This is a genomic window from Serratia proteamaculans, assembly GCF_946227095.1.
Classification (GTDB): Bacteria; Pseudomonadota; Gammaproteobacteria; order Enterobacterales; family Enterobacteriaceae; genus Serratia; species Serratia proteamaculans_E.
Map to the genome: position 1 here is coordinate 57,672 of NZ_CAMISV010000014.1, position 57,671 is coordinate 115,342.

At 56.5% G+C, this 57,671-nt stretch carries 51 protein-coding genes (2 of these 51 cut by a window edge); 29 read left to right on the top strand and 22 right to left on the bottom strand.

All coding sequences use genetic code 11. The annotated features are described in order from the left end of the window. Positions 1-393, bottom strand: partial view of a helix-turn-helix transcriptional regulator gene (locus tag OC597_RS22355; RefSeq protein ID WP_261425694.1) — the 5' portion only. It extends 213 nt beyond the left edge of the window; only the first 393 of its 606 coding nucleotides appear in the window; its start codon is at positions 391-393; its stop codon lies beyond the left edge, outside the window. Positions 394-698: 305 nt separating this feature from the next. Between OC597_RS22355 and OC597_RS22360 the strand changes: the two genes are divergently transcribed. From OC597_RS22360 to OC597_RS22385, 6 genes are all read left to right on the top strand, one after another. Beyond that, complete coding sequence (locus OC597_RS22360) at positions 699-1,397, top strand: FadR/GntR family transcriptional regulator (RefSeq protein WP_261260008.1); 699 nt, start codon at positions 699-701, stop codon at positions 1,395-1,397. Beyond that, complete coding sequence (locus tag OC597_RS22365) at positions 1,394-2,287, top strand: 2-dehydro-3-deoxygalactonokinase (protein WP_262210528.1); 894 nt, start codon at positions 1,394-1,396, stop codon at positions 2,285-2,287. The genes OC597_RS22360 and OC597_RS22365 overlap by 4 nt, the downstream gene beginning before the upstream one ends. Continuing rightward, a complete protein-coding gene (locus OC597_RS22370) occupies positions 2,271-2,888 on the top strand; it encodes a 2-dehydro-3-deoxy-6-phosphogalactonate aldolase (protein ID WP_261285674.1) in 618 nt (205 codons plus the stop codon). The genes OC597_RS22365 and OC597_RS22370 overlap by 17 nt, the downstream gene beginning before the upstream one ends. After that, positions 2,885-4,033 (top strand): galactonate dehydratase, encoded by a 1,149-nt coding sequence (gene dgoD, locus OC597_RS22375; protein WP_012004518.1) that lies wholly within the window; start codon positions 2,885-2,887, stop codon positions 4,031-4,033. Before OC597_RS22370 ends, dgoD begins: the two co-directional genes overlap by 4 nt. A 364-nt stretch (positions 4,034-4,397) precedes the next feature. After that, entirely contained in the window at positions 4,398-5,690 is a 1,293-nt protein-coding gene (locus OC597_RS22380) for an MFS transporter (protein ID WP_261260004.1), read from the top strand. 46 nt (positions 5,691-5,736) lie between these two features. Next, positions 5,737-7,017, top strand: a complete 1,281-nt coding sequence (locus OC597_RS22385) for a YidR family protein (protein ID WP_261260002.1) — start codon at positions 5,737-5,739, stop codon at positions 7,015-7,017. A gap of 34 nt (positions 7,018-7,051) precedes the next feature. Here OC597_RS22385 and OC597_RS22390 read toward each other — a convergent pair whose 3' ends face one another. Further along, entirely contained in the window at positions 7,052-7,396 is a 345-nt protein-coding gene (locus tag OC597_RS22390) for a YceK/YidQ family lipoprotein (RefSeq protein WP_099064444.1), read from the bottom strand. A 303-nt stretch (positions 7,397-7,699) separates the two neighbouring features. On the opposite strand from OC597_RS22390, the gene ibpA reads away from it, so the two are divergent. The 3 genes from ibpA to OC597_RS22405 all read left to right on the top strand — a co-directional run bounded on the left by ibpA (position 7,700) and on the right by OC597_RS22405 (position 10,476). Continuing rightward, positions 7,700-8,113: a small heat shock chaperone IbpA gene (gene ibpA / locus OC597_RS22395; RefSeq protein WP_085115178.1), complete on the top strand. Its 414-nt coding sequence runs from the start codon at positions 7,700-7,702 to the stop codon at positions 8,111-8,113. A gap of 106 nt (positions 8,114-8,219) precedes the next feature. Beyond that, a complete protein-coding gene (gene ibpB / locus OC597_RS22400; protein ID WP_261259998.1) occupies positions 8,220-8,648 on the top strand; it encodes a small heat shock chaperone IbpB in 429 nt (142 codons plus the stop codon). A gap of 169 nt (positions 8,649-8,817) precedes the next feature. Then, the gene (locus OC597_RS22405) at positions 8,818-10,476 is read left to right on the top strand and encodes a putative transporter (protein WP_261259996.1); all 1,659 of its coding nucleotides are present in this window, start codon (positions 8,818-8,820) and stop codon (positions 10,474-10,476) included. 37 nt (positions 10,477-10,513) lie between these two features. Here OC597_RS22405 and OC597_RS22410 read toward each other — a convergent pair whose 3' ends face one another. The 10 genes from OC597_RS22410 to OC597_RS22455 form a co-directional block, all read right to left on the bottom strand. Next, positions 10,514-11,767 (bottom strand): valine--pyruvate transaminase, encoded by a 1,254-nt coding sequence (locus tag OC597_RS22410; RefSeq protein ID WP_261259993.1) that lies wholly within the window; start codon positions 11,765-11,767, stop codon positions 10,514-10,516. Positions 11,768-11,901: 134 nt separating this feature from the next. Further along, positions 11,902-13,968 (bottom strand): alpha-amylase, encoded by a 2,067-nt coding sequence (locus tag OC597_RS22415; protein ID WP_262210531.1) that lies wholly within the window; start codon positions 13,966-13,968, stop codon positions 11,902-11,904. Between the two features lie 161 nt (positions 13,969-14,129). Then, positions 14,130-15,107, bottom strand: coding sequence for a glyoxylate/hydroxypyruvate reductase GhrB (gene ghrB / locus OC597_RS22420; protein WP_262210532.1), 978 nt, complete (start codon positions 15,105-15,107; stop codon positions 14,130-14,132). 166 nt (positions 15,108-15,273) lie between these two features. Then, on the bottom strand, positions 15,274-16,542 hold the full coding sequence (locus OC597_RS22425; RefSeq protein ID WP_112349451.1) for an MFS transporter: 1,269 nt from the start codon (positions 16,540-16,542) through the stop codon (positions 15,274-15,276). Between the two features lie 97 nt (positions 16,543-16,639). Then, positions 16,640-17,599 carry a sugar kinase gene (locus OC597_RS22430; RefSeq protein WP_261259988.1) on the bottom strand — a complete coding sequence of 320 codons (960 nt, stop codon included), beginning with the start codon at positions 17,597-17,599 and terminating at the stop codon, positions 16,640-16,642. A 6-nt stretch (positions 17,600-17,605) separates the two neighbouring features. Then, a complete protein-coding gene (locus OC597_RS22435) occupies positions 17,606-18,358 on the bottom strand; it encodes a sugar phosphate isomerase/epimerase family protein (RefSeq protein WP_262210534.1) in 753 nt (250 codons plus the stop codon). A gap of 184 nt (positions 18,359-18,542) precedes the next feature. After that, positions 18,543-19,559: a LacI family DNA-binding transcriptional regulator gene (locus tag OC597_RS22440; RefSeq protein WP_261260070.1), complete on the bottom strand. Its 1,017-nt coding sequence runs from the start codon at positions 19,557-19,559 to the stop codon at positions 18,543-18,545. A 138-nt stretch (positions 19,560-19,697) separates the two neighbouring features. After that, positions 19,698-20,360: an OmpA family lipoprotein gene (locus tag OC597_RS22445; protein WP_085115192.1), complete on the bottom strand. Its 663-nt coding sequence runs from the start codon at positions 20,358-20,360 to the stop codon at positions 19,698-19,700. A 268-nt stretch (positions 20,361-20,628) separates the two neighbouring features. Further along, the gene (locus tag OC597_RS22450; RefSeq protein ID WP_261260068.1) at positions 20,629-21,087 is read right to left on the bottom strand and encodes an N-acetyltransferase; all 459 of its coding nucleotides are present in this window, start codon (positions 21,085-21,087) and stop codon (positions 20,629-20,631) included. Continuing rightward, positions 21,063-21,626: a DNA-3-methyladenine glycosylase I gene (locus OC597_RS22455; protein ID WP_261259985.1), complete on the bottom strand. Its 564-nt coding sequence runs from the start codon at positions 21,624-21,626 to the stop codon at positions 21,063-21,065. The genes OC597_RS22450 and OC597_RS22455 overlap by 25 nt, the downstream gene beginning before the upstream one ends. Before the next feature lie 196 nt (positions 21,627-21,822). Here OC597_RS22455 and OC597_RS22460 point away from each other — a divergent pair, with 196 nt between their 5' ends. Both OC597_RS22460 and OC597_RS22465 read left to right on the top strand, forming a co-directional pair. After that, positions 21,823-23,811: an autotransporter outer membrane beta-barrel domain-containing protein gene (locus OC597_RS22460; protein ID WP_261259984.1), complete on the top strand. Its 1,989-nt coding sequence runs from the start codon at positions 21,823-21,825 to the stop codon at positions 23,809-23,811. Between the two features lie 847 nt (positions 23,812-24,658). Then, positions 24,659-25,405: a helix-turn-helix transcriptional regulator gene (locus OC597_RS22465; protein ID WP_262210536.1), complete on the top strand. Its 747-nt coding sequence runs from the start codon at positions 24,659-24,661 to the stop codon at positions 25,403-25,405. Here OC597_RS22465 and OC597_RS22470 read toward each other — a convergent pair. Further along, positions 25,364-26,023, bottom strand: a complete 660-nt coding sequence (locus OC597_RS22470; protein WP_261285769.1) for an acyl-homoserine-lactone synthase — start codon at positions 26,021-26,023, stop codon at positions 25,364-25,366. The two genes, OC597_RS22465 and OC597_RS22470, sit on opposite strands and share 42 nt — an antisense overlap. 364 nt (positions 26,024-26,387) lie before the next feature. Continuing rightward, a complete protein-coding gene (locus OC597_RS22475; RefSeq protein ID WP_262210538.1) occupies positions 26,388-27,731 on the bottom strand; it encodes an MFS transporter in 1,344 nt (447 codons plus the stop codon). Between the two features lie 262 nt (positions 27,732-27,993). Here OC597_RS22475 and glyQ point away from each other — a divergent pair, with 262 nt between their 5' ends. From glyQ to OC597_RS22505, 6 genes are all read left to right on the top strand, one after another. Next, positions 27,994-28,908, top strand: coding sequence for a glycine--tRNA ligase subunit alpha (glyQ, locus tag OC597_RS22480; protein ID WP_012004542.1), 915 nt, complete (start codon positions 27,994-27,996; stop codon positions 28,906-28,908). Positions 28,909-28,917: 9 nt separating this feature from the next. Next, complete coding sequence (glyS, locus tag OC597_RS22485) at positions 28,918-30,987, top strand: glycine--tRNA ligase subunit beta (RefSeq protein ID WP_262210540.1); 2,070 nt, start codon at positions 28,918-28,920, stop codon at positions 30,985-30,987. Between the two features lie 278 nt (positions 30,988-31,265). After that, complete coding sequence (locus OC597_RS22490; protein ID WP_261259962.1) at positions 31,266-31,985, top strand: DUF3053 domain-containing protein; 720 nt, start codon at positions 31,266-31,268, stop codon at positions 31,983-31,985. 553 nt (positions 31,986-32,538) lie between these two features. Continuing rightward, entirely contained in the window at positions 32,539-34,458 is a 1,920-nt protein-coding gene (locus tag OC597_RS22495; RefSeq protein WP_262210541.1) for a PTS mannitol transporter subunit IICBA, read from the top strand. 58 nt (positions 34,459-34,516) lie between these two features. Beyond that, positions 34,517-35,668, top strand: coding sequence for a mannitol-1-phosphate 5-dehydrogenase (locus OC597_RS22500; protein ID WP_262210543.1), 1,152 nt, complete (start codon positions 34,517-34,519; stop codon positions 35,666-35,668). Between the two features lie 94 nt (positions 35,669-35,762). Next, positions 35,763-36,314 (top strand): MltR family transcriptional regulator, encoded by a 552-nt coding sequence (locus tag OC597_RS22505; protein WP_262210573.1) that lies wholly within the window; start codon positions 35,763-35,765, stop codon positions 36,312-36,314. On the opposite strand, the gene OC597_RS22510 is transcribed toward OC597_RS22505, so the two are convergent. After that, positions 36,311-36,919, bottom strand: a complete 609-nt coding sequence (locus OC597_RS22510; protein WP_261285691.1) for a LysE family translocator — start codon at positions 36,917-36,919, stop codon at positions 36,311-36,313. The genes OC597_RS22505 and OC597_RS22510 overlap by 4 nt on opposite strands. Positions 36,920-37,057: 138 nt before the next feature. Here OC597_RS22510 and OC597_RS22515 point away from each other — a divergent pair, with 138 nt between their 5' ends. Then, a complete protein-coding gene (locus tag OC597_RS22515; RefSeq protein ID WP_262210545.1) occupies positions 37,058-38,524 on the top strand; it encodes an aminotransferase-like domain-containing protein in 1,467 nt (488 codons plus the stop codon). A 72-nt stretch (positions 38,525-38,596) separates the two neighbouring features. After that, positions 38,597-38,959, top strand: coding sequence for a YibL family ribosome-associated protein (locus tag OC597_RS22520; RefSeq protein WP_085115205.1), 363 nt, complete (start codon positions 38,597-38,599; stop codon positions 38,957-38,959). Between the two features lie 145 nt (positions 38,960-39,104). On the opposite strand, the gene OC597_RS22525 is transcribed toward OC597_RS22520, so the two are convergent. The 5 genes from OC597_RS22525 to fdhD all read right to left on the bottom strand — a co-directional run bounded on the left by OC597_RS22525 (position 39,105) and on the right by fdhD (position 44,402). Continuing rightward, a complete protein-coding gene (locus tag OC597_RS22525) occupies positions 39,105-39,884 on the bottom strand; it encodes a class I SAM-dependent methyltransferase (RefSeq protein WP_219015056.1) in 780 nt (259 codons plus the stop codon). Between the two features lie 114 nt (positions 39,885-39,998). Continuing rightward, positions 39,999-40,670: a 6-hydroxyaminopurine reductase gene (gene yiiM, locus OC597_RS22530; RefSeq protein ID WP_262210548.1), complete on the bottom strand. Its 672-nt coding sequence runs from the start codon at positions 40,668-40,670 to the stop codon at positions 39,999-40,001. 94 nt (positions 40,671-40,764) lie between these two features. After that, positions 40,765-42,693 (bottom strand): methyl-accepting chemotaxis protein, encoded by a 1,929-nt coding sequence (locus OC597_RS22535; RefSeq protein WP_262210550.1) that lies wholly within the window; start codon positions 42,691-42,693, stop codon positions 40,765-40,767. 124 nt (positions 42,694-42,817) lie between these two features. After that, positions 42,818-43,438 (bottom strand): superoxide dismutase [Mn], encoded by a 621-nt coding sequence (gene sodA, locus OC597_RS22540; RefSeq protein WP_037421110.1) that lies wholly within the window; start codon positions 43,436-43,438, stop codon positions 42,818-42,820. A 127-nt stretch (positions 43,439-43,565) separates the two neighbouring features. Beyond that, positions 43,566-44,402 carry a formate dehydrogenase accessory sulfurtransferase FdhD gene (gene fdhD, locus OC597_RS22545; protein WP_262210551.1) on the bottom strand — a complete coding sequence of 279 codons (837 nt, stop codon included), beginning with the start codon at positions 44,400-44,402 and terminating at the stop codon, positions 43,566-43,568. Between the two features lie 144 nt (positions 44,403-44,546). Here fdhD and fdnG point away from each other — a divergent pair, with 144 nt between their 5' ends. The 9 genes from fdnG to OC597_RS22590 all read left to right on the top strand — a co-directional run bounded on the left by fdnG (position 44,547) and on the right by OC597_RS22590 (position 55,132). Beyond that, positions 44,547-47,594, top strand: a complete 3,048-nt coding sequence (gene fdnG, locus OC597_RS22550) for a formate dehydrogenase-N subunit alpha (protein ID WP_262210553.1) — start codon at positions 44,547-44,549, stop codon at positions 47,592-47,594. 12 nt (positions 47,595-47,606) lie between these two features. Then, positions 47,607-48,506, top strand: a complete 900-nt coding sequence (gene fdxH, locus OC597_RS22555; RefSeq protein WP_261259944.1) for a formate dehydrogenase subunit beta — start codon at positions 47,607-47,609, stop codon at positions 48,504-48,506. Continuing rightward, positions 48,503-49,138 carry a formate dehydrogenase cytochrome b556 subunit gene (gene fdoI / locus OC597_RS22560; protein ID WP_261259931.1) on the top strand — a complete coding sequence of 212 codons (636 nt, stop codon included), beginning with the start codon at positions 48,503-48,505 and terminating at the stop codon, positions 49,136-49,138. Before fdxH ends, fdoI begins: the two co-directional genes overlap by 4 nt. Continuing rightward, complete coding sequence (gene fdhE, locus OC597_RS22565) at positions 49,138-50,067, top strand: formate dehydrogenase accessory protein FdhE (protein ID WP_085115215.1); 930 nt, start codon at positions 49,138-49,140, stop codon at positions 50,065-50,067. The genes fdoI and fdhE overlap by 1 nt, the downstream gene beginning before the upstream one ends. 139 nt (positions 50,068-50,206) lie before the next feature. After that, positions 50,207-50,854, top strand: coding sequence for a DcrB-related protein (locus OC597_RS22570; protein ID WP_262210556.1), 648 nt, complete (start codon positions 50,207-50,209; stop codon positions 50,852-50,854). A gap of 34 nt (positions 50,855-50,888) precedes the next feature. Beyond that, complete coding sequence (locus OC597_RS22575) at positions 50,889-51,494, top strand: glutathione S-transferase (protein ID WP_261285697.1); 606 nt, start codon at positions 50,889-50,891, stop codon at positions 51,492-51,494. Positions 51,495-51,561: 67 nt separating this feature from the next. Then, on the top strand, positions 51,562-52,953 hold the full coding sequence (gene selA, locus OC597_RS22580) for an L-seryl-tRNA(Sec) selenium transferase (protein WP_261285698.1): 1,392 nt from the start codon (positions 51,562-51,564) through the stop codon (positions 52,951-52,953). After that, positions 52,950-54,806: a selenocysteine-specific translation elongation factor gene (gene selB / locus OC597_RS22585; RefSeq protein ID WP_262210559.1), complete on the top strand. Its 1,857-nt coding sequence runs from the start codon at positions 52,950-52,952 to the stop codon at positions 54,804-54,806. Before selA ends, selB begins: the two co-directional genes overlap by 4 nt. Before the next feature lie 143 nt (positions 54,807-54,949). After that, complete coding sequence (locus tag OC597_RS22590; protein WP_085115221.1) at positions 54,950-55,132, top strand: hypothetical protein; 183 nt, start codon at positions 54,950-54,952, stop codon at positions 55,130-55,132. A gap of 65 nt (positions 55,133-55,197) precedes the next feature. On the opposite strand, the gene OC597_RS22595 is transcribed toward OC597_RS22590, so the two are convergent. Continuing rightward, a complete protein-coding gene (locus OC597_RS22595) occupies positions 55,198-56,445 on the bottom strand; it encodes an MFS transporter (protein WP_261425668.1) in 1,248 nt (415 codons plus the stop codon). 219 nt (positions 56,446-56,664) lie between these two features. On the opposite strand from OC597_RS22595, the gene OC597_RS22600 reads away from it, so the two are divergent. Then, the gene (locus OC597_RS22600) at positions 56,665-57,657 is read left to right on the top strand and encodes an acyltransferase (RefSeq protein ID WP_262210562.1); all 993 of its coding nucleotides are present in this window, start codon (positions 56,665-56,667) and stop codon (positions 57,655-57,657) included. Here OC597_RS22600 and OC597_RS22605 read toward each other — a convergent pair. Further along, positions 57,652-57,671 carry the 3' portion of a GlxA family transcriptional regulator gene (locus tag OC597_RS22605; RefSeq protein ID WP_262210563.1) on the bottom strand. 904 nt of this gene lie beyond the right edge of the window, so the window shows 20 of its 924 coding nt (coding positions 905-924); its start codon lies beyond the right edge, outside the window; the stop codon is at positions 57,652-57,654. The genes OC597_RS22600 and OC597_RS22605 overlap by 6 nt on opposite strands.

A 57,671-nucleotide genomic window follows, 5' to 3' on the forward strand; every position in this document is an offset into this window, starting at 1 on the left:
CTGCCAGTCGTCCTGGAACAGCACGTCCGGCTGTGGTTGCAGGGCATTGCCGCCAAGAAAGACTGCCAGCGCGGCTTTGGCGCTTTCCAGCACGGTAATATCAAGATTGATGCACATCAGACCAATAGGGGCACCGCTATCGTCGCGCAATACCGCGCTGATAGAACGTAGTTGGCTGCCGTCCCAATTGCGTTTCAGATAGGGGCCGATCACCTGCAAACCGCGATCGTCCTGTAGTTCGCTCAGATTAGAGTCTTCGCCCAGCTCGCGCTGCGAGCGGTTATTGCTGATGTAAACCAGCTTCTGGCTGGCGAGATCATGAAGTGCCACTTCGGCGTAAGGGGCAAACAACAACGTAATGGCATCGGCGATAGCGTGGTAACGGCTCAGCATGGTGATCTTTTTGTTGGATTTAAAAATCCAATTTAGAATTTATTTTCTAATTTGTAAATCGATAAACTTTCGGATCCGTTCTAACGATGATCATTCAACGACTGCCATGGGTTATTGGCATCCCACCAACCTGGATTGTCTGTTTTGTGATCCATATTGTAGTACAATTTATATAATCGGTACTACAATGAGGGGGTGGTTGTTGGGGAAGGTTGTAAAGATTGTGCTTCAACCGCAGGACGCCAATGGGAGACGCGGGTAAAGTAAATCCGTTATCACAGCATGGCGAATGCCACGGAGAAACCATGAACAAGCAGCAGATCGGTAAAACCGACCGCATCATTATCGAGATGGGCCAGCAGATCGTCGGCGGCAAGTATGTCCCGGGGGCTGCGTTACCCGCGGAAACGGAGCTGTGCGAAGAGTTTGAGACTTCACGCAATATCATCCGCGAAGTATTGCGTGCGCTGATGGCCAAGCGATTAGTGGAAGTGAAGCGCTATCGCGGCGCATTCGTGACGCTGCGTAACCAGTGGAACTACCTGGATACCGATGTCCTTAACTGGGTGCTGGCGCAGGATTACGACCCACGTCTGATCGCGTCGATGAGTGAGGTTCGCAACCTGGTGGAGCCTACCATCGCCCGCTGGGCGGCAGAGCGGGCGACTTCCAGCGAGCTGGCGGTGATTGAGGCGGCGCTGAACGACATGATAGCCCACCATCAGGAGCGCGAACGCTTCAATGAAGCCGATATTCGCTACCACGAAGCGGTGCTGGCGGCGGTGCATAACCCAGTACTGCAACAGCTCAGTGTGGCGATCAGTTCTCTGCAACGCGCGGTGTTTGAGCGTACCTACATGTCGGATGAGGACAATATGCCGCGTACCCTGCGTGAGCATCAGGAATTGTATGACGCAATCCGTCATCAGGATCCGGATGCCGCAGAGCAGGCAGCAATGGCGATGATCGCCAGCTCGACCAAACGCTTAAAGGATATTACATGAGTGACAGCTTTATCGCGATTGACTGGGGTTCCACCAACCTGCGTGCCTGGCGTTACGAACAGGGCGTCTGTGTCGACAGCCTGCAGTCAGAGGCTGGGGTGACTCGCCTTGGCGACCGCACGCCGCAGCAGGTTTTCAGCGAGCTGATGGCGCGCTGGGAGGCACCGTTGCCGGTGGTGATGGCGGGAATGATCGGTAGCAATGCCGGCTGGCAGCAGGTTCCTTATCTGCATTGTCCAACCCGTCTGACCGAGGTTGCCCACCAGTTAACGGCGGTAGAGCAGGCTTTACCTTATCGAGCCTGGATTATTCCGGGTATCTGTGTCGAACGTGAAGACAATTGCAACGTTATGCGCGGTGAAGAAACCCAGTTGATAGGTGCCTATGCGGAACAGCCGTCGGCGCTCTATGTCATGCCCGGCACTCACAGTAAATGGGTGCGAATGGAGGGTGACATTCTGGCAGATTTCCGCACGGTGATGACCGGCGAACTGCATCATCTGTTGCTCCGCCATTCGTTGATCGGCGTGGGGCTGAACGAGCAGCAACCGTCACCGCAGGCATTTTCGCGCGGGCTGGAAACCGGCATGAATGAAAGCCACATCGTGCGCCGTTTATTTGAAACCCGCGCTGCTCACGTGCTTGGCAAACTGGAGAAAAGTTCGGTCAGTGACTGGCTTTCTGGGTTGCTGATTGGCAACGAAGTCGCGCAGATGCAGCGTGAATACCCGCTGCCGTCGGGTGCCACGTTAACGGTGATCGGGAATCCGCAGTTGGGCGAGCGTTATGCCCAGGCATTGAATCTGGCCGGAATACGCTACCAGCTACTGGACGGCGATCGGGCTTTCCAATCGGGAATAAGGAGCATTGTGCATGAGCTGGAACACTGAACTGCCGCTGATTGCCATTCTGCGCGGTATTACGCCACAGGAAGCGGGTGAGCATGTACAAACGTTGCTGGACGCGGGGTTCGATGCGATCGAAATTCCGATGAACTCGCCGGGCTGGCAACAAAGTATCGGCGATACGGTGAAAAAATTCGGCGACCGAGCGCTGATTGGCGCAGGCACCGTGCTGCAACCGGTGCAGGTGGACGAACTGGCGGCGGTGGGTGGAAAGCTGGTAGTAACGCCCAATACCCAGCCGGCGGTGATCCGTCGGGCCGTGGAACTGGGCATGACGGTTTGCGCCGGTTGCGCTACCGCTTCAGAAGCATTCAACGCCCTGGAGGCCGGTGCTCAGGCGCTGAAAATTTTCCCGTCGGTTTCTTTCGGCCCAGATTATATCAAGGCGCTGAAAGCGGTATTGCCGCCGCAGATCCCCGTTTTTGCCGTCGGCGGGATCACGCCGGAAAACTTGCCTTTGTATCTGGCCGCAGGCTGTGTGGGGGCGGGGTTGGGAGGCGATCTCTATCGCGCCGGCCAATCGGTGGAGCGCACCGCTCAGCAGGCTGCCGCTTTCGTTTTAGCCTATAAGGAAGCCACCCAATGAAAATAACCAAAATGACCACCTATCGGCTGCCGCCGCGCTGGATGTTCCTGAAAATTGAAACCGATGAAGGTATCGTCGGCTGGGGCGAGCCGGTGATTGAAGGACGGGCGCGCAGCGTGGAGGCGGCAGTGCACGAGCTGTCAGAATATGTGGTCGGCCAGGATCCTGCGCGCATTAACGATATCTGGCAGACGCTCTACCGTGGTGGTTTCTATCGCGGTGGCCCAATCCTGATGAGCGCGATCGCCGGCATTGATCAGGCTTTGTGGGATATCAAAGGTAAGGCGCTGGGCGTACCGGTTTATCAGCTACTGGGTGGCCTGGTCCGTGACAAAATCAAGGCTTATAGCTGGGTGGGCGGAGATCGTCCTTCCGACGTGATCGCCGGCATCAACAAGCTGACGGAAATTGGCTTTGACACCTTTAAGCTTAACGGCTGTGAAGAGATGGGCATCATCGACAGTGCGCGTAAGGTGGATGCGGCGGTAGCGGTGGTGGCACAGATCCGCGAAGCCTTTGGCAACCGTATCGAGTTTGGTCTGGATTTCCATGGCCGCGTCGATGCACCGATGGCCAAGATCCTGATCAAAGAGCTGGAACCTTACCGTCCACTGTTTATAGAAGAGCCGGTGCTGGCGGAGCAGGCGGAATACTATCCGCGTCTGGCAGCGCAAACGCATATCCCGATTGCCGCCGGTGAGCGTATGTATTCACGCTTTGATTTCAAACGGGTGCTGGCGGACGGCGGCCTGGCAATTATTCAGCCGGACTTGTCTCACGCCGGTGGCATCACCGAATGCTTCAAGATCGCCGCAATGGCGGAGACCTACGATGTGGCACTGGCACCGCATTGCCCACTGGGGCCGATTGCGCTGGCTGCCTGTCTGCATGTGGACTTTGTGGCGCGTAACGCGGTGTTCCAGGAGCAGAGTATGGGCATTCACTACAATCAGGGGGCCGAACTGCTGGACTATGTGGTGAATAAAGATGATTTCAAAATGACCGACGGCCATTTCTACCCGCTGACCAAACCGGGGCTTGGGGTAGAGATTAACGAAGAGCTGGTCATCGAGCGCAGTAAACAAGCGACGGATTGGCGTAATCCGGTGTGGCGTTACCCAGACGGTGCAGTGGCTGAGTGGTAATTGCGTATTAAATAATAATTAAATTCACCTTTAACAGGCACCTCACAGTGTCTCGCTTGACGTCGCCGTCAGGCGAGGTACCTGGCTGAACATTAAGAGTGGAAGTGGGCCAGATGAATAACTGATTGTGCTTGCCAGTTAGTTATTAAATAAGCACCAGGGAAATTAACTTTATTATTTCCCATTATATTAACCGATCCGATTTCTCATGGCGGATGTCGCGGCTGGTGCTTTGTCAGACCGCATGGTTGCTCCACGTCATTTGAAAAATAGTTAAATCATTATCAGTAACTCGACTCGGCGGCGCTACCCTACAATATCGCACCGCTATTATTAAAATCCGCAAAATAACGGAATAAAGATAATGGATACAACATTGACCTCAACACCAAGAAGTAAACGCCGCTATCTAACGTTATTAATGATATTTGTCACCGTGGTGATTTGCTATGTTGACCGTGCCAATCTGGCGGTGGCTTCGGCGCATATTCAACAAGAGTTTGGTATCAGCAAGGCGCAGATGGGTTATATCTTCTCGGCTTTTGCCTGGACCTATACCCTGTGTCAGATCCCGGGTGGCTGGTTTCTGGATCGCGTCGGCTCAAAGCTGACCTATTTTATTGCCATTATGGGCTGGTCGATCGCGACCTTGCTGCAGGGATTTGCCAGTGGCCTAGTCTCGCTGATTGGCCTGCGTGCGGTGACCGGGCTGTTTGAAGCACCGGCATTCCCCACCAACAATCGCATCGTCACCAGTTGGTTCCCCGAGCAGGAGCGAGCTTCGGCGGTGGGGTTTTATACTTCCGGTCAGTTTGTCGGGCTGGCCTTTCTGACACCGCTGTTGATCTGGGTGCAGGAATTGTTGAGCTGGCACTGGGTGTTCATCATTACCGGCGCGGTTGGTATTGTTTGGGCGCTGGTGTGGCAGCGTGTGTACCAGTCGCCGCGCCACAGCAAAGGGGTGAATGACGCCGAGCTGAAATATATCCAGGCCGGTGGCGGCATGGTGGACGGCGACGTCGCGTCGGAAAAGAAAAACCGTGTCGCGCTCACCGCGGCTGACTGGAAACTGGTGTTTCACCGCAAGCTGGTCGGTGTGTATCTGGGTCAGTTCGCCATTACTTCAACGCTGTGGTTCTTCCTCACCTGGTTCCCGAATTATCTGACGCAGGAAAAACACATTGCGGCGCTGACCGCCGGTTTTATGACCACGGTACCCTTCCTGGCGGCGTTCTGCGGCGTCTTGTTATCCGGTTTTGTTGCCGACCGCTTGCTGCGCAGTGGCCGTTCGATAGGGTTTGCACGTAAAACGCCGATCATCTGCGGATTGCTGTTATCCACCTGCATCATGGGGGCCAATTACACCAACGATCCGCTGTGGATTATGGTGCTGATGGCACTGGCGTTCTTTGGCAACGGTTTTGCCTCTATCACCTGGTCGCTGGTGTCATCGCTGGCACCGACCCGGCTGATCGGCTTGACCGGCGGGGTGTTCAACTTTGTCGGCGGGCTGGGTGGCATCACAGTACCGCTGGTGGTGGGTTATCTGGCGCAAGATTACGGGTTTGCTCCGTCGTTGATTTACATTGCGGTGGTGGCGTTGCTCGGTGCGTTGTCGTATCTGCTGTTGGTGGGTGATGTGAAACGCGTCGGCTGATCCGGTAAGATGGCGGCTCAGTGCCAGCATGAGCAGGGGAGCCGCCATGAGCCATCGGGAAAGACAGCTGACTTTTGAACCACGTGGACATCAGTTAACCAATATTAACGTCTGGACGCCGGACAGCCAGTGGCTGGCCTATGACGTACGCCCGAGCGGCGCTTCTTTCACCGGCCTGAGCATCGAGCGGGTGAACGTCGACAGCGGGGTGGTGGAAGTGGTATATCGTGCCCAGCACGGTGCCCACGTGGGCGTGGTGACCGTCAGCCCCGATGCGCCGGCCCGCTATGCCTTTATTCACGGCCCGGAGCACCCTGATAGCGTCTGGCATTACGATTTTCACCATCGCCGCGGGGTGATCGTCAGCGAACCGGATCGCGAATTGGCCATTACCCTCGATGCGATGGATATCACCGCACCTTATACCCCAGGCGCCCTGCGCGGCGGCACTCACGTGCACGTGTTTAGTCCGGACGGCAGTCGCCTGAGCTTTACCTACAATGACCACGTGATGCATGAGCTGGATCCGTCGCAGGATCTGCGCAACGTGGGAGTGGCCGTGCCGTTACAGGGCGTGAACCCTCCCAAGCAGCATCCGCGTGAATATGACGGCAGCCATTACTGCGTATTGGTCAGCGAGACCACGCCACAACCGCAGCCAGGCAGCGACCAAATTAATCGAGCTTATGAAGAGGGCTGGGTCGGCCAACACGGCTATATCCGGCCAGACGGAAGGCAGCAGCGCTGGGCGCTGGCGTTTATCGGCGATACGATTTCCAGCAGCGGTGAAAAGCTGCCTGAGGTGTTTATTGTTGATTTGCCGCAGGATGATGCCGATTACGCCAAAGCCGGTGCCCGCCCGTTGCAAGGTACCGCGATCCATTTACCTGCGCCCCCCTTGGGGGTACGTCAACGTCGACTGACCTATACCGGCCAGCGGCGTTATCCCGGCGTAGTGACCACTCCCCGCCACTGGCTGCGCAGCTCACCCGACGGCAGTATGATTGCCTGCCTGATGAAGGATGACACGGGCGTCGTGCAACTGTGGACGCTTTCACCCAACGGCGGTGAACCGCACCAGGTCACTCGCGGTGAACAGGGGGTCCAGTCGGCATTCAGTTGGCATCCGCAGGGGGGCCGGATTGCGCTGGTGTGTGATAACAGCCTGATGTTGTGTGAGGTGGCCAGTGGACGGATGCAGCGTTTGACGCAGCGTACCGCACTGCCGCCGTCGGGGGATGCGATCGTCTTCTCGCCGGATGGCAGTAAAGTGGCGTTTATGCGTGAGATCGACGGGTTCAGCCAGATTTTTGTGGCCGAGGTGTGAACCAATGCGGGCGCACGGCCCGCATCAGACGATTTTACTGCGGCGTGGCCGCGGCGGCATGGGCAGGGTCGCCGCTGGCGGCCAGGTTCTGTTCTTCACCGCGCAAGATGCGTGCTTTCGGTGAGTCTGCGGTGCCGTCACTGCCGGAGCGCAGGTAGTCGTAAGGCAGCAACACGGTGTCCATCACCGCGGAGAAAGGCAGGTCCAACGCCACCAGTGGCATCATCGCCCAACTGGTATTGTCGTCCTTCAGAACGTCCATGCTGGCACGAGTGCCGGGATAGTAGCCCTGATTCGGGCCGGTGTGACTCATCACGCTGGAGCAGCCGTTAGTCGCTAACAGCATGCAACTGGTTGCTATGACTCTTATCGTTTTCATTTTCCATCCTGCAGGGTGCTGTTCCCCAAAATCTGCTGATCTATAACATCTTGTGGATGTTTTAAAAGGAGCAAGAGCCCGCTCTGTGGCGGCCGTCTCAGTTTATTGTAAGGGATAAAAAAACTTTCGCCGCACTGATTATCATTTTTTTGATCGTCACCGGTTGAAATGGTGAAAGCAACCCCCATTTTCTTAACAGAAGTAAATTAAGAATTTGCCGTAAGGGAATTCTGATTATTTAGCCTGTCCCTGGTGGAAGGCTTAATTATTAAACCTCGCTGAAGTGCCTTAGGAGGCTGTTTTATGCGTAATTTTGATCTCTCTCCGCTCTACCGTTCTGCGATTGGCTTTGACCGTTTGTTTAATGCGTTGGAGGCGGGCCAGAGTCAGGGGAATGGCGGCTATCCTCCTTATAATGTTGAGCTGGTGGATGAAAACCATTACCGCATCACCATCGCGGTGGCCGGTTTCGCTGAGCAAGAGCTGGAAATCACCGCCCAGGATAACCTGCTGATGGTCCGTGGTGCCCATAATAACGAACCGGCGGAAAGAACCTACTTATATCAAGGTATTGCCGAGCGAAACTTTGAACGTAAATTCCAGTTGGCCGAGCATATTCAAATTAAAGGCGCCAAATTGGAAAACGGTCTGTTGTATATCGATATGGAACGCATCGTGCCGGAAACATTAAAACCGCGCCGGATCGAAATTAAATAATTTTTATTTCATCGGCGAAATGAACCGCCGGTGCAATGTGAGTTAATTTGCCTGCCGTCAGGGGGCGATTTAAACATCATCTCGCTTCATAGAAGGAGTTTGTACTATGCGTAATTATGATTTATCCCCGCTGCTGCGTCAGTGGATTGGCTTTGACAAGTTGGCCAGTTCAATGGGTGGCCAGGAGCCACAAGGGTTCCCGCCTTACAACATCGAGAAAAGCGACGATAACCACTACCGCATTTCTCTGGCGTTGGCCGGATTCAAACAAAGCGAACTGGATATTGAAGTCGAAGGCCCACGCCTGACCGTGCGCGGTAAGCCGACGCCGCAGGAAAAACAGGTGGAATATCTGCACCAGGGGCTGGTATGCAAAGAGTTCACACTGACCTTCACGCTGGCTGAGCATCTGCAGGTGTCCGAGGCCCAGTTTGAAAACGGCCTGCTGCATATCGATCTGGTACGTCAGGTACCGGAAGCCCTGCAGCCACAGCGGATCGCCATCGGCACCACGCCAGGGCTGGAAGCCAAATAACCGACTGAAAAACAGTTAAATTTTGAGGGGGGAAGTCCTAATGGGCTTCCCCCCTTTGCTTTCTGTGGCGTAAGCCACAGTCACCCTTTCCCGCTTATGCCAAAATCCCTGTTAATTGTGCGTCTTTAACCGCAAATCGGTTGTTAAACTTCTGGCAAGGATGTGACCTATGAGCGAAATCGCCCTGACCGTCAGCATGTTGGCGTTGGTGGCCGTTCTCGGGCTGTGGATGGGTAACTGGAAGATCTATGGGGTGGGGCTGGGCATCGGTGGAGTGTTGTTCGGTGGCATCATCGTTGGGCATTTCGCCCAGAGTTGGCAGCTCAATCTTAACGGCGACATGTTGCACTTCATCCAGGAGTTCGGCCTGATCCTGTTCGTGTACACCATTGGTATTCAGGTCGGCCCGGGTTTCTTCTCTTCCTTGCGGGTCTCCGGACTAAGGCTCAATGGTTTCGCCATTTTACTGGTATTGGTTGGCGGGGTCGTTGCTGCAGTGGTTCATAAGCTGTTTGCCGTGCCGCTACCGATCATCCTGGGTGTGTTCTCCGGGGCGGTCACCAATACCCCCGCGCTCGGCGCCGGGCAGCAAATTCTTACCGATTTGGGGTCTGACCCGGCCCTGGTCGATCGCATGGGCATGGGCTACGCCATGGCTTATCCGTTTGGTATCTGCGGCATTCTGCTGGTGATGTGGCTGATACGCCTGTTTTTCCGCATTAATATCGAGCGAGAGGCGCAGGCGTTTGAAAGTAGCCTGGGCAACCAGCGCGAACTGCTGCACACCATGAACGTGGCAGTGTGCAACCCCAATCTGCAGGGAATGGCGATCAAAAATGTGCCGTTGTTGAACGGTGAGGACATCATCTGTTCACGGTTGAAACGCGGCGATTTGCTGATGGTGCCGGCCCCGCTCGAGAAGCTGGAACTGGGCGACTATCTGCATCTGGTGGGCAAGCGCGAAAGCCTGGAAAATGCCCGACTGGTGATTGGCGAGGAGGTTGACGTCTCGCTGTCAACGCGCGGTACAGAGCTGCAGGTAGTGAGAGCGGTGGTGACCAATGAGAAGGTGTTGGGCAGTAAAATCCGCGATCTGAACCTGAAGCAAAAATACGACGTGGTGATCTCGCGCCTCAACCGTTCCGGCGTCGAGCTGGTGGCCGGCAGCAATGTGACGCTGCAATTTGGTGACATTCTCAACCTGGTGGGACGGCCTGAATCGATCGAGGCGGTGGCGGCGATTGTCGGCAACGCCCAACAGAAGCTGCAACAGGTGCAAATGCTGCCGGTGTTTATCGGTATCGGCCTGGGGGTGCTGCTGGGGTCGGTGCCGCTGTTTATTCCGGGTTTCCCGGCGGCCTTGCGTCTGGGGCTGGCCGGTGGTCCGCTGGTGGCGGCGTTGATCCTCGGGCGTATCGGCAGCATCGGCAAGCTGTACTGGTTTATGCCGCCCAGTGCCAATCTGGCATTGCGTGAACTGGGGATCGTGCTGTTTCTGGCGGTGGTGGGCCTGAAGTCGGGGGGCAACTTTGTGGATACGCTGATTAACGGTGAAGGGATGGCCTGGATTGGCTATGGTGCGCTGATTACCGCTATCCCACTGCTCAGCGTGGGCGTCCTGGCGCGGATGGTGGGTAAGATGAACTACCTGACGCTGTCCGGCATGCTGGCAGGGTCGATGACCGATCCACCGGCGCTGGCCTTCGCTAACGGCCTGCACCCGACCAGCGGCGCTGCCGCGCTGTCCTACGCTACGGTTTATCCGTTGGCGATGTTCCTGCGCATCATGTCGCCACAGTTGCTGGCAGTGCTGTTTTGGGCCATGTAAAACGACGGGGCGCCACGCGTGCGCCCCATCTCAACGATCAGCCTGCTTCCTGGTGCGCGCGTTCGATCTCTTCCGCCAGGATTGCCACGCCACGCTCAATCTTCTCCGGATCCGGCACATAGTTCATCCGCATGCACTGATGGGTATGCGGCCATTCGTGCTCCAGCCCCGGGAAGAAGTAGTGACCCGGCACCATCAGAACACCGCGTTTTTTCAGGCGCTGATACAGCAGTTCGGTGGTGATCGGCAGATCCTTGAACCACAGCCAGAGGAAAATCGCCCCTTCCGGTTTATGGATCAGGCAGCGCTCCGGTGACAGGTAACGGCGAATGATCTCGATAGTGTGCTCGACACGCTGTTGGTAAAACGGGCGGATCACCTCGTTTGACAACCGCAGCAGGTCGCCGCGTTCAATCATTTCCGTGGCCATCGCCGGCCCGATGCTGCCCGGTGACAGGCTGATGATACCGTTCATGTTGGTCAGGGCGCTGATGGTCTTCTCATCGGCGATCACAATGCCGCAGCGTGAGCCGGGCAGGCCGAGTTTCGACAGGCTCATGCATAGAATGATGTTAGGGTTCCACAGCGGCGTCGCATCGCTGAAGATAATGCCAGGGAAAGGCACGCCATAGGCGTTATCGATCACCAGCGGAATATTGCGCTGCTGTGCCAACCGGTCGAGCTTCATCAGCTCTTCGTCGGTGATCACGTTGCCGGTAGGGTTAGTCGGGCGTGATACGCAGATCATGCCGATATCATCGCCGATGTTCAGGTGTTCGAAATCAACGTGATACTTAAACTGGCCTTCAGGCAGCAGCTCGATGTTGGGCTTGGCCGAGACAAACAGCCCTTCGTCCAACCCGGCATCGGCATAGCCAATATATTCCGGTGCCAGCGGGAACAACACGCGGCGGCGGCTGCCGTCGGCATAGCGACCGGCAAACAGGTTAAACAAGTAGAAAAACGCGCTCTGACTGCCATTTGTCAGTGCAATATTCTGTGGTGAGATCTGCCAGCCCAGTTCGTCGCGCAGCAGTTTGGCCAGCGCTTTCAGCAGGGCGTCTTTGCCCTGCGGGCCGTCATAGTTACACAGCGCCTCGGTCAGTTTGCCCTGGTCGAGCATCTCCTGACACAGCTGTTTGAAGTAGCTTTCCATCTCTGGGATTTGCGCCGGATTACCGCCGCCAAGCATGATGGCACCGGGGGTGCGCAGGCCTTCGTTCAGGTCATCCATTAAACGGGTAATGCCCGCATAACGGGTAAATTTGTCGCCGAAAAGTGAAAAAGTCATAGGTGCAGCTGTATTGTTTTTAGCAGGTAATCGCCCACCATACCGCCAGACAATTTTCGGTGCAATGCGGTTCACAAAACAACCACCGGGAGTAAATTTCACATAATGGTTGTTTCTCAGCATATTCCGCTGAATTAATCTGACCGATCGCCGACCCACACCACCATCACCTTATCGTCGCCGAGCCGGCGGCTGAAGGCGTAGTAGTGCGCCGTTTGCTGCGACTGCTGGGTGCCAGCACCTATCGCCGGATGGCGAGCGCGGAATTGTCCCAGTCGCTGCCAGTGCGTCAGCAGGGGGGCTTTGTCGCCCTGCAGTTCGCGCCAGTTCATGTCGGAACGGGTACCCTGCAGCGGATCCGAACCGGTCGGGCCAAGCTGACGGCCACTTTCATCACCGTAGTAAATCTGTACCGCGCCGGGGGCCAGCAGCAGCAGATCGGCGGCGCGCTGTTGCAGCGGCAGCGACCCTTTGGCGTCACTGGCGAAGAACAGCCGGGTATCGTGCGAGGAGATATAACTTAACACGTTGAAATCCTGAAGCTTGTCGGCCATCTGTTGGTAGGTGGCGTCGATGCTGGAGAAGCAACCCAGAGCCTGCGACGCCTGATCCTGGAAATCAAAATTGATCATCGCGTCGAAACCGTTCTGGTAGTAATCGCTTTTCATCACGCCATGCCCCCAGGCTTCGCCGGTCATCCAGAACGGGGCGTTATCCAGCGCCTGCTGCGGATGGGCGGCTTTCCACTCGGCCAACGCCGCCGTGGCACGCTGCTTCAACAGCGTCAGGGTCGGTTTCTCTACGTGCTTGGCGGTATCGACGCGGAAGCCGTCAATGCCGTAGTCGCGCACCCATTGACTGAGCCAGGTGGTCAGGTAGTCGCGGGTAGTTGCACCGGCAATGTCCTGTGCGGCAGTATCGGGTTTGTGGCGATAAAACAGCGGCAACCCACTGGCACCGGGCGCTTCAGTTTTGATGTCCGGGAGGAAGGCCAGCGACATGGTGAGGTCGTCATAGCCCGGCGAGTCGTAGTCGCCGATATCGGTGCGGATCCAGTTTTTGCCCCACCAGGTGCTCCAGCCGGCCTTATCGCTGAAGTTGATGTAATCATTGAAGCTGTGCCAGTTTTGGCCTGCCGCCGGTCGCCAGTCGCCCCAGTTTTTACCCAGCGTTTTTTCGATCTCCGCGCCTTTCAGATACAGCGAGCCGAACTGGAAGGTCTGCATATCCGCCAGCGTGGCGTAACCGACATGATTGACTACCACGTCAAACAGAATGCGGATCCCGCGCTGGTGCGCCTGCTCAACCAGCGTGCGCAGATCCTGCTCGTTGCCCATGTTGGCATCGAGTCGGGTCCAGTCCAGCGCGTAGTACCCGTGATAGGCGTAATGCGGAAAGTCGCCCTTGGTGCCGCCGCCGACCCAACCGTGGATTTGTTCCAGCGGCGAACTGATCCACAACGCATTGACGCCGAGCTGTTGCAGGTAATCGAGCTTTTGCGTCAGGCCGGCCAGATCGCCGCCGTGGAAGGTACCGATCTCCTGCATGCCGTCACTGCGGCGGCCGTAGCTGTGGTCGTTGGCCGGGTTGCCGTTCTCAAAGCGATCGGTCAGGGCGAAGTAAACGGTGGCGTTGTGCCAGTTGAACGGAGCGGCTTTCTCGCTGTTTGCTGACTCCAGCAACAGTAATCCTCCGCTGCCTGAGGCGGGTTGCAGGGTGACTTTGCCCTGGCTGACCTTCGCCGTTTGGCCAGAATAGAAATCACGCAGCGTTTCGCCTTCGGTAAAGGTGCCCGATACGTCAAGCGTGAGCGGCTTGCCGTCCCAGCGTTGGCAGGTGTGTGCCACCGAAGCGGTGGCGGTTTCTGCTGCTGTTTTCAGACTGAGCTGCAACGTCGGCGTTCCGCTGCGGGTGTCGATACGCACCTGGTATTCACCGGCGCGGAACAGTCGCCAGTTAACCGGCGGATTATTGCCGCAGGGCTGCAGCGACAGGGTTTGATTCAGTTTGGCCGTGGCAGTTGGCTGCCAGCACTGTTGGTCCTGGTAAATCTTCAGCGGCAGTTCGCCTTTGGGCAAGGTGGCGTGGCTGGTGAACAGGCCGCTGGCGGATTCGTCAAAGGCCGGGAAGCTTTGCAGCGTCCAGCTCGCCATTGCCGCCGGTGACAGCAGCATCAGCAGGGGAAGGGTCAGGCGTTTCATGGCTCTCCTTACGCGTGGCAGGAAGCGTTTTTATTGTAGGGTAATGTCCAGTGTGACTAATGATGAAAAAATAGCCTCATCCCGGCGGGGAATTTCGGGGGGAGGAGAAGGAAGGGGGAGAGGGATGGAACGAAATGGGCGGCCACTGCCGCCCTTCATGACTATTTTTTCAGTAGCTGCGGGTTAACGCAGTTTTCTTTGACCGTGCCGGTCAATGCGGCAATCAGGTTGTCGACGGCGCATTCGGCCATACCGTAGCGGGTCTCATGGGTCGCAGAACCGATATGCGGCAGCGCCACTACGTTTGGCAGAGTCAGCAGCGGTGAAGACACGTCCAACGGCTCTTTTTCGAACACGTCCAGCCCGGCAGCGTGGATAGTACCGTTTTGCAGCGCTTCGATCAGTGCCGCTTCGTCCACCACCGGGCCACGACCGGCGTTGATCAGAATGCCGTTCTTTTTCATCTTCGCTAATTGTTCACGGCTGATCATATGGAAGGTTTCATCGGTCAGCGGCAGCGTAATGCAGATGAAATCGGATTCGGCCAGCAGGGTATCCAGATCGCAGCGGCGGGCGTTAAAACGTTGTTCCGCTTCTTCATGAGTGCGGCGTGCGTTATACAGCACCGGCATGCCGAAACCGAAGTGCGCACGTTGTGCCAGTGCCAGCCCGATCCGCCCCATACCGAGGATGCCGATGGTTTTATGGTGCACGTCGACGCCAAACCAGTCGGCCCCGATACTGCCCTGCCATTCGCCGGCTTTCACCCGCTCGGCCACTTCCACTACCCGGCGCGCCGTTGCCAGCACCAGACTCATGATGGTATCGGCGACGGTTTCGGTCAGCACGGTCGGGGTATGCATCAGCAGCACGTTATGGGAGTTAAGCGCGTCAACGTCGAAATTGTCGTAACCGACGGAGATGGTTGAGGCCGCACGCAGTTTGGGTGCCTGCTGCAGGAAAGCCTCATCAATTTTACCGCCGGAACCGATGATCCCTTCCGCCTGTTGCAGCGTCTGGCGCAGCTCATCGCGGTTATCCGGGTTCAGGCCGTCGAAGGCGTGCACGGTGAAGTGCTGTTCCAGACGTTCACGCAGGTCGGCGGGAATGCTTTTGTATAAAACGATAGAAGGCTTCATCACGAACTCCAGCAATACCCTTCGTCTTTCAGACTGCAGCGTTGTTAACTGCTCGAACTTCCTCCAGTTACTTACTTAAGTAAGCGCCTGGGGGAAGTTCGTTTGTCGCCTAGCTGCAGCCTGAAATCCATTGGGTATATTCAACAGAAAATAAATTATAACGAGACTAAGCCAGTTGTGGTTGGGCCTCGTTGCGAGCGGGCTTGACGATTAGCGTCAGCACCACCGCCACCAGCAGGGCAATGGCCATAAACATATAAGAAGCTGCCGGGCTGCCGGTAGCGCCATTCAGGTAACCGACAAACCACGAGCCGAAGAAGGAGCCCAGCGCCCCCATACTGTTGATCAGCGCCATGGCGCCACCGGCGACGTTTTTCGGCAGCATTTCAGGAATGATGGCGAAGAAGGGTCCATAAGGGGCGTACATGGCGGCACCGGCAATCACCAGCAGGGTGTAAGAGACCCAGAAATGGTTGGCACCGACGGCGTAGGAGCCGAAGAATGCCAGCGCGCCGATCAGCAGCAGTGGCCAGACGAACAGCTTGCGGTTTTGCATTTTGTCCGAGGCCCAGGATACCAGGATCATGGCGATAGTGGCCGCCAGATAAGGCACCGCCGACAGCCAGCCGGCCTCCACCATGCCCATCTGCATGCCGCTGCGCAGGATCGAAGGCAACCACAGCACGAAGCCATACACACCGATACTCCAGGCAAAGTACTGTGCACACAGCAAAATCACGTTGCGTGAGCGGAAGGCTTCACCGTAGTTACGTACCGCTTTAATGCCTTTTTGTTCTTCTTCCAACTGCTGCTGCAAGGCCAGCTTTTCATCATCGTTCAACCATTTGGCCTGCGCCGGTTTGTCTTTGGCCAGTACCCACCAGCAGAAGGCCCAGATCACCGCCGGAATACCTTCAAAGATAAACATTTCACGCCAGCCATAGGCGTGGATCAGGTAGCCGGAAACCACCGACATCCACAGCACCGTTACCGGGTTGCCGAGGATCAGGAAGGTATTGGCGCGTGAGCGTTCTGATTTGGTGAACCAGTTGCTGATGTAAATCAGCATTGCCGGCATGACCGCGGCTTCCACCACGCCGAGGATAAAGCGGATAGCGGCCAGCATGGGGATATTACTGACCATGCCGGTCAGTGAGGCGCAGGCACCCCACAGGATCAGGCACCAGAAAATCAGTTTTTTAACGCTGCGGCGTTCGGCATAGATAGCACCGGGGATTTGGAAAAAGAAATAACCGAGGAAAAACAGCGCGCCCAACAGCGATGACATGCCTTTGGTGATGCCCAGATCGTCATTGATGCCGGCGGCCGAGGCAAAGCTGAAGTTGGCTCGGTCGAGATAGGCCAGGCTGTAGGTGATAAACACGATGGGCATGATGTACCACCAGCGTTTAGCCGCGAGAGTCGCTTTGTTCATGTTCAGATTCCTCAGTGTTCTCTCAACGCGTCCTGGTTGTAGGGCCAGAGGTACACGTCATGCAGAGAAGTCGGTTAACCGATTATGTTTGTTATATTTATTCAGCCAACGCCGCGCGGGTCGGCAAGCCTTCGCTGTCACCGATCGCCTGGATCGCCAGCGAGCCGATTTTGTTGCCGCGTTGCACCGCCTGTTTCAGCGTTTTGCCTTCCAGCAGGGCGCTAATGGTCCCGACGGCAAAACCGTCTCCCGCCCCCACGGTATCCACCACGTTGCTGACTTTGACGGCCGCGACAGTCGCCTGATCGCCAGCCGCGGTTTTAAACCAGGCGCCGTCCGGACCGGTTTTGATGATCACCGCCTGTACGCCGCGTTCCAGGTAAAAATCGGCAATGCCTTCCGGCGTTGATTGGCCGGTGAGGATTTGCCCTTCTTTCAGCCCCGGCAGCACCCAGTCGGCGGCAAACGCCAGCTTATTCAGCTGTTCGATCATCACCTGTTGGCTGGACCACAGCACCGGACGCAAATTGGGATCAAACGAAATGGTTTTGCCCATCGCCCGCATTTCACGTGCGGCGTGGTGACACAGCGCCAGCGACTGGCCGGACAGGGCCGCGGCCACGCCACTCAGGTGTAGATGGCGAGCGGAACCGAAGTAATCGCGGTTGAAATCGTCCACTGAAAGATGGCTGGCTGCCGAGCCTTTGCGGAAATATTCCACACTGGGATCGGTACCATCGGTGGTTTTAGATTTGATCTGAAAACCGGTCGGGTAATGGCCGTCTACCGTCACCTGCTGGGCGTTAATGCCTTCTTTTTTCAATTGTTGCAGGGTGAAACGGCCGAAAGTGTCGTTGCCGACGCGGCTGACCCAGCCGACGTTCAGGCCCAGGCGTGCCAGACCGATCGCCACGTTCAGCTCGGCACCGGCAATGCGCTTGGTGAAGGTTTCTACTTCCGCCAGGTCGCCGGTTTGGGTTGCCACGAACATGGCCATGGCTTCACCCAGAGTGACGACGTCCAATTGTGCGCTATGCGCGCTTGTCAGCATGGTCATGATGTTTTACTCCGCGCGCAACAGGTTAACGTAGTAGTGGGTTACCTCTTCCAGACTGTCGCCCTGCAACGGGAATTCAATGCCGCGTGGCGCATCCAGTGGCAGGCGGGTCAGCAGCTCACGCCATTTACCGTCACTGTCATCCAGCGCCACGGCGCGCCAACCGCGCAGGCCATGGGTGGCGGCTTTAACGTGGACATAGCTGACGTGGCGAGCCAAACGCTCGGCAGCGGCGAAGGCGTCTTGCCCCACCCAGTGCCAGTTGGCCATATCGAAAGTCATGCTGACCGGCAAACGGTTATCTTCCGCCGCGTGGAAAAAGGCATTGAGCAGCGACAAAATGCCGCAGTCCGGGGTCTGGTCATTTTCAACCACCAGGCTGACCGGATGCTGCTCCAGGGCCACTTTCAGTTCGGTAAAATCGAAGCCCGGCTGGTAGTGGCCCAGGGATAATTTTAACTGGCGTGCGTTCAGCGTCTGGGCTTCCGCCAGCAGCGCCGGCAGGTTGGGGTTCAGCGTATGCTGTGGGGTAAACAGGGCTTCTGGTGCGGAGTAAACGACGAACAGGTGCTGCTGTTCAATGGCCTGAGCCAATGCCGGCAGGTTCTGTAGTTCCTGGGCAGTGAACAGTTCGCGGCGGATTTCTACGCCGTCGGCGCCTGCACCGGCGATGATCGGCAGTAAAGCGGCCTGGCCGCCGAGCTGCTGGACAGTATCGGTGCCGTAGGCACCGGTCACCACGATAATTTCTCTGATCATTTTTTTGCTCCTGAGGTGGTGTTATTCCCACCGCTGCTGTTAACCACACGTTAAATGGTACCGGTTCCAGGCGAAAGCGACAGAGTGTAAAAATATGATCGCAATCACGAACCTGAGCAAAAAATAGTCTGAGTAGGGCGTTGGAGGAGCGCCGCAAGCCGCGCTCCTGCCGGGGAGAAGGGAATTATCGGGTGGTAGAGCCGCGCACGATCAGTTCGCCGGGGAACATTTGTTCGCTGATTGGTGTACCCAGGCCCTGAATGCGTTGCACCAGTTGCTCAAGTGCGGCATGGCCCATTTGATAGGTGGGCTGTTTCAGGGTGGTGATGCCCACCCCGGCCAGTTCGGCCCATTCCAGCTCGTCAAAACCCAACAGGCCGATATCGCTGCCCCACTGAATACCCAGGCGACGCATGGCGCGCGCCACCTGCAAGGTCAGGGCACCGTTGGCGGAAATCACTGCCTTGCGCATGCCGCGATGACGGGTGCTGAAATCACCGATCACGGCTTCCAGTTGCTTAACGTCGTTAAGCGGTGTTTCGGCCTGTTCGGCCAACAGCCCGGCATGTTGCGCCATGGTTTGGTTGAAGGCATGCAGCCGTTCCAGCCGGGTATTGACCGTGCCGATCGGCTCGCTGAGAAACAGAATGGCTTCGAAACCCTGTTGCAGCAGGTGTTCCGTGGCAATCGTCGCCGCTTCATGATTGTCGAGACCGACCACGTCGCAGGCGAAATCGTGAATTTTTCGGTCGATCAGCACCATTGGCAGCATCGATTGTTGCAGCGTCGACAGCGCCTCTTCACGCATGCCAACCGCGTTGACTACGATACCCTCAACCCGGTAGCTGCTGAGCAGTTGCAGGTAGTGCTGCTCCTGATTGACCTCGTTATTGGTATTACACACCAGCAGGGTAAAGCCGTGTTGACGGCAGGCCGCTTCGATGCCGCGCATCACGTCCACCGAGTAGGGATTGGTGATATCGGCGATGATCAGGCCAATCAGTCGCGTCTGTCCGCCCTTCAGGCTGCGTGCCATCTGGCTTGGCCGGTAGTCGAGCTGGAGGATCGCCTGTTCGATACGCTGTTTGAGATCGTCAGAAAGCAGGTGCTGCTCACCATTCAAATAGCGCGATACGCTGGTTTTACCGGTCTTGGCGGTTTTCGCCACATCGCTGATGGTGGCTCGCCCCGAGGCGCGTATTGCCTTAACACTGCTCACAGCCGATCTCCCCTGTGGTTAATTGCCAAGGAGACTAACACACCCGACGCGGAGCCGGAATGTTGAATGGCAGAGTGCCGGGGGAATAAGAAACGGCGGGGCATCGCGCCCCGCACGGGATTACTGCAGCGGGCTGAGAGTGATCTCAACGCGGCGGTTTTGCGCCTTGCCTTCAGCGGTGCTGTTGGAGGCGATCGGGTTATCTGGACCGGCACCTGAGGTACGAACGCGGTTGGCCGCTACGCCCTGGGTGATCAACGCGCTGCCAACGCCGTCGGCACGTTGCTGCGACAGGGTCATGTTCAGCGCACGGGAGCCGGAGCTGTCGGTGTAGCCGATCACGTTAACCGCGGTTTTCGGGTACTCCTTCAACACCATGGCCACGCCGGTCAGGGTGTTGGCACCCGCCGGTTTCAGGGTGGCGCTGCTGCTGTCGAAGGTGACGTTGTTTGGCATGTTCAGCACGATATTGTCGCCCTGACGGGTCACGCTAACGCCGGTGCCTTTCATTTTGTCGCGCAGTTTGGCTTCCTGAACGTCCATGTAATAACCGGCACCGCCGCCCAGTGCTGCACCGGCTGCTGCGCCGATCAGTGCGCCTTTGCCGCGGTCTTTTTTCGACGAGGACAACATGCCGACGCCTGCGCCCAATGCCGCGCCGATCCCTGCGCCAATGCCGGATTTACCGGCTTCAGATTCCCCGGTGTATGGGTTGGTGGTACAGGCTGACAGCGTGAGCGCCAGGCTCACCGCGCCGGCAATAATCGCAATGCGTTTTTTCATGTTTTATCCTTTGTGGCATCAAAATCTGTGTGCGTCAGTCCAAGCTGGGGGACGCTAAAAAAACCGTTGGCCGCCTGGCATGCCAGATTGCGGCGCTACTATGACGCGTATCCTCTCCGGCAGTTCCGGAAAAAAACGTGACAAATTATAAGCGGCTCACGGGCTGCGCCTGTTATCCGGCAAAACGGAGGGGAATACCATGCAGCGGAATCTGAATTGAACGCACCCCGGTGCGGGATGCGTTTTTTTTAGCCAAAAGTGACAGAAATCAAACGGGGGAAGCCCAGTTCATGATCAGCGTATAGGCTTGAGTTTCTTCATTTAACAAGCGCTGGGTCACCTGAAAACCCTGCTTGTGGTAGAACGCGCAGGCGCGCAGATTCTGCTGATAGACCTCCAGGCTCAGCCGGGGGTAGCGCTGTTGGACATGCGTCATCAGTGCCTGGCCGACGCCACGGCCGTGAAACGCCTGGTCAACAAACAGCGCGCCAATAAAGCGTTGATCCAACACGCTGATAAAGCCGACGATCTCCCCTTCATGCCAATAGGCCCAACTGTGCGCTCGCGGCAGGTAATTCTCCCGTACCAGCGTTGCGCTTTCCAGCCAGTAGCTTTCCTTCACGAACGGATGGGCAGCGATGGTACTGGGCAGCCACAGGGCCATCAGCCGCGGCAGATCGACCGGCTGACAAGGGCGGATCGCTACGGCTTTGGGTAGCAAAGGCAGCCCGTCAGATGATCGTTCACCAGCCCGCTGGCCTGCATAAAGGCGTAACAGGTGGTAGATCCGATAAACTTGAAGCCGCGTTTTTTCAGCGCCTTGGACATGGCGTCTGAGCGTTCGGTTTTGGCCGGTACCTCGCTCAGTTGTTGCCAGCGGTTGAGCAATGGCTCGCCGTCGACAAAGGTCCAGATAAAGCTGACGAAATCTTCCCCAGCGGCTTCCATCGCCAGATAGGCCCTGGCGTTGGCGATAATAGCTTCGATTTTGCCCCGGTGGCGGATAATGCCGCTGTCCTGCAGTAGCGTTTCCACCTCTTGTTCGCTGATGGCTGCCACCCGCTGCGGATCGAAATTGTGGAAGGCGCGACGGTAGTTCTCACGCTTTTTCAACACGGTGATCCACGAAAGCCCGGCCTGCTGTCCTTCCAGACAGAGCATTTCAAACAGTTCACGCGGTTCGGTGGTCGGTGCGCCCCATTCCTTGTCGTGATACTCGAGATATAACGGATCTGCCGTCACCCAACCGCAACGTTCATTGACCATAATGACTGTCCTTGTGCTGTGTTTATTTACAGTAAGCATCGCCCGAAGTGGTGAACTTGGCAAGCCCCTGATTGTTTTATCATCAGCCGGCTTGACGTGGCGAAAAAGCCAGCAATATTTACTAGATGGCCGGCACTAAAAAAAGGCCAATGATAAAGCGGTTTTCCTTCATTTGCTGGCTCTCTGGAGTCTATTCATGCCTCTAAAAATAACTCGTATGCCCCGCCCGGCGGTGCTTGCAGTGGCGATATTATGCAGTATGACCACCCCGGTGCTGGCCTATGACCAACTCTATGTCTTTGGCGACAGTCTGAGCGACACCGGCAACAATGGTCGCTTTACCTACGACAGCAATAAACACCTGTTGTATGACGAAGTTTTGGCGCAGCGCATTGGTGCGGCGCTGGTGGCCTCGGACAACGGGGGCGACAACTATGCCGCCGGTGGTGGCGTGGCAGTGCCGACGCTCAACCCGGCGGATAACACTCAGGATCAGGTCCAGAGCTATCTCAATCGGGTCAATGGCCGGGCTGACGGTGACGGACTGTATATTCACTGGATTGGCGGCAACGATCTGGCGGCGGCGGCGTTAAACCCGACAACCGCGCCGGGTGTGGCCTACAACAGTGCCGCAGCAGCCGCTGCGCAGGTTCACTCTTTGCTGAACGCCGGTGCCGGTACGGTGATCGTCCCGACGGTGCCGAATATTGGCTCGACGCCGCAACTGATGGAGCTGATTATCCAGCAGGCGCTGACTCCGGTGCAAAACGCGGCGGTACAGGCGGCCTACGCCACCCTTAATTCACTGGCTACGCCGGATAACGACTCGCGTACCCAGGCCATCCACCAGGCGCTGACGGCGGCGGCGGCGCAGGGTAGTGCGATCCCGCAGGTGCAGCAGGCGATTGCGGCACAGCTGATTGCCGCCTTTGACAACCTGAGTGCTCAGGCCGGGCAACTGACCGATTTTTACAACCAGAGCGAAGACCACCTGCTGGCGCAGGGCAGCGGTAATATCGTTCGGGTCGACGTAAACAAACTGTTTAGCGAGGCGATTGCCAACCCGGCACAGTTTGGTTTTACCAATACCGCCGGTATGGCCTGTCCGCCGGGCGTCTCTTCCGCCGTGTGCAGTTCTGCCACGCCGGGTTTTGACAGTAGCCAATCCTATCTGTTTGCCGACCATTTCCACCCCAGCCCGCAGGCGCATCAACTGATTGCCGATTACATTCAGGCGGTACTGGACGGCCCAGCGCAGGTGGTGGCGCTGAATCAGGCGACGGCGGCCATGGCGCGCGACAGCCGCGCCACCCTCGACAGCCGTTTCCAACAGCTGCGTAATGGTGACAACCCGCAAGGCGCGCTGGGCGTGTTCGGCGGTTATGCCGGGCAACACTATGACTATTCTTCCAATTTGGCCGCCGGTGACGGCAATGCCACCACCCATAATCTGACGGTTGGGGTGGATTACCAGTTGACCGATGGTTGGTTAATTGGGGCGCTGATTTCCGGCTCCAATGACGATCAGCAGCCCTCTAGCCGCTACGACTATAAGGCGCGTGGCCTGCTGTTTTCGGCCTTTACCGCCCTGGATGTGTTTGAGCACGGCTGGGTGAATGCCGATTTGCATTACGCGACGATGGATTACGATGATATTCGCCGCAGCATGCAGCTTGGGGCGTTAAACCGCACCGAAACCGGCAGCACCGACGGCAAACAGTGGGGCGCACGGATCACCGCCGGTTACGACTTCCCGGTGACCTCTTACCTGACCACCGGTCCGATGGCGCAGTTCGCCTGGGATTACAGCAATGTCTCCGGTTACAGTGAAGACGGCAACGACAGCACTGCCATGCGCTTTAACGACCAGACCTACCATTCGCAGATTGGTGCGCTGGGCTGGCGATTGGACAGCAACTTCGGCCTGTTTAATCCGTACGCCGAGGTGAGTTATCAGCATCAATTTGGTGATGATGTTTACCGGGCTGGCGGCGGGCTGAAATCCACCCAGACTTCTTTCACCCGCGACAGCGCCAATCAGGATAAAAACTGGGTGGATGTGACGCTGGGGGCGAACATGCCGTTGACCGATCAGGTGGCAGCGTTCGCCACCGTTTCACAGACCGGTGGCCTGAGCAGCGGCGAACAGTTTATGTATAACGTCGGCGTCAGCGCTCGGTTCTGATGGGTTGATATCTATCTCAGGGCCCTGAGATCGGGCCCGTAACCGATACAGATTGGTGCAATGAATCGTAGTTATAACGATGACGTACCTGACATCTGCATGACAGCATATTGATAATGGATGGCTGAAAAGTGCGAGTTTATTTATGAGGGATTAACCGATTTGCTACGGCTTATTGGTGGTACTGGGTGGGTTGAAACCAACGCTATAATGCGGTAATCACCGCTCTCCATATGAGAAAATACAGCGTGTGACTGTACTTTAGTACAACTATCATTCGAGTTTGAAAGACTTTATTGTTACCCCAGAAAAACAAGACACACATTACAAAAAAAAAACTGATCCTGAATCAGGATCAGATAGCCAATTTGGCCAACACCAGGGAAATAATATTTAAATATTATTGTTTTCTATATTTTGATTGTCAATTTCTTTCTTTCACCCTGTCATTTGATGGGGTGAGGAAGTTATTGGTTTTTTGCCCTTGATAGCGAATGGTTTGCTTCTCTTCGTATTTACTCGTAATGCCTGCCTGGATATGTAGCTCCCTTGTTTATTTTGTTATTAAAATTAACATTTCAATCATCTGAATGCTTTGGCAGTTAATAATCGGAATTTCTCCTTGTTTACCCAGATTTGCAAAGTGTTCTGGTGATGATAGCCGGGCTTTTAATCTAATTAAATTAACGCACCGTGATTAACTTTGTTGTGTAAATAAAGTTGAGTGTCGTTTTAAATTATCTTTTTGGATCATATTATTTGGCGGCTTTCTCAGTTATGCCATAAGTCGTTTTTATGTTATACTTTTTATTTATGATGGACTTTCATTTTTCAAGGAGACGATTGAGTGTCAAATTCATTCTTCAATAATGAAATTATTAACACCTCCATAAAAAACGATTTGGAAGCTAAGCTTAGCGAATATAGTAATGTGAAGTACGCCTATGCCATAATGAATAAAAGAAATCCGGCGAATTTTGCGATAATTTCGAACAGAACGGAATGGTTTGAGTTTTATACAGATAATAACTATCAGTTTATTGATCCGGTTCTGATTACTGCCTCACGTCGCATTACACCTTTCTCTTGGGATGAAAATATAATGATTGACCCAGGGTTAAAGCTGCCAAGAATTTTTGACATGGCGAAAAATTATAATGTAGTTAATGGCTATACATTTGTGCTGCACGATCATAATCATAATTTGGTGGTGCTATCTATCATGATTGATAAGCATTGTGACGATAATATAGAAGAGAGAATAACGACTAACCAAGACAAACTCCAAATGCTGTTAATTACTACGCATGATAAACTCACTACGTTTTACAAGGAAATCAATAGCCCCACCTATTTTGACAAAATGAATAATAAAGAAATATTCTCGAAGCGAGAGAATGAGATAATTTACTGGGCAAGCATGGGGAAATCCTATCAGGAGATTGCATTAATCCTGGGGATCAAACTCACCACAATAAAATATCATATTGGTAATGCTGTCAAAAAACTGGGGGTTACAAACGCCAAGCATGCTATCAGGCTAGGCGTTGAGCTACAGCTCATAAGACCCGTGCTGCCTGACGCGGAAGGCTAATGGCCAGGCGTCGCGATCCGGAGTTAAGCCAGGATGGGCCAAGTTGATGCGATCGATCAATATCTGCTGGTTACGATCGTCAACCGGCATATAAATAAGATAGATACGCTGGTTTTTCTCTGACTGTCCTTGCTCGACCACAGATATTTCCCAACCGGATCTTTGGAAGATAATTAGCATGGGGTGGCTAATAATGGCATAGATCCCCTGGTAACCGTAATTTCTTGCATAATTTATCATTGATAAAAATAGTATTGAACTGATGGGTTTATTTTGCAGTTTCAACGTCTGCACACGTTCTTTATCGATAAAGAGTCTGCTGGCTTCTATGTAATTACCTTCCGGAATTTCTATTTTGTTAAAATAGGATTTAAACGTGCCGGTAATCATATTATTATATTTTGTTTCTATAAAACGCAGGCTGCAGACTACCATGTTGTCATACATGCCAAACAGATAGGTAGTATGATTGTTATCATACTCGTCAAATTCCATGTTATTTTCACAATTCACAATCCAGTCGAGACGATCCTTAAATGTTCTCTTTCTTAAAGAGAATAATTCTTTCGATCGGTTATCCGACAGTAGATTGTAATCTACATCAAAAACTTCTATCATTTCTACATCTTCCATAATCGAATTTTAAATTTAATTACGTCTTGCAACATTGTTAATGTGCGATAGGTAATCCTACCAGAGTCAAGTCGGCAAGTAAATTTTTAGCCTTAGAGATAAATGATTGATAGATGCTTGTTATAATCGAGAGTTTCTTTCCTGTTGATAAGGATTATTTTAATCTTTGCATCGTTTGTTTACTAATTATCCCTGCAATGTTTCACCTGAGGATATTTTTATAAGCACTATTATTGCCGGTATGTTATCAATCGCGTAGATAATAGATTCGCTATTGTCGGCTGGTAGCAAAATTAACTTAACTCGACATACGTTAATCTGACGGCATCCTTGCCTCATGGTTTTGTTGTTATCGCTGCGCTGCGTGCTGAATACCACTATGGTTCACAAGCGAGCTGTCGGCCCCGATCTTTCTTTCCGGCTGCAGCAAGGTCATGCACAGCATGCTGCAGAAAGACACCACGGCGGTGGCTAGGAACATGGCGCCATAGCCGTGGTGTTGTGCCAGCCAGCCGCTCAGCATCGGTGCGGTGATCGAGGCAATATTGGCAATCGCCAGCGTCATACCGCTGTAGGCGCCTACTGAAGCCTTCGGTGTGACGTCGATCACCACCGACCAATACACATTATTCACCAGTGCATTCAGCGCGTTACCCAGTGTCATCAGCAGAATGATTTCGGTCGGCGTGCTCATAAAGGGGATCAGCAGGAAGCAGGTGCTGGTCAGCAGCAGCGTGACTGCCGCAAACAGATTACGGGCCAGCCGCAGGTTACCGAAGCGTCTCAGCAGCGCATCGGCGATGCGACCGCCGAGCAGAACGGTGAAACAGGCACCACTCCACGGGATCATCGCCACATACCACAGCGAGTGCAGATCGTAATTAAAGGTGTCTTGCAGGTATTTGGGCCCCCAGGTGACCAGCACAAAGGTGACATAGAGGAAAGAGAAGTAACCCAGGGCGTTAAACACCAGCGTACGGTTGGTGAAGAAAGCCCACCACGGCAGACGTGGTTGTTGACTGTCTGCGTCCTGATCGGCGCTGATGGCTGCCAGTTCGGCTGCGTTGACTTCCGGATGCTCTTGCGGCGTGTCGGTGAAGAAGCGGGCAAACAGCAGAATGGCGATCAGCGAGAACAAACCCAGCAAAATAAACATGCTGCGCCAGTCATCGGTCAGCAGTAGCAAACCCACCGCCAGCGGCGCGGTCAGCAGCGATCCCACCTGGGTGCTCAGCAGCCCGATGCCCAGCGAAAACCCGCGCTCTTTACGCGGTGCCCAGTTAGCGATGGTTTTGTTCATCAGCGCATAGGCCGGGCCTTCGGCAAAACCAAACATGATGCGCAGTGCGGCGAAACCCATGATTGCCGAGCCCCCGAACAGTGCTACCCCCAGCTCACCCGCCCAGGCGGTGGCGATCTCCAGCAGCGACCACAGTGCCCCGGCGATCAGCCAGACCTTTTTGGTGCCGACGCGGTCGGCCAGGAAGCCTCCGCACAGCGAACCAAACAAATAGCCAAAGCCGAAGTAGCCGAGTACGGCACCCAGTTGGGCTTTGTTGAAGTTGAATTCACGGGAGATATCGTTGGCGGCGAAGGAAAGCGCACCGCGATCGACGTAGTTGATCAACGCAATAAAGAACACCATGGCAAAAATACGGTAGCGATAGCGGCTGTCGGTTAAGGCGGTAGTCATCAGCGAACCTCCTGAAATGTTGATTATCAGGACGCTAGCAAGGTTAGTGCCACTCTCGGCGGCCAGGGAGGGCAGGGGTTCGTTATGTGTCCGCAGCGTGAAACCGTGCCATGCGGGCGCATTTGCCCCATTTCAGTGCGTAAAAACACCGCGCTTCTTTGATGATTCGCACTTGTTGCCGGATTCGGGCTGTATATCTTACGGTCAACGGGTATACTGGCGCATCCCATTTAAATCCACTTGTATCGCGTGCGAATTCAACATGCAAAAGTTTGATACCAAGACCTTTCAGGGCCTGATCCTGACACTGCAGGACTATTGGGCGCGCCAGGGCTGCACCATCGTTCAACCATTGGACATGGAAGTCGGCGCGGGAACCTCACACCCGATGACCTGCCTGCGCGCACTGGGCCCGGAGCCTATGGCCACCGCCTACGTGCAGCCATCCCGCCGTCCGACCGACGGCCGCTACGGTGAAAACCCGAACCGCCTGCAACATTACTATCAGTTCCAGGTGGTGATTAAGCCGTCACCGGACAACATTCAGGAACTGTACCTGGGCTCGTTGAAAGAGCTGGGTCTGGATCCGACCATTCACGACATCCGTTTCGTAGAAGATAACTGGGAAAACCCGACGCTTGGCGCCTGGGGTCTGGGCTGGGAAGTGTGGCTGAACGGCATGGAAGTGACGCAGTTCACTTACTTCCAGCAGGTTGGCGGCATGGAGTGCAAACCGGTAACCGGCGAGATCACCTACGGTCTGGAACGTCTGGCGATGTATATCCAGGGCGTGGACAGCGTCTACGATCTGGTGTGGAGCGACGGCCCGCTGGGTGTGACCACCTATGGTGACGTGTTCCACCAGAACGAAGTGGAGCAGTCTACTTATAACTTCGAATACGCCGATGTGGACTTCCTGTTCTCCTGCTTTGAGCAGTACGAGAAAGAAGCCCAGTCGCTGCTGGCGCTGGAAAAACCACTGCCGCTGCCGGCTTACGAACGTATTCTGAAGGCCGGCCACACCTTCAACCTGTTGGATGCGCGCAAGGCGATCTCGGTGACCGAGCGTCAGCGTTATATTCTGCGTATCCGCACGCTGACCAAAGCCGTTGCCGAGGCCTACTACGCTTCTCGCGAAGCGCTGGGCTTCCCAATGTGCAAAAAGAACAAGAGCTAAGAGGCAGCCATGACTCAACAGACTTTCCTGGTGGAAATCGGCACGGAAGAGCTGCCGCCGAAGGCTCTTCGTTCACTGGCAGAAGCTTTTGCCGCGAATTTTACCGCCGAGCTGGATAGCGCCAACCTCGAGCACGGCGAAGTGAGCTGGTTTGCCGCTCCGCGCCGTCTGGCACTGAAAGTGGCTGATTTGAGCGCTGCGCAGGCCGATCGCGAAGTCGAAAAACGCGGTCCGGCCATCGCCCAGGCGTTTGACGCCGAAGGCAAGCCAAGCAAAGCGGCCGAAGGTTGGGCACGCGGTTGTGGTATTACCGTCGATCAGGCCGAACGCCTGGCGACAGACAAAGGTGAATGGCTGCTGTATCGCGCCCATGTTAAAGGCCAATCCGCGCAAGCGCTGCTGGCAGGCATGGTCAGCCATTCTCTGGCCAAGCTGCCGATCCCGAAACTGATGCGCTGGGGCGATTCCGAGGTGCAGTTCGTGCGTCCGGTGCACACCGTGACGATGCTGCTGGGTGCGGAACTGATCCCGGGCACCGTGCTGGGCATCGATTCCGCCCGCACTGTTCGCGGCCACCGTTTCATGGGTGAAGCCGAGTTCACTATCGACAATGCCGACCAATATCCGCAGATCCTGCTGGAGCGCGGCAAGGTGATCGCCGATTACGAAACCCGTAAGGCGATGATCAAGCGTGACGCCGAGCTGGCTGCGCAGAAAATTGGCGGTAAAGCCGATCTGAGCGAAAGCCTGCTGGAAGAAGTGGCCTCGCTGGTCGAGTGGCCGGTGGTGTTGACCGCCAAATTCGAAGAAAAATTCCTGGCGGTGCCGGCTGAAGCGCTGGTGTACACCATGAAGGGCGATCAGAAGTATTTCCCGGTGTATGACGCCGCGGGCAAACTGATGCCGAACTTTATCTTCGTGGCCAATATCGAATCCAAAGATCCGCAGCAAATCATCTCCGGTAACGAGAAGGTGGTGCGTCCGCGTCTGGCCGATGCCGAGTTCTTCTTCAACACCGACCGCAAAAAACGTCTGGAAGATAACCTGCCGCGTCTGGAAACCGTGCTGTTCCAACAGCAACTGGGTACCCTGCGCGACAAGACCGATCGTATTCAGACGCTGGCGGGCTGGGTTGCCGGCCAGATTGGCGCCGATGTTAATCACGCCACCCGTGCGGGCCTGCTGTCGAAGTGTGATCTGATGACCAACATGGTCTTCGAATTCACCGACACCCAGGGCGTGATGGGCATGCACTATGCGCGTCACGACGGCGAAGCAGAAGACGTTGCCGTTGCGCTGAATGAGCAGTACCAGCCGCGCTTTGCCGGTGATGCACTGCCGGAGTCGCTGGTGGCCTGTTCGCTGGCGATCGCCGACAAGATGGACACCCTGGCCGGTATTTTCGGCATTGGGCAACATCCGAAAGGCGACAAGGACCCGTTCGCACTGCGCCGTGCTGCACTGGGCGTGCTGCGTATTATCGTTGAGAAAAACCTGTCGCTGGATCTGCAGACCCTGACCGAAGAGGCCGTGCGCCTGTACGGCAGCAAGCTGACCAATGCCAAGGTGGTCGACGAGGTGGTCGAGTTTATGCTGGGTCGCTTCCGCGCCTGGTATCAGGAAGAAGGCCACGCTGTCGACACCATTCAGGCGGTGTTGGCACGTCGTCCGACCAAACCGGCAGACTTTGACGCTCGCGTTAAAGCCGTGACCCACTTCCGTACGTTGGAAGCGGCAGCAACGCTGGCTGCGGCCAACAAACGCGTTTCCAATATCCTGGCCAAATCTACCGATACGCTGAATGACCGTGTACATGCCTCGGTATTGAAAGAAGCGGCGGAGATCCAGTTGGCGACCCACCTGGTGGTGCTGCGCGATAAGCTGGAGCCGTATTTTGCGGCAGGCAACTATCAGGATGCGCTGGTGGAACTGGCTGACCTGCGTGAGCCGGTCGACGCGTTCTTCGACAACGTCATGGTGATGGCAGAAGACGACGCGGTGCGTGTGAACCGTCTGACGCTGCTGAGCAAGCTGCGTGAGCTGTTCCTGCAGGTAGCGGATATCTCCGTGCTGCAGTAAGCGGTTCTGCTGTGAGAAGGCGCCTTAGGGCGCCTTTTTTATTGCTGTTGCCGCAGTAGGCGGTTTTGTGTCAAACCTGTTCCTTTTAACGCGGCCAAAAGCTCGCCGACTTGGGGGGTAGGACTTCGTCATTGCCCCCCTTTCATCGAAGAATAACCGCCGAAAGGTGAATCGCGTATCGTATCGCACTCAGTTGATCTATTCTTATAGGCGCAGGGAGTGCAGCAAAAGGGACGGAGTCCGATGAAAAAGCAGGTTTATAACAGGAGTTATGTCACATGGCGGTAGGGATCCAGAGCAGAAATTTCACGCGTTGGTTGGCCCCGGTATTGGCATTGTTGGTGGTCATGCAATTGACTGCTTGCGGCGATAAAGAGCCGGAACAACGCAAGGCGTTCATTGATTACATACAGAATACGGTGATGCGCAGCGGCGCGAAAATCCCGACGCTGAGCGAAGACCAGAAACAGAAGTTCGGCAACTATGCCGGTGATTACGCCATTTTGGTCGGTTTTTCACAGCAGTTGTCCAAATCACTGGATGCCAGCCTGACGCCGGCGTTGGATCAAATTAACCAGATCCGCACCGCGCAGGACTACATGAGCAAGCGTGATACGCTACAACAGTCCGTTGGGGCGCTGAACCTGTTGGGGCAGCAGATCCAGTCAGCCAAGTCACAGGCGGATACCGCCCGGGCCGCGCTGAAGCAACCCGACGACCTGAAAGCAGTGTATAACCAGGCCTATGACAAGATCGTCACCGGGCCGGCCAATGCGCTGATGCCGGTTATTCCTACTACCGCCAGTTTCGTTCAGGATCTGGTGCAGGTTGGGGATTTCCTGCGTACTCAGGGTAATCAGGTGAGCTTTAACAATAACGGCGTGCAGTTCCGTACCTCCCAGCAGGCAACGCAGTACAACACCATGATGTCGAGTCTGGTGGCCAAGCAGCAGGATTTACTGAACGCACAGAAAACCGTATCAAGCGTTACCCAGTAATAGTGTAAACGCAGAAGCCGGCATCGCGGCTTCTGCTATTTTCCTCCCGCCATTGCTTTCCCTTCCAGTCTTTCCAACAGCTTGCTCACTTCCTGACCGACGCTTCTGTACTACACTTCAATTAATCATCGTTTTCCAATATGTAGTTTTCTTTCATTCATCGCACCGCTATTTCCCGACGGGATGAATGCTCACAGGGAAGAATGCCCCCAAACCAGGATTCGGTAGCCACCGACAAATAAATTGTGACTAACATCACAATTTAAAAACAAACACGCAATATTGAAATGTGATCTACATCTCATTTTTATTGGTTTTCAGGGTGAATTCAGCCCATTGTCTTTTTTTTACACCGAGTAAATGTGACGTATATCACTATAACTACCCTGACAATGGGGTGTTGTTAGTGATCTGCATCACAAAAATTCGGGAGGTTCGCCGGGCAAAAAACAGCGTGATAGAGTCCATTTAGTAGGCAGCACCAACACAGCTGGACCGTTACAACAATAATCACGCGCTCTATTGTCAGCGCGTAACAATAGGGGGGTGTTTTATGTTTTCACCAGACATCAAAGTCAAAGTTCAAAACTTTGGCCGCTTCTTAAGCAACATGGTGATGCCCAACATTGGCGCATTTATCGCCTGGGGTATCATCACCGCGTTATTCATTCCTACCGGCTGGCTGCCGAACGAAACCTTAGCCAAGCTGGTTGGCCCAATGATCACCTACCTGCTGCCGTTGCTGATCGGTTTTACCGGTGGCCGGTTGGTGGGCGGCGATCGCGGCGGCGTGGTCGGTGCCATCACTACCATGGGTGTGATTGTCGGTGCGGACATGCCGATGTTCCTCGGCGCGATGATTGCCGGTCCGTTGGGCGGCTGGGCAATCAAGCATTTTGACCGTTGGGTAGACGGCAAGATCAAAAGCGGTTTTGAGATGTTGGTGAACAACTTCTCCGCCGGCATTATCGGTATGTTGCTGGCCATTCTGTCGTTTATGGCGATTGGTCCGCTGGTAGAAGGGTTGTCGCATATCCTGGCTACCGGTGTAAATATCATGGTGACCAACAACCTGTTGCCGCTGGCGTCGATCTTCGTGGAACCGGCGAAAATCCTGTTCCTGAACAACGCCATTAACCACGGCATCTTCTCACCGTTGGGTATCCAGCAGGCGACAGAAACCGGTAAATCCATCTTCTTCCTGATTGAAGCCAACCCAGGCCCGGGTATGGGCGTGCTGATGGCCTACATGTTCTTTGGCCGCGGCAGCGCCAAGCAGTCTGCGGGTGGTGCAGCAATCATCCACTTCTTCGGGGGTATCCATGAAATCTACTTCCCGTACGTACTGATGAACCCACGCCTGCTGCTGGCGGTGATCCTGGGCGGTATGACCGGCGTATTCACCTTGACCCTGTTGAACGGCGGTCTGGTTTCTCCGGCTTCTCCTGGCTCGATTCTGGCGGTGTTGGCAATGACGCCGAAGGGCGCTTATTTTGCCAACCTGGCGGCCATCGGTGCGGCATTTTTGGTGTCATTTGTGGTCGCCAGCTTCCTGCTGAAAACCTCAAAAGTGAAAGAAGAGGACGATCTGGAAGAGGCGACTCGCCGCATGCAGGCCATGAAGTCGCAGTCTAAAGGCGGCGCAGCGACTCATGCTGCCGTGGATGGCGACCTGACCACGGTACGTAAAATCATTGTTGCCTGTGATGCAGGCATGGGCTCCAGTGCGATGGGGGCCGGTGTGCTGCGCAAGAAAGTGGCAGATGCCGGGCTGAAGAACATTTCGGTGACCAACAGCGCAATCAACAGCCTGCCGGACGATGTGGATCTGGTGATCACTCACCGTGACCTGACCGAGCGCGCGATGCGCCATGCGCCACAGGCCCAGCATATCTCGCTGACCAACTTCCTCGACAGCAAGTTGTATAACGATCTGACCGAGCGCTTGGTGGCGGCTAACAAAACCACCGATAACCAACAGAAAGTCATCAGCACGCTGGACGACAGCTTCGAAGCGAGCGAGCAAAACCTGTTCCGACTGAGTGAAAGCAATGTGTTCCTTAACCTGCAGGCCAGCGACAAAGAGCAGGCGATCCGCTTCGCCGGTGAGCAACTGGTCAAAGGTGGTTATGTAGAGCCGGAATACGTCCCGGCGATGCTGGAGCGCGAAAAACTCACCTCCACCTATCTGGGCGAGTCGATCGCCGTGCCGCACGGCACCATCGAAGCCAAAGACCGGGTGTTACGCACCGGCGTGGTGTTCTGCCAATACCCGCAGGGCGTGCGTTTCGGTGATGAAGAGGATGAGGTGGCTCGGTTGGTCATCGGTATCGCGGCTCGCAATAACGAGCATATCCAGGTGATCACCAGCCTGACCAATGCGTTGGATGACGATGGTGTCATCGAGCGGCTGGCGAATACCACCAGCGTGCAGGAAGTGTTGGATCTGCTGGGCGGCAAAAAAGTCGGATAACAGAATCATTTTAAGGGGTGCAGCTTGCTGCACCCTTCGACATTAGAAAGGTAGGAATATGAAAGCATTACATTTCGGTGCAGGAAATATTGGGCGTGGTTTTATCGGCAAGCTGCTGGCAGACGCGCAGGCCGAACTGACCTTTGCCGACGTTAACCAGACGGTGCTGGACCTGCTGAACAGCCGTAAAAGCTATCAGGTTCACGTGGTCGGCGAGCAGGCCCGGGTCGAGCAGGTCAACAACGTTAGCGCGGTGAACAGCGGCAGTGAAGAGGCCGTCGCGCTGATCGCCGAAGCGGATATCGTGACCACCGCCGTGGGCCCGCAGATCCTGGCTAAAATTGCCGGGACTATTGCCAAAGGGCTGATCAAGCGTCATCAGCAGGGTAACAGCCAACCGCTGAATATCATCGCCTGCGAGAACATGGTGCGTGGCACCAGCCAGTTAAAACAGCACGTGTTCGATATCTTGCCGCAGGATGAGCAGGCATGGGTCGAACAGCATGTCGGCTTTGTCGACTCGGCGGTTGACCGCATTGTGCCGCCGGCAGAAGCAGGCAGCAGCGATCCACTGGAAGTGACGGTAGAAACCTTCAGCGAGTGGATTGTCGATCAGACCCAGTTCAAGGGCCAGCCACCGGCAATCGCTGGCATGGAGCTGACCGATAACCTGATGGCGTTTGTTGAGCGTAAGCTGTTCACGCTCAATACCGGCCATGCGATTACCGCCTATCTGGGCCAACAGGCGGGCCTGCTGACCATTCGCGATGCCATTCTCGACCCGGCGATCCGTCGCGTGGTGAAAGGCGCGATGGAAGAAAGCGGCGCGGTGCTGATCAAACGTTACGGTTTTGATGCCGCCAAGCACGCCGCTTACATCGACAAAATCCTCAGCCGCTTTGAGAATCCGTATCTGCACGACGACGTTGAGCGTGTGGGCCGTCAGCCGCTGCGTAAGCTGAGCGCTGGTGATCGTCTGATCAAGCCGTTGCTCGGCACGCTGGAATACGGTTTGCCGCATGCCAACCTGATCCAGGGGATTGCTGCTGCCATGAGTTACCGCAGCGAGCAGGATCCGCAGGCCAAAGAGCTGGTGGAGCTGCTGGCCAAACTGGGGCCAAAAGCAGCGCTGGCGCAAATTTCCGGCCTGCCGGCGGAAAGTGAGGTTGTAGAACAGGCTGTTGCTGTGTATAACGCCATGCAAAAGTAGATTCGGCATGATGAATCTTCGGGCGCAGCCCATTGCGCCCCTACACCCCGACTTCGGCATTGACGGCGCCACCCAGGCTATTCGAAAAGCGACGATGGAAGAAGCACAGGCATTTGAAAATCAGGTTCTGGAACGACTGAACGCAGGCAAGACGGTGCGCAGTTTTCTGATCGCGGCGGTAGAGCTGCTGGCGGAAGCGCTAAACGTGTTGGTGGTGCAGGTGTTCCGCAAGGACGACTATGCGGTGAAGTATGCCGTCGAACCGCTATTGTCCGGTGCCGGGCCATTGGGTGAACTGTCGGTGCGCCTGAAGCTGATGTATGGGCTGGGGGTGATTTCACGTCACGAGTACGAAGATGCCGAACTGCTGATGGCGATGCGAGAAGAACTGAACCACGATGGGGAGGAATACCGCTTTGTCGATGATGAAATTCTCGGGCCGTTTGGCGAACTGCATTGCGTGGCCGCACTGCCACCGGTGCCCACCTTCCTGCAGCCTGGAGAGGCGGACGAATCGCTGATCGCCATGCAGCGTCAGCGATATCAGCAGGTATTGCGTTCGACTATGGTGCTGTCGGTCACCGATCTGATTGCCAGCATCGGTGCCAAACAACCGTCCCGGCTTTCCCCGCTCGGCCGCAATTAAGCAAAGGCCGCGCGCCACTCGTCGAATAACAGCCACAGCGCCGTGGCTGCCATCAACCCCGCCATGACGCCATTAAACACCCGCAGTTTCCAGGTCACGCGCAGCGCATCACGCAGACGATCGCCCAATATCGCCCACAGCAGTATGCAAGGAATGTTCAGGGCGGTGAAACCGGCAATGATCATCAGCGTATGGCTGAGGCTGGTCCCTTCGCGTGGAGTGAACAGAATGGCCACGTTAATCGCCATCAGCCAGGCTTTGGGATTCACCGCCTGAAACAAAGCGCCGTTGATTAAGCGCATCGGCTGCGCCTGCTGTTTACCGTCCGGCGATGCCGCCCTGAACAATTTCCATGACAGCCACAGCAGGTAGGTACAGCCGATCACCGCCAGCGGAAAGCGAATCATACCGGCTGAACTCAGGATCAGGGCCAGCAGGGTGGTGGTCAGAGCCAGTTGCACTGCACAGCCGACGCTAATGCCAAACACCATTGGCAGGGTACGACGCAGACCAAAATTAACCCCGGACGATGCCAACAGCAGGTTGTTGGGACCAGGGGTGATCGACATAACGGTGACATAACTGATAAAGGCGGAGTCCAGCATAAGGGTTCCTTAAAAGGCCGAGGAGCGAGGGAACCAGCATAAAACCTACGGACAGATGGTGACAGAACCAAAAACCCGCTATTGTCATGGATACAGTTGTGTCAAATTCAAACTGTGCCCATTGCCTGGAGACAAACTGTGACCCTGCTCGATGAAATACCGGAAACGCGTTATCAGCAACTGGCGGATACGCTGGCGGAAGCCATACGCCGCGGCACGCTGCTGCCCGGCAGCCGTTTGCCTTCGGTGCGCCGCTGTGCGCAGACCCATAACGTCAGTATCAATACCGTGGTGGCGGCTTACCGCACGCTGGAAGATCGCGGGTTGATAGAAGCACGGCCACAGTCTGGTTTTTATGTGTGCAACACCTTGCCGGCGCTGAAAGCCGCCTTGCCGACCAGCAGCCGGATAGAGCCACCGGCGGACGATGTACTGGCGTTGATCGACACGGTGTTCGCCGCCCAGCAGAACCCGGCCTTCACCAACCTTTCGCTGGCCTGCCCGCAGACCTCTGATTTCTATCCTGGCGGCAAATTGGGGCGAATGCTTTCGTCGCAGTTACGCCGTCAGCCGAATCTGATTGGCCAGTACGCGTTGCCGCCCGGCAGCCTGCGGCTGCGCCAGCAGATCACCCGGCGTTCGATGACGTTGGGCATGCTGCTGGAGCCCGGCGATATCACACTGACTCATGGCTGCATGGAGGCGCTGCAACTGGCGCTGCGCGTGACCACCAGGCCGGGCGACTGCGTCGGGCTGGAGTCACCGACCTATTTTTATCTGCTGCCGCTGCTGGCCAGCCTGGGGTTGAAGGCGCTGGAAATCCCTACCGATCCGCAGCACGGGTTGTCGCTGGACGCGCTGGAACTGCTGCTGAACGAGAAGCGGCTGAATGCAGTGATCGCCATGCCGACGGTGCAAAATCCGCTAGGCTGCACCATGCCGCTGGCGGCCAAAAAACGTCTGGCGCGGCTGATGAACGATCATCAGGTGCCTTTGATTGAAGACGGGCTGTATGCAGAGCTTCAGTTTGGCGGTGCGCTGACCCCGGCGGTAAAATCTTTCGATCGCGACGGCTGGGTGCTGTTCTGCTCCAGCTTTACCAAGACGCTGGCGCCGGACTTCCGCATCGGCTGGATTAGCGGCGGCCGCTTTAACGAGGCATTGCGTAAGCTGAAGGCGGTGTCGTCGATGTCGGAGTCGCAGTTGCTGTCGGAAACCCTGGCGATGTTCCTGGAAACCGGCGGCTACGATCATCATCTGCGCAACCTGCGAAAACGCTATGCTGCCCAGGTGGATGAGGCACGGGCGCTGATTGCGCGCCATTTCCCCCGCGGCACCCGGGCGACTCAGCCGGCGGGCGGTTTTGTTTTTTGGGTGGAGTTCCCGGCCGGGGTCGACAGCGTGGCGCTATTCCACCAGATGCTGGAGGAACAAATTTGCCTGACGCCGGGCACGCTGTATTCCCCCAGCGGCCGCTATCGCACCGCGTTGCGGCTCTCCTGTTGTTATCCGTTTAATGCGCGTTACAGCCAGGCACTGGCGCGTGTCGGTGCCAAAGCCTGTGAGATGAGTGGCTTGCCGCCGGGCATTGCGCAAGACGAGTAACCATGCGCGCATTTTGCTACAATGTGGTCATCATTGATTAGCGTGCCGTACAGGCACAACAGGCCAGAAACCATGAAAGAGATAGAAAAGGCAGAGATCAAGCGCCTTAGCGACCTGCTGGACGCACTGAAGCACAAAGATACCCTGGTAATCCAACAGGGCAATCTTGACCTGATCGCTCAGCACACCAAAGAAAAAGAGAAGATGGCAGCGGAAATCGAGCGCCTGAAAGGCGTGCGCGTTGAGAAGCTGAGCGCTGAAGCGCAAAAGCTGAGCCAACTGCCGTTCAGCCGTGAAATCACCAAGAAAGAACAGGCGGACATGGGCACGTTGAAGAAAAACGCGCGCGGCGTGATCGTGGTGCACCCGATGACCGCACTGGGCCGTGAAATGGGCCTGAAAGTGGTCACCGGCTACGCCAAGAAAGCCTTCTGATCACCGGTACCCGTTATACTTGAAGTTGCATCTGTGTTAGCTGCGAGCGCTTACCCCAGTCACTGACTTGAGTCAGCTCCTGGGGACTCTCGCTCTTGCCGCCTTGATGCAACTCCAATTATTTTGGGTATGTGGCGCTCGGTTTTCATAGCTTGGTGGTGAAATACGCCTTGGTTTGATAGGGCACGGTCACGCTGTCCTTGTCCTGTAATTCCCCTTCCTCTGCCACCAATTGCCGAATCTGTTCGATCACCTGTTCCTGCTGCTGTGGCGGTAAGGCGGCGATAAAGCTGGTGGAGCGCACCCGGTTAAAAATCACATCCTCAACCGCACCCTGATGGCCGAGCATAAACACCTGCTCCTGCAACGCATCTAAACCTTTGAACGGGAAAAGCTTACGCCATTCACCGGTGTAGAAACGCGGCGCGTCGCCTTCGTGACGGTCAACAATCTGATTCAGCTTACGCACCCAACTCACACGCGCATCGCGCATGTTCCACACCAGGCCAAGTTTGCCGCCGGGTTTAAGGATACGTTGGATTTCGGCCAAAGCCTTTGGTGTGGCAAACCAGTGGAAGGACTGCGCGCAGACCACCGCATCGACCGACTCATCCGGTAGCGGGATCGACTCCGCGGTGCCCGCCAGGGTTTTTACCTGCGGCAGCGCGGCCGACAGCTTTTCCAGCATCTGTGCCACCGGTTCAACGGCGATCACCTGCGCGCCGGTTTCCAGCAGGCGCGGGGTGAACTTGCCGGTACCGGCACCGAGATCGATCACCGTCATACCGGCGTGCAGGCCGATAGTGTCGCGCAGCCAGGTGGTGATTTCCGGTGGGTAGTCCGGGCGACCTTTAACGTAACGATCGGCGTTGGCCTGGTAGCCCTCGGCTGCCGCGTGGTGGATCGAATGAGACGGGGTGTTCATAACTTTACTCCTGCCTGAAAGAGGGGGTCGGAACGACCGACGCTGAACAGTATAGGTCGATGAAAGCTGTTAGCGCTGCATACGGTACCCGGATTTATGCCCGAGCGGTCTTGTTCAGCGGCCGAGCAAACGGCGATTAAAGTCTTCAAGATGGCCTTCGCTGATGCGCATCAGCATGGTTTTGCTCCAGCTGGCGGACAGCCCGGCCACCGACAACAGGCGGCGATACTGTTCTTCATCAAACGGCATATGCCAGGCAATACGGATGGCTTCGGCAACCGAGACATCGCTGTTGCGTGTCACCAGCTCCAGCGGATGATCGCCGCTGACTTTACCGGCAGACACCACGCGGTACAGCCAGCCACAGCGGCCGCTTTGCTGCATCAGCACCGAGATGTCATCGATATCAAAATGGTAGTTGAGCTTAAAGCACGGAGAGCGCGGTTGGGTGACCTGGATCAGCGCTTCGCCCCAGCGGAAGATATCGCCCATAAATACGTTGTGCTCAGTCAGCCCCAGGGTAGAAATATTCTCACCGAAGGCCGGTGCGCAGAACTGTTCTGCCTGCGCCGGAAACTGCTCGCGCCAGTGGTGGTAATGTTCACGGGGATAGTGACACAGCGCGCGGTCTGGCCCGCCGTGATAACTTTTTTCCGCCTGTTCGTCGCCTTCCAGGCCGAGCGGGGTCAGCTTGACGGCTCCGTCCACCAGACGCTTGGCAATGCCGCTGGGCCGCCCGCCTTCATAGGGTTGGATAGTGCCGATGTAAACCTCTGGGTGATGCATATGCGCCTCCATGTCTCGCGTCGAAGGTCCAGCATAGCCTGAGTTGGCAGGGAGGAACAATAACCCGCCCGAGAGGTTTCGGGCGGGGGAAGCATCAGAAGGTGGTCCAGTTGTCTTGCGCGGCGGCATGGGTGGCCTGGGGTTTGCCGACCGGTGTTTTGATGGCGGCGCTTTTCACTGCGGCAGGGGCCTGATGCTCTGCCAGTCGGAACACCGAGACGCTTTGCAACAGCATTTCCGCCTGTTCTTCCAGCGAGTCGGCAGCGGCGGCGGATTCTTCCACCAGCGCGGCGTTCTGCTGGGTGGTGTGATCCATTTCGACAATCGCCTGACCAATTTGGGCGATGCCGCGGGTTTGCTCGTCAGAAGCGGCAGCAATCTCCGCCATGATGTCCCGCACATGGGTGACCGACAGAACGATTTGCTCCATGGTATTACCGGTGTTTTCCACCAGGCTGGTGCCGGTCTGTACCCGGCTGACCGATTCGGTAATCAACCCTTCGATCTCTTTGGCTGCCTGGGCGCTGCGCTGTGCCAGGTTACGCACCTCGCTGGCCACCACTGAGAAGCCGCGCCCTTGCTCACCGGCGCGCGCGGCTTCTACGGCCGCATTGAGCGCCAGAATATTGGTCTGGAAGGCAATGCCGTTGATCAGGGTAGTAATTTCGGCGATCCGCTGCGAACTGCTGGAAATGTCGCGCATGGTGTTGACCACGCTCGCCACCAGCTTGCCGCCCTGCTGGGCCGTCTGAGAAGCATTGGTGGCCAGCTGATTGGCATGGTGGGCGTTTTCGGCGTTCTGCTTCACCGTGGCGGTCAGTTGTTCCATACTGGCGGCGGTTTCTTCTACCGCGGCGGCCTGCTGTTCGGTGCGTGAGGACAAATCGGTGTTACCGGCGGCAATCTCTGCGGCGGCGGTGGACACCTGGCTGACCCCCATCTGGATTTTTTCAATCATATCGCGCAGGTTCTGGCTCATCGCTGCCACGGCGTTCAACAACTGACCCAGTTCGTCGCGACGGGTGCTGGTCTGCGCCTGACGCAGATCGCCGCTGGCGATGCGTTCCGCCAGCGCCAGCGTACTTTGCAGCGGCCGGGTGATCTGCAGCGTGATGCGCCAGGCCACCAGCAACCCGGCAATAATGGCGATCAGCGTGGTGATGCCCATCTGCAACTGCGCAGAATTGATGTCGTTATGGGTTTGCGTCAGTTCGTCCTGCATAAAGGCGTTAACCAGCGTGCCTACTTCCTGTGCGCTGTTGCCCAGCCGTTGGCTGATCGTTTGTTCCTGCTGATAGGCCGGCAGGTAGGCTTCAATGCGGTTTTTGTAGTCGTCGAGCGCGGTCAGCAAGGGCTGCAACAGAGGGCGCTGGGCGTCGTTGAGCCGCCGACTGAGCGCGTTGGCCGCGCTGCGTGCATCGTCAATCGCCGCCACCAGCGGGGCTTCAGATTCCGCGCTCAGGCTCAGCAACAGGCCACGGGCACCGTAACGCACCAGGGTCAGCTTCTGGTTCAGCTGAATAAAGGCCAGTTGCAGGTCAGCGCTGGTGATTTGGCGCTCCACCTGGTTCAGGCTGTCCTGCACTTCCGACATGTTCCAGCTTTGGCGCACCGAGTCTTTCACTGCCACCGCTTGCTCGAAGGCATTTTGCTGCTGCTGGTATTGGCCAATTAACCCAACCAAACGCTGCAGGTCCTTCCGGCTCTGGGGATCCCAGTTCAGTTCCAGGCCCTGGTTGATCTGCTTCACCGCGTTTTCGATATGGGTGCGGTTGTTTTTCAGGTATTCCGGTTGGTAGGTTTGGCCGAACAGTGCACGGTTGTATTTGGCCTGATTGATCTCGTCGTTCAGCCGGTTGCTGAAATCGATGCGATCGGCGCGGGATTCGATGATACGCAGATACTGTGCGCCGGTTCCGGCGATGATTGCCGTCAGCAACAGCATCAGACCAAATCCAAGGCCGAGCTTTTTACCCACGGTGAGATGAACGAATTTTCCTGCCAATGTTTGCAATGCCGCCATAGTGATTTTCCTTTCCGGGCGAACGTCAATTGAACAAACTATCGGCAAAGGAAGGTCAAACTTTAGCGAATTTTGGGCAAAAAAATGCCCGCATTAAGCGGGCATCTTCATAGCCGGGGACGAATTACTTCTTCGCCGCGAAGCGTGCTGCTGCTTCGTCCCAGTTAACCACGTTCCAGAATGCCTTGATGTAGTCAGGACGTTTGTTCTGATATTTCAGGTAGTAAGCGTGTTCCCACACGTCCAGGCCGACGATTGGGAAGCCTGAAGCGCCGGCAACGGCTTCGCCCATCAGCGGGCTGTCCTGGTTAGCGGTAGAGACCACAGCCAGTTTGTCGCCTTTCAGCACCAGCCAAGCCCAACCTGAACCGAAGCGGGTCGCTGCGGCTTTCTCGAATTCTTCCTGGAATTTCTCAACGCTGCCGAAATCACGTTCGATAGCGGCTTTCAGATCGCCACCCAGGGTGGTGCCGATTTTCAGGCCTTTCCAGAACAGGCTGTGGTTAGCGTGGCCGCCGGCGTTGTTACGCATGAAGGTGCGCTTGTCAGCAGGCACTTTATCCAGATCCTGGATCAGTTCTTCAACGCTGTATTGAGCCAGCTCTGGGTAGGCTTCCAGCACGGTGTTGGCGTTGTTAACGTAAGTCTGGTGATGTTTGGTGTGATGGATTTCCATCGTCTGCTTGTCGAAATGCGGTTCCAGTGCGTCGTAGGCGTACGGCAGGGATGGCAGTGAATAACTCATGATCATCATCTCCAATGGTATAGGGGCGGCGCAATATGTGAGCACCGCGTAAGCAGTCGGATCATTATAGTTATTTAAATGATATTGAAAATGATTATCAATGCCCTACTTAATGTGTGGTTTTAGGTCAGTCCACAATACGCTGCGGGTGGGTAAACACCGTGGCGCGGCCGGGTTTGCTGAAGCCGACCAGCGTCAGGTTGCTGCGTTCGGCAATTTCCACCGCCAGTGAGGTGGCTGCAGAAACCACGAACAGGATCTCGACGCCGCACATGGCCGATTTTTGCACCATTTCATAGCTGGCGCGGCTGGAGACCAGGACAGCTCCCTGCTGCCAGTCTTGTTTCGAGCGCGCTCCGAGTAGCTTGTCGAGCGCGACATGCCGGCCGACGTCTTCACAGCCACCCAGCAGTTCACCCTGCGGCGAAATCCAGCTGGCGGCGTGGGTACAACCGGTGAGTTGGCCGACGGTCTGCACCTGCTTTAGTTGCCCCAGGGCACGGTCGAGATTAGTGAGGGAAAAGGTCTGGGTGAACGGTAAAGCAGGCAGCGGGCGAAAAATATCTGCCAACTGTTCGATACCGCATACCCCGCAGCCGGTACGGCCTGCCATGGCACGACGACGCTCTTTTAAACCGGCAAAGCGACGGCTGGAGAGCTCGATTTGCACCTCCAGTCCATTACAAGTTTGGTTAATCTCTATACTGTAGATATCGCGTGGTGACTCGATGATGCCTTCGGACAGAGAAAAACCCAGGGCGAAGGCCTCCAGATCCTTGGGGGTACACATCATTACCACGTGAGAGATGCCGTTGTAGACCAGCGCGACCGGGACCTCTTCCGCCAACCAATCCTGTTGTGCGGTAGTGAGTTGCCCGCGTTGATAAACCTGAGACTGGGTCACCCCGGTGAGCAAGGTCTCATTGATGTCATTGATATGTTGGTCTGGGTTTATATTGTTCACTTAAGTGGCACCTGTCTGTAACAACCACATACACGCTGTGGTAATATTGCCGCGTAAAAACAACAGTAATTTTAGCGCTTCCCGCTTCCAGGGGGAAAGCGCCATTTGAAACAATGTGACAATCGCAAGTGAAAGGAGACCCCCATGCAGGTCAGCAGAAGGCAGTTCTTTAAGATCTGCGCTGGCGGTATGGCAGGGACGACGGTGGCTGCTCTGGGCTTTGCCCCGGAAGTGGCGTTAGCGGAAACCCGGCAGTACAAACTGCTGCGCGCCCGTGAAACCCGTAATACCTGTACGTATTGTTCCGTCGGCTGTGGGCTGTTGATGTACAGCCTTGGTGATGGCGCCAAAAACGCCAAAGAAAGCATTTTCCACATTGAAGGCGACCCGGATCACCCGGTCAACCGCGGCGCGCTTTGCCCGAAAGGCGCGGGTCTGGTCGACTTCATCCACAGTGCCAGCCGTCTCCAATATCCGGAGTACCGTGCGCCTGGTTCCGACAAGTGGCAGCGCCTGAGCTGGGACGACGCCTTCACCCGCATCGCCAAGCTGATGAAGGAAGACCGTGACGCCAACTTCGTTAAAACCAACGAACAGGGCGTGACCGTCAACCGCTGGCTGAGCACCGGCATGCTGTGTGCCTCGGCTTCCAGTAACGAAACCGGTTATTTAACGCAAAAATTTAGTCGCGCTCTCGGCATGCTTGCCGTAGACAACCAAGCACGTGTCTGACACGGACCAACGGTAGCAAGTCTTGCTCCAACATTTGGTCGCGGTGCGATGACCAACCACTGGGTTGATATCAAGAACGCGAATCTGATTATCGTCATGGGCGGTAATGCGGCGGAAGCGCATCCGGTGGGATTCCGCTGGGCGATGGAAGCCAAAATACACAATAAAGCCAAGCTGATCGTCATCGATCCACGCTTTACCCGTACCGCATCGGTGGCGGATTTCTACACGCCGATCCGTTCCGGGACCGACATTGCCTTCCTGTCGGGCGTGTTGCTGTACCTGATGACCAACGACAAGATTAACCGCGAATACGTCCACGCCTACACCAACGCCAGCCTGCTGGTGCGGGAAGACTTTACCTTCGAAGACGGCCTGTTCAGCGGTTATGACGCGGAAAACCGCAAGTACGATAAAACCACCTGGAACTACCAGTTCGACGAAAACGGCTTCGCCAAGCGCGATCTGACACTGCAGGATCCGCGTTGCGTGTGGAACCTGCTGAAACAGCACGTCAGCCGCTATACGCCGGAGGTGGTGAACAATATCTGCGGTACGCCGACCGAAGATTTCATCAAGGTCTGTGAATACATCGCCGAAACCTGCGTGGCGGATAAAACCGCGTCATTCCTGTACGCCTTGGGCTGGACTCAGCACTCGGTCGGCTCGCAGAACATCCGTACCATGGCGATGATCCAGCTGTTGCTCGGCAACATGGGCATGGCGGGCGGCGGCGTCAACGCGCTGCGCGGCCACTCCAACATTCAGGGTCTGACCGATCTGGGTCTGCTGTCGCAGAGCCTGCCGGGCTATATGACGCTGCCGTCGGAGAAACAGACCGATCTCGACACCTACCTGAAAGCCAATACGCCGAAGGCGCTGCTGCCGGGCCAGGTGAACTACTGGAGCAACTACCCGAAATTCTTCGTCAGCATGATGAAGAGCTTCTACGGTGACAAGGCGCAGAAGGACAACGGTTGGGGCTTTGACTGGCTGCCGAAGTGGGACAAAGGCTACGACGTGCTGCAGTACTTCGAGCTGATGTCACAAGGCAAGGTCAACGGTTACTTCTGCCAGGGCTTCAACCCGGTGGCGTCGTTCCCGAACAAGAACAAGGTGGTGGCCTCGCTGTCAAAACTGAAGTTCCTGGTGACCATTGATCCGCTCAATACCGAGACTTCCAACTTCTGGCAGAACCACGGCGAGTTCAACGACGTTGATCCGTCGAAGATTCAGACCGAAGTGTTCCGCCTGCCGTCCACCTGCTTCGCCGAAGAGAACGGTTCGATCGTCAACTCCGGGCGCTGGCTGCAGTGGCACTGGAAGGGCGCGGATGCCCCGGGTGAAGCGATGAACGACGGGGAAATCCTGGCGGGTATCTTTATTCGTCTGCGTGAGATGTACGCGCGTGACGGCGGTGCGGTACCGGAACAGGTGCTGAACATGACCTGGGATTACCTGACGCCGGAAAATCCTGCTTCGGAAGAAGTGGCGATGGAAAGCAACGGTAAAGCGCTGGCGGATGTGCTCGACGCCGACGGCAAAGTGTTGGCGAAAAAAGGTGAGCAGCTCAGCACCTTTGCCCACCTGCGTGACGACGGCACAACGGCCAGCGGCTGTTGGATCTTCGCCGGTAGCTGGACGCCGGCCGGTAACCAGATGGCGCGGCGCGATAACGCCGATCCGTCCGGCCTCGGCAATACGCTGGGTTGGGCCTGGGCCTGGCCGCTCAACCGCCGCATTCTGTACAACCGTGCGTCGGCCGATCCGCAGGGCAAGCCCTGGGATCCCAAACGTCAGTTGCTGGAGTGGGACGGCACCAAGTGGGGCGGGGTGGATATCCCGGACTACAGCGCTGCCGCACCGGGCAGCGACGTTGGGCCATTCATCATGCAGCCGGAAGGCATGGGCCGCCTGTTCGCCACCGATAAAATGGCCGAAGGGCCGTTCCCGGAACACTACGAGCCGTTTGAAACGCCGCTCGGCACCAACCCGCTGCACCCGAACGTGGTTTCCAACCCGGCAGCGCGGGTGTTCAAGGACGATCTGGCGGCAATGGGCACGTCCGATAAGTTCCCGTACGTCGGGACCACTTATCGCCTGACCGAGCACTTCCACTACTGGACCAAGCACGCGGTACTCAACGCCATCGCGCAGCCGGAACAGTTTGTGGAGATTGGCGAGAAGCTGGCGGAGAAAAAAGGCATCCAGCATGGGGATACGGTGAAGGTCAGCTCCAACCGCGGCTTTATCAAGGCCAAGGCGGTGGTGACCAAGCGTATCCGCACCCTGCAGGTGAATGGGCAGGAGGTCGACACCATCGGTATCCCGATCCACTGGGGTTACGAAGGGGTGGCGAAGAAAGGCTTTATTGCCAACACGCTGACGCCGTTTGTCGGTGATGCCAATACGCAAACGCCAGAGTTCAAGGCGTTCCTGGTCAACGTGGAAAAGGTGTAACGGAGACGAATTATGGCAATGCAATCTCAGGACATCATTCGTAAATCCGCCACCAATGGCTTCACGCCGGCGCCACGCGCCCGTGACCACCAGGAAGAAGTGGCCAAACTGATCGATGTCACCACCTGTATCGGCTGCAAGGCCTGTCAGGTGGCCTGTTCCGAATGGAACGACATCCGCGATGAAATCGGGCATAACGTCGGGGTGTACGATAACCCCGCCGATCTAACCGCCAAGTCGTGGACGGTGATGCGCTTCTCCGAAGTGGAGGAAAACGGCAAGCTGGAGTGGCTGATCCGCAAGGACGGCTGCATGCACTGCGCCGACCCGGGCTGCCTGAAGGCCTGCCCGTCGGAAGGGGCAATCATCCAGTACGCCAACGGCATCGTCGACTTCCAGTCCGAGCACTGCATCGGTTGCGGTTACTGCATCGCCGGTTGCCCGTTCGATGTGCCGCGCATGAACAAGGACGACAACCGGGTGTACAAGTGCACCCTGTGTGTCGATCGCGTTGATGTCGGCCAGGAACCAGCCTGTGTGAAGACCTGCCCGACCGGCGCTATCCATTTTGGCACCAAGGACGCCATGAAGGAGATTGCCGCCGAGCGCGTCAGCGAGCTGAACACCCGTGGTTATCAAAATGCCGGTCTGTACGATCCGGCGGGCGTGGGTGGCACCCATGTGATGTATGTGCTGCACCATGCCGACAAACCGCAGCTGTATCACGGTTTGCCGGATAACCCGACCATCAGCCCGGCGATCACGTTCTGGAAAGGCGTGTGGAAACCCCTGGCGGCCATCGGCTTTGCCGCCACCTTTGCGGCGAGCGTGTTCCACTATGTCGGCGTCGGTCCTAACCGCGTCGATGAGGACGAAGACGACGAGCCGCATGATGAGGAGACGCGCAAATGAAGAAGGAAAAGCGTATTCAGCGCTACAGCGCGCCGGAGCGGATTAACCACTGGATTGTGGCGTTCTGTTTTGTGTTCGCCGCCATCAGCGGGCTGGGGTTCTTTTTCCCCTCCTTCAACTGGCTGATGAACATTTTCGGTACGCCGCAGTTGGCGCGCATTCTGCACCCCTTCGTTGGGGTGATCATGTTTGCGGCCTTCCTGCTGATGTTCCTGCGCTACTGGAAGCATAATCTGATCAACCGCGAAGACATCGTCTGGGCCAAAAACATCCAAAAAATCGTCATGAACGAGGAAGTGGGTGACACCGGACGTTATAATTTCGGTCAGAAATGCGTATTCTGGGCGGCAATCATTAGCCTGGTGCTGCTGCTGGCCAGCGGTGTGGTGATCTGGCGGCCGTACTTTGCGCCGTCCTTCCCGATACCGCTGATCCGCATCGCGCTGCTGGTGCATTCGCTGGCTGCGGTGGGGCTGATCATCGTGATTATGGTGCACATTTACGCCGCGCTGTGGGTAAAAGGCACCATTACCGCCATGGTGGAAGGCTGGGTGCCGGCGGCCTGGGCTAAAAAACATCATCCGCGTTGGTACCGAGAGGTCCGCGAGAAACAACAGGAAGACAAACCCTGATGAGCATCCGCATTGTTCCTAAAGAGCAACTAGGGGCACAGCGTGAGAAGTCCACAACGGCGGAAACCATCCCGCCGTTACTTTTCGCGAATCTGAAAAGCCTTTACAGCCGCCGTGCTGAACGCCTGCGCAAGCTGGCGACCGACAACCCGCTGGGTGACTACCTGAACTTCGCCGCCCAACTGGCCGAGGCGCAACATCATGCGCTGCATGACAACCCGCTGACGTTGGATTTGACCGACGCGTTGCAGCAGAGTGCCGCCAGCGGCAAACCGCCGCTGGATCTGAGCGTCTACCCGCGCAGTGAACACTGGCACAAGCTGCTGGCTTCGCTGATTGCCGAGTTGCGCCCGCAGGCGCCGGAACACATTCTGGCGGTGCTGGACAACCTGGAAAAGGCCTCGTCGCACGAACTGGAACTGCTGGCCGATGCCTTGCTTAACCAGGATTTCGGCAAAATTGGCAGCGAGAAAGCGCCGTTTATCTGGGCCGCGCTGTCGCTCTACTGGGCGCAGATGGCTGGGCAAATCCCTGGCAAAGCGCGCGCGGAATATGGCGAACACCGCCAGTTCTGCCCAGTGTGCGGCAGCATTCCGGTATCCAGCGTGGTGCATATCGGTACCGTCAGCGGCCTGCGTTATTTGCACTGCAACCTGTGCGAAAGCGAGTGGCACGTGGTGCGGATCAAATGCAGTAACTGCGAGCAAACGCGCGATCTCAACTATTGGTCGCTGGACAGCGAACTGGCGGCGGTGAAGGCGGAAAGCTGCGGTGACTGCGGCACTTACCTGAAGATTTTGTATCAGGAAAAAGACCCGCAGGTTGAAGCGGTTGCCGACGATTTGGCCACGCTGGTGCTCGACGCCAAAATGGAAGATGAAGGCTTTGCCCGCAGCAGTATCAATCCGTTCCTGTTCCCAGGGTCGTAATCTCTGGCATATTGGGCTGAATGTATTCGGCCCTTAGAATTTACCGGATGATTAATTTCGGATTGGGCTTCTGGCATTCGCCCGGGCGAGTTGCTACGTTTACGCCATGACGCGCGAAGCGAAAGGAAAGGGATTGACGATGTTGAAGACCATTGCGAAATTGACGGCGGTTGCAGTTTTGGCCCTCGGGCTGGCGGCCTGTGATAACAAGGACGACACCAAGCCGAAAGTGCCGAAGCCGGATACCAAACCGATCGTCACTCAGCCTGCACCGCCGCCGCCGGTGGTGGAGACGCCCCCCGCGCCGCCTCCGGGCCTGAAAGTCTCGATGCAAAAGGGCAAGATTACCTTTGAATTGCCGTCGGGCTTTAGCGATCAGACCGAGAACAGCGGCATCATAAACGACAGCAAATCCACCATTCAGCGCTTCCTTGACGGTAAATCGCGCCAGAGCACCGTCTCCTCCGAAGTCATTCCGCCGGACGACATGAAGCTCAACAGCAGCGATAAAATGCTGAAAGAGCTGACCCAGAGCATCATCACCGAGCTGGGCGACCGCTATCAGAATATCCAGACCACCAAAGAAGAGAATTTCACCGTCGGTAAACAGAAATTCCATCGTCTGGATACCGAGCAAAGCGTCAACGGGCAGAAGGTGATGTCCACCATCATGCTGACGGTGCTCAACAAGCGGGTGGTGACGTTGCAAATGTTGTCGCCGGCCAAAACGCCGGAGGCGCATCAGGCGCTGGTTCAGCAGGTTATCGACACGCTGGCGGTGAAATAACACCGCTGTGGTTTGCAAACCGAGGGGAAGACTGATGAAGCTTATTGGCAGTTACACCAGCCCTTTTGTCCGCAAGATTTCCGTGATGTTGTTGGAAAAGGGGATCGCGTTCGAATTCGTTAACGATCCGCCGTATGAGTCGGGCAGTCGGGTGGTGGAGCTGAATCCGCTCGCCAAGGTCCCGGTGCTGGTGGCCGACGATGGCGCCGTCTTTTACGACTCGCGGGTGATCGCCGAATACCTCGAACTGCTGTCGGTGGCCCCGGCATTTTTGCCTGCCGATCGCGCGGCAGCGCTGCGCATCCGTCAAGTGGAAGCCCTGGCGGATGGCGTGACCGAGGCTGCCGCCACGCTGTTTCGCGAGAGCAAACGGGCGTCGGAAAAACAGGACGAAAACTGGATCCTGCGCCAGCGCGCCAAGCTGACGCACGGACTGGACGCGCTGGAAAAGCTGGCGCAGGAAAAAACGCTACTGAACACCGAAACGCTGACGCTGGCCGATATTGCCACCGGTTGTGCGCTGGGCTACCTTAATTTCCGCCGCATCATGCCCAACTGGTGTGTTGAGCGACCGGCGTTGATCAAGCTGGCCGAACGGCTGTTTGCCCGCGAAAGTTTTGCCCGCACCTCGCCCCCCTGATCTCCCTCACCCCGCTGCGGCGGGGTTTTGCTTTATGCCGAGACCACTACATTAAAACCGAGCGACCATGAGCACTGAATCCCAGTATCTTTACAGCCAGTTACCCGCCATTGACCGCCTGCTGCGCGATCCCGCGATTGAACCGCTGGTGGCGCAACATGGCCAGACGCTGATTAGCGACCTGCTGCGCCAACTGCAACTGCAGGCGCGTGAAACCATTAAACAACATCAACGGCTGCCCGACTGGTGCGCCGACTGGCCGCAGGCGCTTGGCGCAGCGCTGGTACAACGGCAGCGCACGGCGTTGGCGCCGGTATTTAACCTGAGCGGTACCGTGCTGCACACCAATCTGGGCCGTGCCCTGCTGGCGCAGCCGGCGATTGAGGCGGTGACGCGTTCGATGGGAGAGCCGGTGACGCTGGAATACGATCTGGATGGCGCCGGGCGTGGGCATCGCGATCGCGCCATCGCGGATTTGTTGTGTCAGCTGACCGGCGCGGAAGACGCCTGCATCGTTAATAACAATGCGGCAGCGGTGCTGCTGATGCTGGCGGCAATCGCACCCGGCAAGCAAGTGGTGGTGTCGCGCGGTGAGCTGGTGGAAATCGGCGGTGCATTTCGCATACCTGACGTGATGCGTCAGGCGGGCTGCCAGCTGGTGGAGGTGGGCACCACCAACCGCACCCATCTGAAAGACTACCGTAACGCCATTAACGACCAGACCGGGTTGCTGATGAAGGTGCATACCAGCAACTACAGCATTCAGGGCTTTACCGCCGCGGTGGACGAAGCCGAACTGGCACAGCTCGGTGCAGAGCACGGCCTGCCGACCGCCACCGATCTGGGCAGCGGCTCACTGATTGATATGGCGCAGTACGGCCTGCCGGCCGAACCTATGCCGCAGCGGTTGCTGGCCGCCGGGGTTGATCTGGTGACCTTCTCCGGTGACAAACTGTTGGGCGGCCCGCAGGCTGGCATCATCGTCGGTAAAAAGGCGCTGATTGCCCGACTGCAGCAGCATCCTTTGAAGCGTGCGCTGCGCGTTGGCAAGCTGACGTTGGCAGCGCTGGAGGCTACCTTGCGGCTCTATCAGCAACCCGAGCTGCTGGCACAACAGCTGCCGACGCTGCGATTGCTGACTCGCCCACAGCAGGCGATGCAGCAGGCCGCCGAGCGACTGTTGCAGGTGCTGACGCCACAGTTTGCCGGGCATTTCCAACTGCGTGCCGAACCCTGCTGGTCGCAGATTGGCAGCGGCTCGTTGCCGGTGGACCGGTTGTCGAGTTATGCATTGACCTTTACGCCACAGGACGGCCGCGGCGCGACGCTGGAGGCACTGGCGGAACGCTGGCGCCGTCTGCCGCAGCCGGTGATTGGTCGAATTAACGACGGCCGGCTGTGGCTCGATCTGCGCTGTCTGGAACAGGAAGAGGCGTTGATTGAGGCATTGAGCGCATGATTATTGCTACCGCAGGCCATGTCGACCATGGCAAGACCACCCTGCTGCAGGCGATCTCCGGGATCAACGCCGATCGTCTGCCGGAAGAAAAACGCCGGGGCATGACTATAGATCTGGGCTATGCCTACTGGCCGCAGCCCGATGGCCGGGTGCTGGGCTTTATCGACGTGCCCGGTCATGAAAAATTCCTCGCCAATATGCTGGCAGGCGTTGGCGGCATCGATCATGCGTTGCTGGTGGTGGCCTGCGACGACGGCGTGATGGCGCAAACCCGCGAGCATTTGGCGATCTTGCGGTTGAGCGGCCGCCCGGCATTGACGGTGGCGCTGACCAAGGCCGATCGGGTGGATGAGGCGCGTATTGATGAGGTACGGCGTGAGCTTGGCGACGAACTGGCGCGCCAGGGTTGGCATCAGGTGCCAATGTTCGTCACTGCTGCGCTACAGGCGCGGGGCATTGATGCGTTGCGTGCGCACCTGTTGGCATTGCAGCCTGACGAACATGCGTTGACGCGCCGTTTCCGCCTGGCGGTGGATCGTGCATTCAGCGTGAAGGGTGCTGGCCTGGTGGTAACCGGCACTGCATTGGGTGGAAAGATCGCGGTGGGTGACCTACTGTGGCTGACCGGTGTCGATGCCCCGGTGCGGGTACGAGGTTTACACGCTCAAAATCAGCCGGTTGAGCAAGCGCAAGCCGGGCAGCGTATCGCCCTGAATATCAGCGGTGACGTCAGCAAAGAACAGGTGGCACGCGGTGACTGGCTGCTGGCGCAAAAGCCGCTGTTGGCCGCCGAACGCATTCTGGTCGCGCTGGATGCCGATCGGCCGATACGGCACTGGCAGCCGCTGCATCTGCATCATGCTGCCAGCCATATCACCGGGCGAATTTCACTGCTGAATGAGGAGTTGGCAGAGTTGCTCCTCGATCGCCCGTTGTGGTTGGCGGAAAACGATCGGCTGGTGCTGCGAGATATTGGCGCACGCCAAACGCTGGGGGGAGCCAGGGTGCTGAGTTTGACGACGCCGAAACGTGGCAAGCGCCAACCTGAGTATCTGGCCTGGCTGGCAGCACTGGCACAGGCCGACGACGACCGACAGGCACTGGCGCTGCATCTGCCTAACGGCACACTGGATCTGGCCGCTTTTTCCTGGGCACGGCAATTGACCGAAGGCGAGCTGGCGGCGCTGTTGGCAGGCCGTGAGTTGCTGATTGCCGGTGATATGGCGTTGGCGCAGGAGAATGCTCAGCAGGGCCAACAGCGTTTATTACAGGTATTGGCCGAGTATCACCTGCAGCATGCCGATCAACTCGGTTTGGGGCGGGCGCGCCTGCGGCGCATGGCCTTGCCTCAGTTGGCTGAACCTCTGGTATTTATGATGACCGAGCGGCTGCTGGCCGAGGGGTTTATAAACAATACGCGGGGCTGGTTGCACCTGCCGGAGCACGGTCTGGCGTTCAGTGCTGAGGAACTGGCTCTGTGGGCGTGTATCGAGCCATTGTTTGGTGACGAGGCCTGGTGGGTGCGCGATCTGGCGACCGAATTGGGCGAGGATGAGGCCCGGGTGCGGGCAACTCTGCGTAAAGCGGCCCAGTTGGGGCATGTCACGGCGGTGGTGGTGGAGCGTTACTACCTAAGCCGACGCATAGACCAGTTCGCTGCACTGATCCGCGAGCTGGATGTGGAACAGGGCAGTGCCAACGCCGCCGATTTTCGCGATCGGCTCGGTGTGGGTCGCAAGCTGGCGATCCAGGTATTGGAGTTCTTTGACCGCAGCGGTTTCACCCGCCGCAAAGGTAACCAGCACCTGCTGCGCGACGGCGGGTTGTTCGGTGGTGATTTTCATCATACTTGAAGCTGCATCTGTGTTGGCTGCGAGCGCTCACCCCTGTCACTTGCTTGAGTAAGTTCCTGGGGATTTATGCTCTTGTCGCCTTGATGCAACTCCAATTATTTTGGATATCTTACGTTTTTTGATTTAGGGACGAGGCGATCAGGATGAATATTAATACTTTTCTGCTAGTTGCAAAAAATAACGTAGGGACTGACAGAACTGTTCGAGAGGAAGAACAGCGACGTTTGACGCTAGAAGCCCTTAATGATGTAGAACGGCTGAATATTATCAGCCATGAGGAAGTGCAAGCATGGGCGATAAGTTTGGATGCTGACAAACGGAGTTGAGGGTGTTGAATCCAATGCAAACTTTACAGCACGTGAGGAGATAACCTCTCCTCACGTGCTGATCATTACAACGCGGTGTTAGGCGTCGGTGTCACATCGCCGCTGCGGCGTTTGCTGAGGAACAGCGCCACCAGCGCCAGCCAGCACAGGCCGCTGACCAGGTTGAACAAATTGAACAACCCGCTGCCGCCCCAGACGTAGGCCACTTTCGCCAGCTCAATTCCGACGGTGAACACCATCATGCTCAGCATGCCCATGGTGGCGGAAACCGTGCCTTTGCTGACATTGCTTGAGAACAGCGTCAGGCGGTACAGCCCGGCGTTGGCCAGCCCGATACCGTAAGCGTACAGACTCAGGCCCGCAGTCATCCACAGATAGGCGTGAGTTGAGAACAGGGTGGCCAGCGCCGCGATCAGCAGCCCCAGCATCATTGGCCCTGCGCCCAGTTTGATCAGCCGTTGGACGCTGTTCTTGCCGGTCATCCGCGCCAGCGTCAGGTTGCCGAGGATCAGCGCGCCGAACACCGGAATTTGCAGCAGGCCATAATCCAGCGTCGACAGCGACTCGCCGCTGATCAGGATCACCGGTGATTGGGCAATCCAGGCCAGCAATGGCAGGCTGGCAAAGCCGATAGCCAGCGCACCGCAGACAAAGCGACGGTTGGACAGCACCTGGCGATAGTCACGCCACAGGTTGGCGGCCGAGAGTTTCTCACCCTGCAGCGACGCGGTTTCCGGCATCGCTTTCCACAGGCCGTAGAAGGCAAAGGCTGCCAGTGCCGCAAACAGCACGAACATGCTTTGCCATGGTGCGACGTGGATCAGCGCTGCACCGGCCAGCGGCCCAAGCAGCGGGGCGATCAGTGCCACGTTGGCCATCAGCGCGGTGATTTTTATGCACACCGATTCCTCAAAGGATTCCTGTATCGTGGCGTAGCCCACCGCACCGATAAAGCACAGGCCAATCCCCTGCAGGAAACGCATAAAGATAAATTGCTCGATGTTGGTCACCAGCAAAATAGCCAGGCAGGCGACGATAAAGAACGCCACGCCGGCCAGCATCACCGGGCGACGGCCACGGCGATCCGACAACGGCCCCAGCAGCCATTGCAGGAAAATACCGCCGGCCAGATAGGCGGTCATGGAGGTGGGCACCCACTCTTCACCGGCGTTGAAATCTGCCACCACCGCCAGCATGCCAGGCTGGATCATATCGTTGGCGATATAGGTGGCGAATTCGAACAGCACCAGACACAGAGGGAATAAAAGCGCCTGTCGACCCAAGCGAGCCGCAGGTGGTAATGTTGTTTTCATATTTATCGTACTGAAAGTAAAGAAGAAATAAGGAACTGTCAGGGCGGGAAGCGCTATCTGAGCGAGTTGTGGCGGCTATTTTGCCGCCAATTGTTCACCTTGGCAATAATAAGGTGTTGTTTCAGCACATTCTGATATTGCCCGTCAGGGTTGCCACCCACACTTTCGCTGGTTAACCTCTTTTTAACAGACGAAGATGACAATATTGCGGGCGACCTTTTGAGTAATAAAATTGGCTGGATAGATAACTTGCGCGCGGTGGCGTGCATGATGGTGGTGATGATCCACGCGACCACCTATTACGTCACCAACGGGGTGGCGGTGGGCGAACACAACTGGGACATCGCCAACCTGTTGAACTCGATGTCGCGCGTCTCGGTACCGTTATTTTTCATGATTTCCGGCTATCTGTTTTTCGGTGAGAAAAGCGCCGGTAAGAAACATTTCATCCGTATTGGCTGCTGCATCTTGTTCTACAGTGCCGTCGCACTGATCTATATTGCGACGTTCACCAAAATTGGCTTCTGGCCGTCGCTGCGCGGCATATTGCTGAAACCGGTGTTCTATCACCTGTGGTTCTTCTATGCGATCGCGGTCATTTATTTGCTGTCGCCGCTGATCAACGTTAAACCGGTATCGCGCCGCTATCTGGCCGCTGTACTGGTGATCCTGGCGGTGATCGCCAACCCCAATACCAGCCCGCTGACCCTGGGCAACGCGCACCTGCTGCCGGTGAATCTGTATATCTACGGCGATACCTTCTATTACCTGTTATATGCGTTGGCCGGACGGGCGATTGGCATGATGGACACCCAGGGGCGTAGCGTCAGTTGGCTGGCGGCGTCAGGTTTTGTGTGCAGCGTGGCGTTGATTATTCACGGCACCAAAAGCCAGATGTTTATTAACGGTAACTTCGCCGATACCTACTACATATACTGCGGCCCGCTGGTGTTTATCGCGGCGGTATCACTGATGCTCTGGTTTAAAAACTGTCTGCCGGAGCCGATTGGCTGGTTGGGCGTTTTTTCCCGCCATTCGCTGGCGATCTACGGTTTTCACGCCATTATCGTTAACTTTATGCGCAACCGGCACCTGGAGCTGACGGCCTATCCGTTACTGGATATCTTCTGGGTGTTCGGGGTGGCGCTGGCGCTCAGCCTGCTGCTGTCGATAGGGCTGCAGAAAATAGACCCTCGACGGCTGGTGTCATAGCGCGGTTGAGCCGC

Coding starts and splice junctions, on each gene's coding strand:
- OC597_RS22360 (WP_261260008.1), top strand. CDS start 699: ATGAACAAGCAGCAGATCGGTAAAACCGACCGCATCATTATCGAGATG.
- OC597_RS22365 (WP_262210528.1), top strand. CDS start 1,394: ATGAGTGACAGCTTTATCGCGATTGACTGGGGTTCCACCAACCTGCGT.
- OC597_RS22370 (WP_261285674.1), top strand. CDS start 2,271: ATGAGCTGGAACACTGAACTGCCGCTGATTGCCATTCTGCGCGGTATT.
- dgoD (WP_012004518.1), top strand. CDS start 2,885: ATGAAAATAACCAAAATGACCACCTATCGGCTGCCGCCGCGCTGGATG.
- OC597_RS22380 (WP_261260004.1), top strand. CDS start 4,398: ATGGATACAACATTGACCTCAACACCAAGAAGTAAACGCCGCTATCTA.
- OC597_RS22385 (WP_261260002.1), top strand. CDS start 5,737: ATGAGCCATCGGGAAAGACAGCTGACTTTTGAACCACGTGGACATCAG.
- OC597_RS22390 (WP_099064444.1), bottom strand. CDS start 7,396: ATGAAAACGATAAGAGTCATAGCAACCAGTTGCATGCTGTTAGCGACT.
- ibpA (WP_085115178.1), top strand. CDS start 7,700: ATGCGTAATTTTGATCTCTCTCCGCTCTACCGTTCTGCGATTGGCTTT.
- ibpB (WP_261259998.1), top strand. CDS start 8,220: ATGCGTAATTATGATTTATCCCCGCTGCTGCGTCAGTGGATTGGCTTT.
- OC597_RS22405 (WP_261259996.1), top strand. CDS start 8,818: ATGAGCGAAATCGCCCTGACCGTCAGCATGTTGGCGTTGGTGGCCGTT.
- OC597_RS22410 (WP_261259993.1), bottom strand. CDS start 11,767: ATGACTTTTTCACTTTTCGGCGACAAATTTACCCGTTATGCGGGCATT.
- OC597_RS22415 (WP_262210531.1), bottom strand. CDS start 13,968: ATGAAACGCCTGACCCTTCCCCTGCTGATGCTGCTGTCACCGGCGGCA.
- ghrB (WP_262210532.1), bottom strand. CDS start 15,107: ATGAAGCCTTCTATCGTTTTATACAAAAGCATTCCCGCCGACCTGCGT.
- OC597_RS22425 (WP_112349451.1), bottom strand. CDS start 16,542: ATGAACAAAGCGACTCTCGCGGCTAAACGCTGGTGGTACATCATGCCC.
- OC597_RS22430 (WP_261259988.1), bottom strand. CDS start 17,599: ATGACCATGCTGACAAGCGCGCATAGCGCACAATTGGACGTCGTCACT.
- OC597_RS22435 (WP_262210534.1), bottom strand. CDS start 18,358: ATGATCAGAGAAATTATCGTGGTGACCGGTGCCTACGGCACCGATACT.
- OC597_RS22445 (WP_085115192.1), bottom strand. CDS start 20,360: ATGAAAAAACGCATTGCGATTATTGCCGGCGCGGTGAGCCTGGCGCTC.
- OC597_RS22455 (WP_261259985.1), bottom strand. CDS start 21,626: ATGGTCAATGAACGTTGCGGTTGGGTGACGGCAGATCCGTTATATCTC.
- OC597_RS22460 (WP_261259984.1), top strand. CDS start 21,823: ATGCCTCTAAAAATAACTCGTATGCCCCGCCCGGCGGTGCTTGCAGTG.
- OC597_RS22470 (WP_261285769.1), bottom strand. CDS start 26,023: ATGATAGAAGTTTTTGATGTAGATTACAATCTACTGTCGGATAACCGA.
- OC597_RS22475 (WP_262210538.1), bottom strand. CDS start 27,731: ATGACTACCGCCTTAACCGACAGCCGCTATCGCTACCGTATTTTTGCC.
- glyQ (WP_012004542.1), top strand. CDS start 27,994: ATGCAAAAGTTTGATACCAAGACCTTTCAGGGCCTGATCCTGACACTG.
- glyS (WP_262210540.1), top strand. CDS start 28,918: ATGACTCAACAGACTTTCCTGGTGGAAATCGGCACGGAAGAGCTGCCG.
- OC597_RS22490 (WP_261259962.1), top strand. CDS start 31,266: ATGGCGGTAGGGATCCAGAGCAGAAATTTCACGCGTTGGTTGGCCCCG.
- OC597_RS22495 (WP_262210541.1), top strand. CDS start 32,539: ATGTTTTCACCAGACATCAAAGTCAAAGTTCAAAACTTTGGCCGCTTC.
- OC597_RS22500 (WP_262210543.1), top strand. CDS start 34,517: ATGAAAGCATTACATTTCGGTGCAGGAAATATTGGGCGTGGTTTTATC.
- OC597_RS22505 (WP_262210573.1), top strand. CDS start 35,763: ATGGAAGAAGCACAGGCATTTGAAAATCAGGTTCTGGAACGACTGAAC.
- OC597_RS22510 (WP_261285691.1), bottom strand. CDS start 36,919: ATGCTGGACTCCGCCTTTATCAGTTATGTCACCGTTATGTCGATCACC.
- OC597_RS22520 (WP_085115205.1), top strand. CDS start 38,597: ATGAAAGAGATAGAAAAGGCAGAGATCAAGCGCCTTAGCGACCTGCTG.
- OC597_RS22525 (WP_219015056.1), bottom strand. CDS start 39,884: ATGAACACCCCGTCTCATTCGATCCACCACGCGGCAGCCGAGGGCTAC.
- yiiM (WP_262210548.1), bottom strand. CDS start 40,670: ATGCATCACCCAGAGGTTTACATCGGCACTATCCAACCCTATGAAGGC.
- OC597_RS22535 (WP_262210550.1), bottom strand. CDS start 42,693: ATGGCGGCATTGCAAACATTGGCAGGAAAATTCGTTCATCTCACCGTG.
- sodA (WP_037421110.1), bottom strand. CDS start 43,438: ATGAGTTATTCACTGCCATCCCTGCCGTACGCCTACGACGCACTGGAA.
- fdxH (WP_261259944.1), top strand. CDS start 47,607: ATGGCAATGCAATCTCAGGACATCATTCGTAAATCCGCCACCAATGGC.
- fdoI (WP_261259931.1), top strand. CDS start 48,503: ATGAAGAAGGAAAAGCGTATTCAGCGCTACAGCGCGCCGGAGCGGATT.
- fdhE (WP_085115215.1), top strand. CDS start 49,138: ATGAGCATCCGCATTGTTCCTAAAGAGCAACTAGGGGCACAGCGTGAG.
- OC597_RS22570 (WP_262210556.1), top strand. CDS start 50,207: ATGTTGAAGACCATTGCGAAATTGACGGCGGTTGCAGTTTTGGCCCTC.
- OC597_RS22575 (WP_261285697.1), top strand. CDS start 50,889: ATGAAGCTTATTGGCAGTTACACCAGCCCTTTTGTCCGCAAGATTTCC.
- selA (WP_261285698.1), top strand. CDS start 51,562: ATGAGCACTGAATCCCAGTATCTTTACAGCCAGTTACCCGCCATTGAC.
- selB (WP_262210559.1), top strand. CDS start 52,950: ATGATTATTGCTACCGCAGGCCATGTCGACCATGGCAAGACCACCCTG.
- OC597_RS22590 (WP_085115221.1), top strand. CDS start 54,950: ATGAATATTAATACTTTTCTGCTAGTTGCAAAAAATAACGTAGGGACT.
- OC597_RS22595 (WP_261425668.1), bottom strand. CDS start 56,445: ATGAAAACAACATTACCACCTGCGGCTCGCTTGGGTCGACAGGCGCTT.